The following is a 57174-nucleotide window of genomic DNA, read 5'->3' on the forward strand; positions in this document are numbered from 1 at the left end:
ACGTACAGTTCGACGGCGCGGCGTCGCGTTTCGCGGTCCACGTCCAACAGCCACGCGGGATGCGAGGGCGTCGTCGCGGCGTTCTTCCCGCCGCGGGGCGCTCCGGCGACGAACAGACAGCGCGCGAACACGGAGCCGTCGACGCTCGGGAGGAGTTCCGTCGGTCTCTCCGGAGAGTCGTCGTGCCGCCGCGTCGGCTCCACGCCCAGCGCGGTCAAGTACTCCCACAGTCGCCGTTCGACGTGCGGCGATGTCGGCGCGTACGCGACCGTCCATCGCCGGTCGATACTGCCACAGGCGAACACGCCGACCACTAATTCGGCGAACGCCGCGGTCGTCCGATCGCTCCTCGACCCGTCGAGCCACCCGCGCTGCCGGGCCGTCTCGACGCCCCGCACGGCGTCGGGCTGTCCGCCCGAGAGCCACCCGCGCACGCGACTCGGCGGGAGTCCGAGGGCGTTCCCGACCGCCGTCCGTCCGGCCTCGGGGTGGCGATGTCGGTACTCCCGCACCGACTCGTAATCGCGGAGTTGCACCGCGGGATCGTCGTAACTGCGGGGATCGTAGGTTCTAGCGAGCGCTATTTCGTCAATCATCGTGAACCGACTCCGGCGGGCTGGAAAATTCGACTGCCTCGGTGCCTCGAACGAAGAAAGTGAAGCTACCGAACTACGGGCTTTCGTACTCGAAGGTCCGGAGCGTCGCGGAGTTGCTGCCATCCGCGGACTGCCAGGTGACGCGGATCGTGCCGCCGTTAGTCGAATCCGCCGTGACCTCGAAGCTGTCTCCTGAACTTACGGTATCACCAGTGATGCTGGTACTGAAGTTCGTAACCACGTCACCACTGTTGTCAATGTCACCGCTCACGTAGAGATTTGATTTTTCGATCGAATCGCCAGCGGTATGGGTAATGGTAGCGTTTTCGTCGTTTCCGATACTTGTCGAGTTGATCTCGAACGTCGCCTGCGGGGCCGACTGTCCGATACCCTGACCGAGGTTCAGTACGAATGCGCCGATGACGGCGGCGAGGATGACCGTGATAGCGACCATCAGGATTACGCCGATGACCGGACTGACTGCGCGTTCTTCCGTGAATAACTGTTTGATGTTCATGTCCGTTTGACCTCTGGATACCACTTGATTGAGAGTACGTATAATATTATTGACCTAATTATCAGAACTGGTAGTAGGCGGACAGATACGGTGTCAGCTTCGGGAACGACGGAACCGGGACAGATAGTAACAACCACGTGAACTGGCCTGTGCAGCGTGGTACCACCTCGGACGCGAGGAACCGGCCATTTATCCGTCCCGCCGACGTATTGAACCTGTGACTGAAGAATCAGGGCGTCGGAACCTACGGATGCCCCACGGAGAGGAGCTGTTCGCGGTCGTCACCGAGCACAACGGTGGCAATCACGTTCGCGTGCGATGTGCAGACGGGAAGAACCGGATGGGCCGTATCCCCGGCCGGATGAAGTACCGCACCTGGATCAACGAGGGCGACGTCGTCCTCGTCGAACCCTGGGACTGGCAGGACGAGAAGGCCAACATCGAGTGGCGCTACTCCGAGCAGGACGCCGAGCAGCTCCGCGAAGAAGGCCACATCGAATAGCCGCTTTTCCCTCACGCGGACTCGCGACGGTACAGGACGACCAGTACGACGATCAGCAGTAGCTGTGCGACTTTGTCGGCGATTCCCAGCGGCGAGAAGTCGGGCGCGTTGACGACGTACCACGCGACGATCTGCCCGGCGGTGAACGGGATCCCGAGCAGGTACATCAGCGAGCGCCGGTAGTCGACCAAGACGGCGACGCTCCCGCCGAGGAACCCGACCCCGGCGACGAGGAACGCCCACCCGAGCGGGCTCGTGATGAAACTCACCCCGAGCGCGAGGTGGATGACGCCGCTGATCACCGCCAGTGCGATGCCCGCCCAGTGGACGCCCGTCAGCGAGTTCGTGTGCAGGGTGAGACCGCCGGCCGTTTGCGTTGCCATATGTTCACAAACGACTCGATGGATCTTTAATCTAGGGCCCGATCGACGTGGTCGCGAATCGCCGCTCGGAAGCGCGAGCGACCGAATCGGTCCGATGGCGTCTCGGGGGGCTGGTCGCGTTCGATCGCCGCCCCGAGCAGTCCGATCGCCTCATCGACCGACCCGAACAGGCGGTCATCGCGCCCGCCGAGGATCTCCCGCTGTCCGCCGCTGTCGGGCGCGAAGGCGATCATCCCCGCGGCGACGTACTCCGCGACGGACATCCCGAAGTGCTCCCGGGGTTTGAGATTCAACCCGTACTTGTGCGCCCCGAGCAGTTCCTCGAGGCGCGCCCTGGGGACGTCGCGCTCGACGGTGACGTACGGCCGTTCGGCGGCCGCCGCCTCGACCCGGTCGGCGTACTGGCGGTACGACCGCGGGGCCGCGCCGACGACGTGGAGGTGGACGTCGTGGCCGCGCTCCCGGACGCCGTCGACCACTTCGACGGCGTCGAGGATGCGCTTGTCGGGCGCGATACGCCCCACGACGACGACGCCGTCCTCCCGGTCGTCCCAGTCGGCCTGCGGTTCGATCGGATCGACCGGCGGATGCACGACAGTCGGTTCGACGCCGTAGACGCCCGCGAACACGTCGGCCGTCCACGAGGAGTTCGCTAGCATCGTGACGTCCTCGAAACTACCTCGATCGGGTCCCGCGAGTCGGCTCCAGAGCCGATTCAATGCTCCAGACGCGTCGGGCACTCGATCCGCGTGGAACTGCGGGTAGTGGACGTACTGCACCGACGGGACCGAGAAATCGAACTCGTTGGCCGTGCTCACCGCGAGATCGAAGGTGTCGGCCTCGAGTTCGAAGGAACGGCGGACGAGGACACTCCGGAGCGGCAACTGCGGTCCGAGGAGCGGCGCGGCAGTCGACAGCGCCTTGGCGGTCGTCGATCCACCGCGTGGGCTTCGGACGTCGATTCCGTCGACGTCGAGACCGACGCCGAACCGCCGGGCGAGCGTCTCCAACGACGTCTCCGAGAGCGTGAACAGAGTGACGTCGTGCTCGCGCTGGAGCGCTTCGCAGACCGACAGACAGACCGCGTCGGCCCCGCCCTGGAAATCCAGCGTGTTGTGGACGACGGCGACCCGGGCCATATGCGCTGTTCGGACCGTCCCGGTATTACTCCGTTGGCCCTCCGGTCTCCAGAAGGCTGGTTGCGGTGGTGATCACTCGCCTTTCTCGGTGAACGCCACCTCGAACGCGTCGGCGCGTGCGGACCAAAGCGGCCGCATCTCCCGGCTGATCTCGGCGAACGTCTCGTACAGCGTCTCGTATCCCTCCGTGAGGTTTTCGCGCGGTTCGTACCGACGGTCGATCGTCACCACGGTATCGACCGCCGATTCGAGGGAGGGATACCGGTCCAGTGCGACCGCGAGAAAGATGGCCGCGCCCTTAGCGCCGTGCTCGGATCCCGCGGGAACCACGACCGGTCGCCGGAGGCAGTCGGCTACGAGCTGACACCACAGCTCCGAACGCGTTCCGCCGCCGCTCAGCGTCACCTCTGCGGGACTGGCCGGCAGGTGTTCCACGCAGTCACGGACAGCGAAAGACAGCCCCTCGTACACCGCTCGGACCAACTGCTCGGTGCTGTGTTCGGGCGACAACCCGACGAACTGTCCTCGCGCGTCCGGCTCGACGAACGGACCGCGTTCGCCGGACGTGCTCAGATACGGGTGATACATCACGCCGCCGCTGCCCGGTTCGGCAGCCGCGGCCAACTCCTCCAGCGTCTCGATGTCTATTCCCCCCGCAATCGCATCGGCCGCCCACTCGAGGCTCGGTGTCCCGGCGTTCGACCCGATCGCGTACGTCCAGAGCCCGTCGACGCCGACGCTCATTTGGATGCCCGACGTCTCCGATTGCGGGCCGTCGACGAACACCTGTTGGGTCAGCGACGTCCCGAGCGTGACGGCGGTGCCACCGGTGGTCGCCGCGCCAGTTCCGACCGCAGACGCCGGGACGTCGAAGGCTCCGGAAACCACCGGTAGACCGGGTTCCAGACTGGTCGCATCCGCTGCACGTTCGGAAACCCTTCCGACGATCTCCGTCGGGGCCGAAAGCCGCGGTAGCGTCTCCTTCGCTGCGGGGAGATCGACGAGATCGAAAACGCTCCGATCGTACCGCTCGGTCGATTTGCTCAGGTAGGGCACTGTCGCCTCGCTGTGGTCGATCGATCGCTCGCCGGTCAGCTTGTACGTGAGCCAGTCCTTACAGGAAAGCACCGTATCGACGCGCTCGAACCGGTCGGGTTCCTCGCGTTTCAGCCACGCCAACAGCGGGAGGCTCATTCCGGGATACGGGGCCGAGCCGCACCGTTCGATGATCTCTGCGAGTCGCCCATCTGTTTCCCACCTCTCGAGGATCTCTGCGGCACGGCTGTCAGACCAGAGCACGGCGTTCCGCACCGGATCCCCCGACTCGGTGACCGCCCACAGGCCGTCCCCTTGCCCAGTGATACCAACGCCGATCGGATCAGCCCCGTCGGGAAGCGCTTCGGTCACTCCGCGGATCGCCGCGGCCGTGTGCCGCCACACCGTTGGCATCTCCTGTTCTACGTATCCGTGCGCCGGTCTGAGCGTCTGCGTCTCTCGGGTGGCGGTCGTGAGCTCTGTGCCGTCGGTGTCGAACGCTACGGCCTTGATCGCGGATGTCCCCGCGTCGACGGCCAGTAGGACTTCCGTCTGTTTCATACGATTGTTATCCCATCGACCTTCTGTTCGGTATCGCCTCGGGCTCCTGTCTGCCTACAGGCTGCAGCCGGTCTCTTCGCACGGGCGGATGGCTTCGTCCCCGGACACTGTCTCGAGTAGTTCCACGGCCGGAATCTCGTCCCCTTCGACCACCTCGCCGGTCCAGACGGGATTGACCGCCTGGTGATCGCACGCCCTGAACCGCGTGGTCCCTAGCGCTGTCGTCACCGATAGGTCTTCGAGGGCCGTCGCGACGGCGGCTGGGTCGCTCGTCCCAGCCTCCTGAATCCCGTGTGCGGTCATTCGGATCATATCGTATCCGACGCGCGCGAAGCTCCCGGGAACGCCGTCGTACTCCTCGCGGTAGGCCTCAACGAACTGCTCGTTGTCCCCAGTCTCCAGTTTGTGGTTGTACAGGGTCGAGGAGTACGCGCCGATCGCGTCGGACCCCAACGCCTGACGACTCACTTGTGCGAAGATCGCGGTTCCGATGAGGTCGACCTGGTCTGTCAGCCCCGCGCTGTTGGCCTGTTTCACGAAGTTGATCAGATCCGCACCGGTGTCCGGAACCGCGAGGACGTCCGCCTCGGAGTTCGAGATGTTGCTGATCTGCGGTCCGTAGTTGCTGGTTCCCTTGTCGGGTATCGTCTTCCCAACGACCTCGATATCCAGACCGCGGGCTTCGATCCGGCGTTCGATCTGTTCGACGGCCGAGTTCCCGTAGGCGTCGTCGGTCGTGTGGATCCACATCTTGGTTCCGAGCTCTGCGGCCGCGAAGTCGGCGAGTCCGGCCATCTGCTGGGCCGCGTTCGTCTCGGCCCGGAACGTGTTGCCGTTGCAGCTTTCGCCCGTCAGTTCGATCGTCGCCGCCCCCGACGTGTACACGACGTCCCGGTCGCTCACGTAGTCGGCGACCGCCAGTGCGACGGAGCTTTCGAGCGCACCGACCACGTAGGCGGCCCCGTCGTTTTCCACCACCTGCTCGGCCCGCTGCAGCCCGGTCGAGGGATCCGTCTGCGTGTCCTCGTACACCGCGTCGATCTCGAAGTCGAACTCGTCGCTCTCGTTGACGTATTTGACACCTAACTCTGCGCCCTGCCGCTGCGCCGTCCCGAGCGGTGCCGACGGCCCGCTTTCGGGAACCAAGACTCCGAAGGTGACGGGGCCGAGGTCGCTCCCGCTGCTCTCCGACGTCTGTTCGCTGTCGGTGTCGCGTTCAGTGTCTGTCTCGTCGCTTCCGCCATCTCCCGTCTGCTGGACGCAGCCCGCGGTGCTCAGCGCCGTCGCGAGCGCGCCGGCCCCGAGGCCGCGTAGCGCGCGTCTCCGCCCGATTTTCGTCTCCGATGTCGACTGGCCGGTGTCGGCACGATCCACGGTATCTCCGTTCATACCTCCCGCTCTCGATCTACGTTATAAAATGGTACGGACTCCGATCGCTGCTTCCGAGGTTAGTCGGTCCGTACGCCGTCGAGGGAGACGCCGAGGTGTCTATCGAGCACGTCTCGGTCGTCTTCCAAGGCCGCGCTCGTGCTTTCGTGGACGATCCGACCGTTGTCCATAACGTACACGTAGTCGCAGACCTCCAGGGCCATCTTGACGTTCTGTTCGACGAGGACAACCGTCAGCCCGCGGTCCCGCAACTCGGTGATCGTCTCCACAACGCGCTCGACGACGTACGGTGCGAGCCCCTCTGTCGGCTCGTCGAGCAGGAGGGTCCGTGGGTTGCCGACGAGCGCTCGCCCGATCGCGAGCATCTGCTGTTCGCCGCCACTGAGCGTGCTTCCCTTCGCCGTCTCGGTGTCTGCGAGGTTCTCGAACGTGTCGAACACTTCTGCGATACTCCACCCGCCCGCTCCCTCCCTGCCGCCGAGTTCCGCGAGTTCGAGGTTCTCCCGAACGGTGAGACCGCCGAAGATCCGCCGCTCCTCCGGAACGAGCGCGATGCCCCGACCGACGGTCGATTCGGGGTCCTCGTCGGTGATATCTCTCCCCTCGTACGTCACCGTTCCAGAACGCGGCGTGACCGCGCCCGTGACGGCCCGAAGCGTCGTCGTCTTCCCGACGCCGTTTCGACCGACGAGGCCGACGACCTCTCCGTCGCCGACGTCGAAATTCACCGACTGTAGCACTTCCGTCGGCCCGTACCCTGCGGTGAGCTCCTCGACGCGCAGTACCGGATCGGCGACCCGTCGGTGCCCGCGGTCGCGATCCGCTCCCGACTCGTGAGCGGTCACGCGGTGTACCCCCCGAGATACGCCGCCTGTACGCGTTCGTTGGCCGCGATTTCCGCCGGCGTCCCGGTCGCGACCACTCGCCCGCCGTTCAGGGTCGTGATGCGGTCAGAGACGCGCATCACGAGATCGACGTTGTGTTCGACGAGAATCACGGTCTGCTCCGAAAGCACGTCCTCGAATAGTTCGATCGTCGCCGCGGTCTCTTCCTCGCTCATCCCTGCGGTTGGCTCGTCTAGGAGCACCACTTTCGGATCCGTAGCCAACACCAGCCCGACCTCCAGTCGGCGACGGTCGCCGTACGAGAGATCGCTCGCCCTCGACTCCGCGACGGCCCCCAGCCCAAGTTCATCGAGGACCGCATCGGTCCGACGGTTGACGTCGGCCAGTTCCCCCGGATCAGAGAACCACCGTCGGCGAACGGACAGCTGCTCGAATTCGGACGCCTGCGCCGCCAATCTGACGTTCTCTCGCACCGTCAGCCCGTTGAACACAGTCGTCAGCTGAAACGAGCGCGCGAGGTCGGCCGCGACCCGCTCGGCGGGGGAGTAGTCGGTGACGTCCTCTCCCGCCAGCGTGATCGATCCCTCGCTCGGGCGCATCGCACCGCTGATCAGGTTGAAAAGCGTCGTCTTGCCGGCCCCGTTGGGCCCGATGACGCTCCGGAACTCGCCACGCCCGACTGACAGGTCGACGCTGTCGACCGCGGTGAACGCTCCGAACCGCTTCGTGAGGCCCGCCGTCTGCAGGACCGGATCGCTCTCGATCGCCGACTCCCACTCAGTCATCGACGTCAACCTCCGTCGACCTCTCCCCGGCGGCTGTCCCGTCGGTCCCCCGTGCGCGAAGCGCTCGGACTCTGCTCGGAAGCGAAACGAGCCCAGTCGGAAGATAGAGCACGACGAGCACGAAGAGCACACCGAGCAGCAAGCGCCACCACGGGATCAGCGAGGAGAGTTGGCGCTCGATAAGCGTGAACACGGCCGCGCCGACCATCGGTCCGTAGAGTGTCCCCGAGCCGCCGAGTACGACCATAATTATCGCGTTGCCGCTGTTGATCCAGTTCAGCAACTCCGGGGCGACGAACCCCGTGTAGAGGGCGAAAAGCGCCCCCGAGAGTCCTGCGAGCGTGCTGCTGAGCACGAACGCCTGCCGCTTGATCGAACGGACGTCGTAGCCGACGAAGCGCGCCCGCAGTTCGCTCTCTCTGATCGCTTGGAGCGCGGTCCCGAAGGGGGCCTTCGTGAGTCGGCGGACGCCCGCGTACGCACCAACGACCACCACGAGCAGGAAGTAATAGAATAGCGCATCGCCGGTGAACGCGAACGGTTCGATGCCGACGATGATCTCGTCGAACCGCACGCCCACTGGACCCAGACCGTACATCGGCTCTGGCGCGCCGAAGAGACCGCTGCTACCGCCCGTAACGTCGAGTTTGACGGCCACTTGGTGGACGATTTCGGCGAACGCCAGGGTGATCATGACGAAGTACACCCCGGAGACGCGAATCGCGACGTGTCCGACGACCCAGGCCACGATCGCGCTCGCCGCGAGCGCGACCCCCAGCGCGACGAACGCGGACGGAGACACGTACAGCAGCGTCAGCAGCGTCGCGTACGCGCCGAGGCCGTAGAACAGCGCGTGACCCAGAGAGATCAGTCCGGTGTACCCGAGTATCAGGTCCAGACTCATCGCGAACAACGCCCAGATGAGCACGGTGATCGCCAGCGAGACGACGAAATTCGAGTAAAGCACGCCCTCGAACACCGGGACGAGAACCAGTGCGGCGACGGCGGCGACTCCCAACCGCGTCCGGCGGCGATCGTCGAGGACGGATCCACCGAGTTCGCTGACGAACTCGCTGGGCTCGGACCGCCCGGCGTCGATCCGCGTCGTCGATCCGCCGAACAACCCCTCCGGGCGGACGAGGAGGACGCCGATCATCAGGAGAAACACGACGACGCCTTGGATCTCCGGGAGGAACGTGCTAACCGCGCTCTGTATCACGCCGACTACCAACCCGCCGACGACGGCCCCGCGGAAGCTCCCGAGTCCCCCGAGGACGACGATCACGAACGCGGGGATGATGACCGCGTTGCCCATCTCGAGGCTGACGTTCTGGTAGCCGCCGAGCACGACGCCGCCGAAGGCAGCGAGCGCCGCCCCGAAACCGAACACGAGGGTGTAATATCGGTCGACGTCGATTCCGAGATTGCGAACCATCTCTCGGTCCTCGGAACCGGCTCGCACCACGAGTCCGAACCGGGTGTACCTGAGCAGCGCCCAGACCGACAGCGCGATCAATCCGCCGACGGCGATGATGAAGTAGCTGTAGCCGGAGTACGAGAAGCCGAAGGCGGTGACGGTCTGATCGATGACCGACGGCGGTGAGTAGAACTTCGGGCTCTTCCCCCAGACGAGCCGTTTCAGGTCGTAGATGATCAGCAGCAGGCCGAAGGTGAGGAGGATCTGCGCCAGTTGTCCGCGCCCGTACACGCGGTTGATGAGTTGCCGTTCTGTGGCCGCGCCGAGCACACCGACGAGCACGGGGACCGCCACGAGCGCCACCCAGAAGCCGCCGAGGCTGAACCCGGTCGCGAGCGAGAATGCGAAGTACGCACCGAGCGCGAGCAGTTCGCCGTGAGCGATGTTCAACACGCCCATCACGCCGAACACGATCGACAGCCCAGCGGCGACGAGGACGTATACCATCCCAATCGTCAAGCCGTTTAAGAGTATGTCGAGGAGCTGTGCACCCGATACCATCGTGAATGAGTTATCTGAGTGCGAACCGTCGTGATTCGATAAAGGTAACGGGTTCTCGTCGCCCTCCTCGAGATGCCCCCGCTGTGGTCCGCTCTCTCCGACGCGCCGCCAGCGCACTTTTGCTCCCGGCCGTCGAACCGATTCCCGATGGAGTGTGCCTTCGTCGGCGCTGGCTCGGTCGCGCGGAAGTACGCCGCGGGGCTCGCGGACTCGCCGCTGTCGCTCGCGGCCGTCTGCGACCTCGAACCCGAGCGCGCCGAGCGCTTGGCGAGCGACCGCGACGCGGCCGTCTACGGCGATCTCGACGACCTGCTCGCCGCCGAGTCCGCTCCGCTCGTCGTGAACCTCACGAGCCACACGGCCCACGCCGACGTCACCGAGGCGTGTCTCGCGGCCGATCGGCACGTCTTCAGCGAGAAACCGCTCGCGCTCGCGGCCGACCGGGCGCGCTCTCTCGTCCAAACCGCGGAACGCCGCGGTCTCGCCTTCGGGTGCGCGCCGATCAACCACCGCTGCGACGCCCAGCGACACGCCCGCGGGTTCCTCGATGACGACCGGTTCGGCACGGTCCGACTGGGGTACGCACACGCCCACGTCGGGCGAGTGATCGAGTGGCACGACGACCCGGGCTCGTTCTCGACGTGGGTCCGCTGTACGACGGCGCGGTGTACCCGCTCTCGCTTCTGGTCGATTGGTTCGGTCCCGTTGCGGCGGTTCGGACCGCCGACGCGCTCGACGTGTGGCCCGACCGCGAGGAGCGAAAGCCGTCCCGACCGGCGCACGTCGAGGCGACGGTCGAGTTCGCCTCGGGACCGATCGTCCGGCTCACGGCGAGCCTCTACGCGCCGCACCGCAGCCGCGAGTTCAACAGCCTCGAACTCCACGGCGACGACGGCTCGCTGTACCTCGCTGACAGCGGGGCGCTCGCGGCCGACCGCGACACCGTATCGGTCGGCGGATCGGGCCGACAGTACGTGTCGGCCCCGCACCCTCGACCTCGACGGGAACGCCGGTACCTCTCCGGCCCCGAGCGACTCGCAGAAGCGCTCGAACGAGGTGACGCCTCCACGACGGGCGGGCGGCGAGCGGCCCACGTCGTCGCCGTCTGCAACGCTATCGAACGGGCCGCGGCGGAGGGTTCGCGCGTCGGCGTCGACGACGCGCTGACGGACGGCATTCGTCGCGCTGACAGCGATTCTCCGTCAACCCGGCCGCCGCGCCGCGGGCCCGCTACGCGTTCGGACGGAGGCGGACGCGCCGTCGACTCCCCAGCCGTCCGCGACGCCGCGATCCGGCTCCCGCCGGTCGGCTTCGGGTGCTCGCGCTACCGCGACGGCGAGTACGTCGACCGGATCGACTCGGTCGCGACGGCGCTGGACGCGGGCTACCGCCTCCTCGACTCCGCGGAGCTGTACGGCAACGAGTCCCGAATCGGCGACCTCCTCGCCGCGCCGGGCTCTCCGGACCGCGGCGGGCTGTTCGTGATCGGCAAGGTCTGGAACACGAACCACGAACACGTCCTCGAAGCCTGCCGCGGCAGTCTCGCGGAACTCGGGATCGACGCCTTCGACTCGTATCTGCTCCACTGGCCGGAGGCCTGGGCCTACCAGGGCCCGCTCTCGGACCTGGCGTCGAAACCGCCGGCCGAGCAGGAACGGCTGACGTTCCCGACCGACGAAAACGGTGACCCGGCGACGGTCGACGCCGATCTGGAAACGACGTGGCAGCGCCTCGAAGCGCTGTACGAGCGAGGACTGACCCGGACGCTCGGCGTCTGTAACGTCTCGCTGTCGCAGCTACGGAGGATCGCGGACGTCGCGCGGATCCCGCCCGCCGTCGTGCAGGTCGAATCGCACCCGTACCTGCCCCGGACCGAGCTGGTCGAGTGGTGCCACGAGCGCGGGATCCGCGTGATCGCCCATTCGCCACTTTCGGCCTCGGGGCTCCTCGAGGAGCCCGCGATCTGCGACGTCGCCGACGAACACGGCGTTTCACCCGCCGAAATCGCGCTCGCGTTCCACGTCGACCGCGGCGTCGTGCCGATCCCCGCCAGCAACGACCCCGACCACGTGGTCGCGAACCTCGCGGCTGCGAGAGTCCGGCTGAGCGACGCCGACAGACGGCGACTCGGGGCTCTCGAAGACCCGGAGTTCACCCGTGAGTGAGGAATCGGCAATCCCGGAGCGGCTCCTGCGCGAGTGGGTCGCGGTCGCGACGAGCGCGTCGCTCTCTCTACTCGCCGGGGCCGCGGCGCTCTCGGTCGTCGCCGACGGGCCGATGCCGGCCGCGGCGTTCACCTCGGCCACGACGACTATCGCCGTCCCGGCGGCACCGGTCCGCTGGCTGGTCCCGACCGCGCTCGTCGCGGGGTTCGAACTGTGGTTCTGCTTCCGATCGCTGCGCGCGAACCGGCCCGAGACCGCCGCTGACACCGGCGTCCCGTACCGTCGGCTGGGCATCCCCAATCTCGTCACGCTCGCGCGCGGCGGCCTCTTCGCGGCGCTCGCGGCTTCGCCGCGCTCACGCCGCACCCGGCGATCGCGTGGGTTCCGGCCCTGCTTTACGGTGCTGGCTGCGCGCTCGACGCCGTCGACGGCTTTCTCGCCCGTCGGCTCGACCGCCGCACGGTCCTCGGCGCGAAACTCGATATGGCGTTCGACACCACCGGGTTTCTGGTCGCCCCCGTCGTCGCCGTCCTCTGGGGGCAACTGCCGATCTGGTACCTCTCGCTGTCGGCCGCGCGGTACCTTTTCAAAGCCGGACGGGGACTGCGCCGACGCCGCGGACTGCCGGTGTACGACCTGCCGGACAGTCTGATCCGCCGTCCGCTCGCGGGGCTCCAGATGGCGTTCATCACGCTCGCGCTCTCGCCGCTCCTCGGCCTGGCCGCGATTCGGCTCCCGGCCCTACTCGTCCTCGTTCCGTCGCTCGCGGTTTTCCTGCGCGACTACCTCGTCGTCTCCGGCCGTCTCAGGGCTTGAAGCTGTCGGGGGACTCTCGCCCCGACGCCCCGCAACTCACCCCACTGCGCGGATGAGGACGAAGAGCGTCGCGATCGACGCCAGCGTCGTGAGGAAGACGTTCAGCGACGCGAACTCCCCGTCGCCGCCGAGTTCCGTCGCGAACACGTACGTCGACACCGCCGTCGGCGTCCCGAGCATCACGATCGAGGCGGTGAACGTCGCGGCGTCGACGCCGAGCAGCGAGAGCGCGATCCACCCCAGCGCGGGCATACAGACGATCTTCACGGCGACGACCGCGCCGCTCGCGCCGACGTCGACGTTCGGGAGGTCGATCTGCAGCGACGCGCCGACGCAGAGCAGCGCGATCGGAAGCGCGAGCGTCCCGAGGACGTCGAGTCCGGTCGTTATCGGCCCCGGAACCGACAGCCCGAGCGAGCCGATCGTCAGCCCGGCGACGAGCGTCGCGAGAACCGGGTTTCGGGCGAGTCGGTCGAGTTCCTCACCGATCGAGGCGTCCGCCTCGTTGATCGACGTCAGCACGAGGATGGTGAGCGGCACCTGTGTCAGCGACACCACGCCGAGGACGACGCTCGCGATGGCGGTCACCCGCGCGTCGAACGTCGCCGCCACCAGCGGAAGGCCGAGATATCCCAGATTCGAGTGGTACGATTGGACGATCGCGACGCTCCGCCGCCCCGGTTCCTCGCTGCCCCGGTGCACGACCCACGCGATGGCGACCGTGCCGAAGACCGCCGCCAACAGCCCGACGAACAGCTTTCCGGTGAGCAACTCCCCGATCGCCCGGTCGTACGTCGAGACGAAGATGAGCGCCGGGAGCGCGGCGTAGTACGCCACCGTGTTGAGCAGTCGCGTCCGCGACTCGTCGAGGATCCCCGTCGCGCGCAGTCCGGTCCCGACGAAAAGCAGGACTAACAGCGCGAGCAGTCGGGACAGGACCTCCATACCGCTTCTGAGTCTCCCCGGTGTTCTTATCCTGTCGGTCTCGGTGACGCCGGTCCGCTCCCTCGCACTCCCTCGCGCACGAGTGAACCGGTCAGCACGTTCACTCGACAGGGCGAGTTGCCCGCGGTAGTCTGGGTGGTTGTCTGCGGTCAACTGAGCTGCGTTCTGCGATACCCCGGATTCGACAGGTACGCCTTTCACCGCGCCGTTCGTACTCTGCGGCGATGAACGCGACACGGGGTTTCACGTTCGATTTCCACTCCGGAACCATCGTCGCCGGTGCCGGGTGCGTCGGTCGCCTCGGCGACGAACTCGACCGACTCGGTCGCGAGCGGGCGATGCTCGTGAGCGGAGCGACCGTCGGAACCACGCCCGCGGTCGTCGATCCGATCCGCGAGGGGCTCGGCGAGCGCCTCGTCGCCGAGTTCCCCGAGACGAACCCCGACAAGACGCTCGGGACCGCCCTGGGGGGGCTCCGAGTGGCACGGGAACGCGACGTCGACGTCGTCGTCGCCGTCGGCGGCGGCAGCACGCTCGACACCGCGAAAGTGCTCGCGGCGCTGTCGTCGCACGTGGGCTCCACCGGGGCGGACGACGCCGCGGCGGTCGCCGAGCGCGCGATCGAAACGGGCAATCTACCCGTCGCAACCGACGGCGACCCGCTGCCGATCGTCGCCGTCCCGACGACACTCGCCGGCGCGGACCTCTCTGACGTCGCGGGCGTGACGCTCACCCTGGACCGTGAGGTCTCGGTCTCGTCACCTTCGTCCGAATCGTCCGAGGGTCCGCAGAGCGGCGGCGTCAGCGACCCGCGGTTGATGCCGGACGCGCTCTTTTACGACGCCGATCTCTACCGGACGACGCCGCGGTCGGTGCTGGCCGCCTCGGCGATGAACGGCTTCGACAAGGGCGTCGAGATGCTCTACTCGCCGCACGCGACGCCGATCACCGACGGGGCCGCCGCCCGCGGGCTCCACCTCCTCGCGTCGGGGCTCGGCACGATTCGCGAGCAGCAGATGGACGAGGACCGGCTCGCGGACGTCCTCGACGGCATCGTCTGCGTCCAGTACGGACTCGCCGGCGCGGACGCCTACCGCGCGTCGATCATCCACGCGTTCGGGCACGGGTTCTCACACGGATTCGACGTCCATCAGGGGACGATCCACGGCGTGGTCGCCCCGCACGTCCTCCGCTACGTGTTCGACGAGGTCGACGGTCGGCGGCGGCTGCTCGCGGAGGCGCTCGGGCGCTCGACCGACGGCACGTCCGACGCGGCGGTCGCCGAATCAGTGATAGACGCCGTGGAGACCGTCCGAGACGACCTCGGACTCCCGCGCCGCCTTCGCGACGTCGACGGAGTCGCGCGCGCGGATCTAGACGACGTCGCGGAGGCGATCCACGACGACTCGCTTCTCGACGTCGCGCCCGAGGGCGTCGATCCTGCGGTCGGAGAGATCCGAGCGATCCTCGACCGCGCGTGGTGACTCGGCGCTCGGGCCGAGACTGTCACGGTAGCTCGGCTTCCTCGAGCGCGGCCGCCAACCGCGACCCGTCGGGGACGGCCTCGCGAAACGCCGCCGAGCCGATGTCGACCTCGCCGTTGACAGAGAGAAACCCGAGACCACCCGAGGCGGCGTCGTCGAGGTTCACGAGGAACGCGATCTTCCGCGCGGCGGGGACGCCGTCGATCGCGAGGTCCGCGTCGACCGAGCCGTAGAGCCGCCGGTGTTCGGAGACGTGCTCGACGCACTTCGCCGTCGGCGCGAACAGCAACAGCAGGTTCAGCGCGGGTTCGGTCCGCCCGAGTCGCTTGCGGAGCGTGTGCTCGTCGTCTTCGTAGAAGTACCGCTCCATCCGGCGGTACTGCCGGAGGATCTCGTTCGCGCCGCCGGCCATCCGAACGGCCGGATCGGCCTTCAGTTCCGCGAGATACTCGGTCTGCTCGGGGGGTCGCGTCCGGACGTACACGTCGACGGAGCCCCGGTTGCCGTAGTGGTCGTACGGCTCTTCGAGCCGGATCTCCGGCGAGTCGAAGGCCGCCTCGAAGTGCTCGACCACCGCCGTCGCGAGTTCGTCCTCCCGCATCGGTTCGACGGAGTCCCCGGCGGGATATATGCGCTCCGCTGTGGTCCGCCGCCGAGTCGTCGTCCCGGCGACCGCCGACCGGTGCGTTGTTCTATCCGGCACGCCTACGGCCACCTATGCGCGCTGCGCTCATCCTCGCGGGCGGCCGATCGACCCGGTTCGGTGACCGCGACAAGGCCGTCGCGGACCTCGCCGGCACGCCGATGATCCGACGCGTCGCCGACCGGCTCGCGCCCGTCGTCGACGAAGTGGTGATCAACTGTCGGGTCGATCAGGTGGACGCGATCGAGTCGGCGCTCTCGGGGTTCGATCCCGAGCCGTCGTTCGCGGTCGATCGCGATCCCGACGCCGGCCCGATGGCCGGAATCGCTCGCGGGCTGGAGGCCGTCGACGCGCCGTACACGTTCGTGGTGGCCTGCGATATGCCCTTCGTCGACCCCGACGTCGTGCGGCTCCTGTTCGAGCGCGCCGCCGGACACGACGCCGCGGTCCCACGACTGGACGAGTGGTATCAGACCACGCAGGCCGTCTATCGGACCGAGGAGATGGCTGCGGCCTGCCGTCGGGCGCTGGACCGTGGGGCAGACCGGATCGTCACGCCGCTCGACGAACTCGACGCAGTCGTCGTCGACGGCGACGCGATCGAGTCGGTCGGCTCGCTGGACACCTTCGAGAACGTCAACACCGTCGAGGAGTTCGAGGCGGCGGCAGAGCGTCTCGGGTCCGAGTGAGTCAGTCGGCGACCGGACCGCTGATGCCTACACGACGTCGATGAGCGGATCGTCGGCCCGCATCTCCGCGAGGACCACCCGGGGAACGTCGACGCGGTCGTGGATCTCGGCGGCGACCTCCCGGGCGGTCGCTTCGAGGTCGTCGTCGTCGACCATGTTGAGAAGCGGGATCGCCGTCGCGCTCTGGGGGACGTCTTTCAGGCCGCCCGCCGCGCTCGCGAGGACCTCGGCGACGTCCGCGGCGGAGATCTCCTCGCCCTCGGACAGTCCGGTGAGCTTCGACACCTCGTCGACCCGGTGGACGAGCGAGTCGGTGAGCGGTTCGCCCACGACGTGTACGCTCGCGATCGACACCACCGTGTCCGCTGTTCTCGGGAGCTGCGGCTCCTTCTCTGCGGGCGCTTTGAACCGGCGCATCCGCGCGCCATCGGCCTTCACGAGCACGGGAACGTCGAAATCGCCCAATTCGTCGACGACTGCCGGATCGTACCCGCGGTACCGATCCTCGCGTTCCTGTTCGGGGACGAGCCCGAGCGGCCACCCGGCATCGGGATCGGCGGTCTCGCCCGTCGCCCCACCCGTCACTTCCGTGAGCGCGCCGACTGGGTCTCCCGTGACGACGACGCGGTCGACCCAGTCGTCGAAGATCGGGATCCGGACGGTCGCGGTGACGACCGCCCGGTCCAGTCGCGATGCGAGCGCGGCGAGCGTCGTCTTCTTCCCGCCCGCGCCGACGACGCAGGTCGTTCCGCTGTCGGCCTCCAGCGCAGCGACGATGTCCATACTCCGAGAACGCGCGCGGGGCTGTTGAGACTGTCGAAGAACGCGACTCCGCCGCCGGACCGCTCAGGACAGTTGCGCGGTGATGTCCGTCGAGGAGACCATCCCGACGAGGTCGTCGTCGACGACCGGGAGGTGGCTGATGCCGAAGTTCTCCATCATCGCCGCGGCCTCGGTGAGCCGGAGGTCGGGCGTGACCGTCTCGACGGATTCGGTCATCACCTCGGCGACGGTCGTCTCCGCCGGATCGCGCTCTCGGGCGATGGCGTCGAGGACGTCCGTACTGGTGAGGATCGCCAATTCGGTCGACGGAACCAAGAGCGCGCTCACGTCTTCGCTCCGCATCCGCGTTGCCGCCACCACCAACGTCGCGTCCGGACTGATCGTCACGAGCGACGTCGACATCACATCTCTCACTAGGGTCCGTTCGCTGGTCATACCCAGTCGGATGCGACGGAGGGGCTTCGGTGTTTCGTCATCGCCGCCGGGCTACTGTTCTTTCTCGTAGCGCTTTCGCTCCTGCGTCGGGTGGTCCTTGATGAACACCTTCGTGTGGTCCGGGATGTCCTCGGTGATCCAGGAGTTCGCACCGATGCTGACGTGGTCGCCGACCGTCACCGCGCCGAGCACCTTCGTCCCCGCCCCGATGACGACGGAGTCGCCGATGTCGGGGTGTCGTTTGTACCCCTTCTTCAGCGCGTGCTCTTCGCCCTCCTCCTCCTCGAAGTGGAGCGCGCCGAGCGTGACGTCCTGGTAGAGCCGCACCCACTCGCCGACGGTCGCGGTCTCGCCGATGACGACGCCGGTCCCGTGGTCGATGAAGAAGTGCTCGCCGATCTCCGCGCCCGGGTGGATGTCGATCCCGGTCTGCGTCTTGCCGTACTCGGTGAGCTCTCTGGCGTACTCGCTCGCGCCGAAGTCGTAGAGGACGTGCGCGAACCGCTGGATCGCGATCGCGAGGAAGCCGGGGTACGAGCGGACGATCTCCATGTACGTCTTCGCCGCCGGGTCGCCCTTGTAGGCGGCCTCGACGTCCTTCTTCAGCAGCGATCGAACGCGCGGGAGGCTGTCCAGTACCGCGCCGACGGTCTCGTCGGGACGGCTGTCGGTGTACGGGCAGATGCCCGCCTTGATCAGGCTGCCGAGGTCGTCGAGGCGGTCAAGCACGGCCAGTTCGTCGCGGACGAGTTCCGGCGCGTTCCAGCACGTCGGGAAGAACAACTCCTGGAGGATCGCGATCTCCTCGCGGCGGTGGTCTCGGTCCGGGAAACACGCCGTCACGCTGGTCGGGAACGGGTCCGCGTCGTTCTGATACGAGTCGAAGAGCCGTTCGTGAGCGTCCCCAGCGTACCGGTAGTCCATACCCCGCCTACTCACTAGTGGCGTATTATAGTAGCGTTTGCAGCCGATTTCACTCACACCGCCCGCGACGAGCGGACTTGGACGTCCTTCGGTCGTGCGCCGGACGCTTCCGGCCACGAAAGTACTTTTGCCCGATAAATACAATACTGATGTAGCGCCGTACCCAACGGTTCGCCAAGACACTCCACCTATGACATCCGATTCAAACACCGACAGCGACTGGATGGCAGCCGTCGCTCGAAACCGCGAGCAGAAAGAGCGGTTCTTCCGCGAACACCAGCGCTCGCCGATACCCCCGGAGTTACGCGGCGATGACTTCCCCGGCCTCGACTACTACGAGGTCGACCCGGCGTATCGATTCGAACTGGAACTCGAACGCTACGACGACCCCGAGACGGTGGTCGTCGAGACCACCGCGGACGGCGAGCAGACGTACCGCCGCGTCGGGCAGTTCCGATTCGAGGTCGACGGCACCGAGGTGACGCTCGACGCCTTCGAGCCGACGGACGGGAGCGACCGCCTGTGGGTGCCGTTCCGCGACGCCACCAGCGGCGAGGAGACGTACGGTGCCGGTCGATACGTCGACCTCGAACCCGAGGAGGATCGCCGGGAGGACGGAAGCTGGGTCCTCGATCTCAACCGCGCGTACAACCCGACCTGCGCGTACAACCCCGCCTACGAGTGTCCGCTCGTTCCGGCCTCGAACTGGCTCGAGGTACCGATCCGCGCGGGCGAACGTGACTTCCCGGTCGACGTCCACGCGGACCACTAGTCGACGTCGACGGCGAGCGTCCACGCCGGCAGTGGTCCGCCGGTGTTACCCCTTGAGTAACAACGCCGCGAGGAGCGCTCCGCCGACGATGAACGCCCCGCTGACGACGCCGCCGACGGCGAGCGGTCCGAGTCCGATCCCGTTCACTCCCCCGCTGGTCTCGCCGGACGTCACGGGCGCGGCGGTCACCGTCGACGTCCGCGTCGTCTCCGTCTGGACCACGAGGCTCCCGACGTCGACGGGATCGCCGGCCCGCTCGCTCCCGGCGTACAGCGAGACGTCGTAGTCGGCGACGTCTAACGTCGAGTCCAGCGACGTCTCCGAGACGACGCGGACGCTGTCGCCGCCGGAGGTGCTGAGCGTCTCGTCGCTCCGGCCGGCCAAGGAGGTGTCGACGTAGAGGACGGCCTGCCCGTCGTCGTCGCCGTCTCGCACGACCGCTTCCAGTTCGTAGTTCGAATCGCTCTCGTCTCCGATGACGACCACCGCTTCGTCCGCGTCGCCACCGTTGTCGGACGAGAACGAGATCGGAATCGCGGCGACCCCGCCGCGGTCGACGAGGAAGATGTTCTCGGCGAAGGCGACCGGCGGCGACGGCCCATCGGTCGGCGTCGCCGTCCGCGTCTGCTCGGGGATCGGCGTGGGCGTGCCGCTCGGCGGCGTCTCCGCGCACTCCTCGCCGCAGGCGACGACCTCGCCGTCGACCTCGGTCTCGGCCGAGCCGTTCTCGAACCGGGCGGTGAGGGCGAACGTGTCGTTCGCCCGCTGCCGATCGAAGTCGAACGTCGTCGCCCACGTCCCGTTCTCCGTCACGACGCCGGTAGACGTCTTCAGGAACACCGGTTCGGTGTCGCCAACAGAGCGCACGCGGACCACGATCTCGGTCCCGACCGGCGCGTCCGCGGTCCCGCGGACGACCTGGGACGTCCCGTTCGCGACCGTCACCACGCCGCCGTCGGTGTCGACGCTCACGCTCGGATCTGCGGCGACTGATCCGGCGAAGGCCGCCGGCGCGAGCGCCGCCGTCACCAAGATCCACGTGAGCGCCAGCGTTCGGTAGCGACTCGTCATACCGCGCCTCCTCGCTCGGTTTCGGACCCGCCGCGGACGACGCGAGCGCCGCTGCGGACCACGGCTCCGACATCGGTCGAACTCTCTGCGTTCATCGGTAGTTCACTCCGCTCGTTTCCGTGCTCGATGGTGATTCGGAGGGCATCGGTTTCTCGAAGGCGGGGCATCCAGTAAGAACGCCCGATTGCTTCAATAGCGTTTTACGCTATCTCGGTTCCGTTAGTCAATCGACCGACACGCTGAAAAATCCACGGCACGGAGTGGCGACGACGTGACGAACGACCCCCGAACCGGGCGCGGACTGACCGTCAGTCGCCGCCGCGCGCTGGCGATCGGGAGCGCGGCGGCGGCCACGCTGCTCTCGGTGGGCGAGGTTCCGGCTCTCGGCTCCGTGGGCTCGGACGACCGGTCGCGCGAGGACGCGGACTCCATCGAGCGGATCCACTCGCTGGGGATCACCGGCGAGGGGGTCCGCGTCGCCGTGTTGGACCCGACCGGGTTCGATCCCACGCACGCGGCCCTCGGCGGCGCGGTCGAGGAGGTCCGCCAGTTCGGCTCCGAGCGGGCCGTCGTCGACGGCGCGAGCCACGGCACCGCGGCGGCCGCCTCGGTCGTCAGTCTCGCCCCGGACGCCCGCCTCTCGCTCGCGTCCTTCCGGCGAACCGGGGAGTTCGTCGAGGCGATCGATTGGGCGCGTTCGCGCGGTGTCGACGCCGTCTTGACGCCTGTCGCCGCGTACGGCTCGCGGGCGACGCGGCGATCGGCAGTCTTTCGAGCGGCGCGACGCGCGGTCGAGGACGGGTGTGCCTTCGTCGCGCCCACCGGCAACGCGGCTCTCGGTCACTGGCAGGCACCGTACGCGGCCCTCGCGGCGGACGAGTCGGGGGAGCGAAGGCGGCTCCGGGTCGGGAATCGCGTCGGTTCGTCGTCGCCGAGAGGCCGGTTCGTGGCGTGGCTCACCGTCGAGCCCTCGATCGACGTCGAACTGACGCTCGCGCTCCTCAGAGCCGTCGACGGCGGCGAGCGCTGGAACCTCGTGTCGGTGTCGACGCCCGCGGGGCCGGACACCGGGAAGCGACTCGCCGCTGACCTCTCGGACGGGACGTACGCGCTCGTCGTTCGACCGGCGACGCGCGGCGAGACGGACACCTCCGCGACGGATCAGTCGGAGCGGGAACTGGCCGGCCGCGTGGAGATCACGACGCCCACGCACCTGCTGGCCTCGCCTCGCTCAGCCGGCAGCATCGCCGTCCCCGCCAGCGTCCCCGGAGTCATCGCGGTCGGCGTCACCGACGACGCTCAGCGCGCGACGTCCGCGTCGGCGACGGGGTCCGGCTCTGATCCGACGGAACCGTCGGTCGAAGCGGGCGTTTCCCCGCACAGCGGCCGCGGACCGACGGCCTCGGGTGCCGTAGGCGTCGACGTGGTGGCACCGCCGTCTCCGTGGGTCGGCGGGGGAACTCCCGGGACGTCGGCCGCGGCCGCGCGGGCGGCCGGCGCGGTCGCGCTCGTCCTCGACGCCGTTCCCGACCTCACTCCGTCGGATGTCGTGGGGATCCTCCGGGCCTCCGCGGGCGACGTCGGCCCCACTGGTCGGGACTTGGCCGCCGGTTCCGGGCGATTGGACGTCGTCGCAGCCGTTCAGCGGGCTCGGTCCCGGTGAGGTCGCGGCGGTTTCTCTCGTCCTTCGAGGTCGGCTGTTCACCTCCGTCCGGCGATCAAAGAGGCGCTTAAGCTACACCCACGTTGATAAGCCCCGTCTCCGTAGCGCGGGGTAGGGATGTCCTCACCGATCGCCCGGCTCGGGAACTGGACGCGGTCGCCGGACGCCGATCCGGCGGTCGTCGACGTCGTCGACGACGAGGCCGGGGAACTGGTCGAGGCGCTGGGATCCGAGACGGCGAGAGAACTGGTGCACGCGCTGCACCAGGAGCCGATGCCGCCGTCCGAGCTGGCCCGCGAACTCGACACCTCGGTACAGAACGTCCACTACCACCTCTCGAAACTCCGCGCGGCCGAGGTCGTCGAGTCAGTCGGGACGCGACTCTCCGAGAAGGGCAACGAGATGACCGTCTACGCGCCCGCGGCCGATCCGATCGTGCTCGTCGGCTCCTCGTCGACCGCACAGCGGGAGACGCTCAGAACGTCGCTCGCCGACTGGGTGACCGGCGTCGCCGTGCTCGCCTTGAGCAGTCTGGCCGTTCAGATCGCCGCCGAGCGCGTTCTCGGGAGCGCCGCGACGTCGCTCTTCGAGCCCGCGAGCCTCGCGCTCGACGACGGCAACGTGCTCGTCCGCGGCGTGTTGCTGCTGACCGAACCCGGACTGCTCTTCTTCGTCGGCGGCCTCGCGGTCTTCGTCGCCGTGGCCGTAGCCCGCCGTCGCCGGTAGCGGAGTGATCCGTTCGACGCCGGCCGGGCGCTGCCGGTGTAAACCGTTTTCACTTGAGATACGCTTATTAGGAAACCACATCACTTTGACCTATGGGCGGTGATCGTCTGTCGATCCGTCGGCGTGACCTCCTCTGTGGGGCGATAGCCGGACTGAGCGGGCTCAGCGGCTGCTCGGGCGCCGTGGGATCCGCCGGCAGACAACCGGACCCGGTTTCGATTCTCGCCGCCGGAAGTCTGAACAACGCGCTGGAGAACGGGCTCCGGTCAGATCTCGATACCCCACTGCAGGTCGAAGCACACGGCTCCGCCCGCGTCGCGCGGATGGTCGCCGACGGGCAGAAGGACCCGGACGTCGTCTCCGTCGCCGACACGGCCCTCTTCGACGGGCCGACCCACCCGCCGTGGTTCGCGGAGTTCGCGACCAACTCCGTCGTCGTCGCCTACGACCCCGAGAGCGAGGGCGGCCAGCGCATCGCGGCCGCCGGACCCGACGAGTGGTACCGTCCGCTCCTCGACGACTCGGTCTCGCTCGGGCGAACGGATCCGGACCTCGATCCGTTGGGGTATCGGACGCTGTTCGTCTTCGAACTCGCCAGCGAGTACTACGGGACCGACTCCGACCTCCGAACCGCGATCCCGACCCGCGAACAGCTCTTTCCGGAGACGCAACTCGTCAGCCAGTTCGAGACCGGGAGCGTCGACGCGGCGATAACCTACCGCAATATGGCCGTCGAGCGCGACTACGCGTTCGTCGAACTCCCGGCGGCGATCGATCTGAGCGATCCGGCGCACGCCGACGACTACGCGGCCGCGAGGTACGAACTCCCGAGCGGCAAAGTCGTCCGCGGCGGTCCGATCAGCTACGCCTCGACGGCACGGAACCGAACCGAGGCGGTTCTCGACGTCTTCGACGAACACGTTCGCGGAGCGTACCTCCGCGAGTTCGGCTTCTCCGTGCCGGACGAGTACCCGACGTTCTCAGGCAATGTTCCCGACGAAATCACGCGCTGACGCGGTCGTCGACCGGGTCGACTGGCTCACCGTCACGCTGCTTCTCGGCGGCGTGTTGCTCTGCTACTACCTCGTCCCGCTCGCCTCGCTGCTCCTCAGCCAACCGCCGGGAGTCGTCCTCCGCCGACTGGGCGAGCCAGACGTGGTCGCCGCGGCGTCGACCTCGCTCGCGACGGCGACCGCGAGCGTCGTCGTCGCGTCGGTGTTCGGACTCCCGCTGGCCTACTGGCTCGCGGCCGCGGAGGGGCGCGCCGAGACCCTCGTCACGGCGGTCGTCGTACTGCCGCTGGTGCTCCCGCCGATCGTCAGCGGGATGGTGCTTCTCACGCTCGTCGGACCGGGGACGCTCGTCGGAGAGGCCGCCGCCGCAAACGGCGTCCCGCTGACCCGCTCGCTGATCGGGGTCGTGCTGGCGCAGACGTTCGTCGCGTCGCCGTTCGTCGTCGTCACGGCGAAGGCGGCCTTCGAGGGCGTCGACCGCAACCTGGAGTACGCCTCGCGGACGCTCGGGAAGAACCGGCTGACGACGCTCCGCCGCGTCACGCTCCCGCTGGCGTGGCCGGGGATCCTCGCCGGGATCACGCTGGCGTTCGCTCGGTCGATCGGGGAGTTCGGCGCGACGATTATGCTCGCGTACTACCCGCGGACGATGCCGGTGCAGATCTGGGTGTCCTTCACCACGCTGGGACTGGAGCAGGCGTTCCCGATCGCCGTCATCCTCGTCGGCGTCGCGATCGCCGCGCTCGTACTGCTCACGACGCTCGGGAGGAATCCGCTGGCCCGATGACGCTGACGCTCTCGGGGCTCGCGAAAGCCCGCGGCGAGTTCGCGTTGGGGCCGCTCGACCTCTCGATCGCCGACGAGGTATTCTGCGTCCTCGGCCCCTCCGGCAGCGGGAAGTCGACGCTGCTCTCGCTTCTGGCCGGTATCTCCGAACCGGACGACGGGACGGTCGCGGTCGACGGCCGATCGATGAACGGTCGACCGCCGGAGGAGCGACGCGTCGGCCTCGTGTTCCAAGACGGGGCGCTCTTCCCGCACCTCACCGCCCGAGAGAACGTCGAGTACGCCGCCGAAGACCCCGAATACGTCGGAGAACTGACCGAAATTCTGTCCATCGACGACGTCCTCGATCGGCGGCCCGCGAGTCTCTCGGGGGGAGAACGCCAGCGCGTCGCGCTGGCCCGCACCCTCGCGTCGGAGCCCGACGTCCTCTTGCTCGACGAGCCTCTGTCGAGCCTCGACGAGCCGATCAGCCGACGGCTCCGCGGCGACCTCGACCGGCTCTTCGACACGCTCGCCGTCCCGGTCATCTACGTGACACACGATCAGCGAACCGCCACGGCGCTGGCCGACCGGATCGCGATTCTCAACGACGGACGGATCGAACAGGTGGACGCGCCGACGACCGTCCTCGAACGCCCCGCGTCCCGGTTCGTCGCGGAGTTCACCGGCAACGAGAACGTCTTCGAGGTCCGGTTCGACGACAGGAACGGTCGCGGACCCCGAATCGGCGGGACGCTCCTCCGCGGTCCGAACGACCGATCGGAACCGGCAGCAGGGCTCGAAGCCACCCCCGGTGTGTCCGCTGTAACCGTCTGCGTTCACCCCTCTCGGATCCGGTTCCCGGCCGATAGCGATTTCGAGGACGCCGCCTATCGCGTACCGGTGACGATCGAGCGGTGGCTCCACGAGAACGACTCCTATCGCGTGTTCGCGCGCGTGAACGAGAGCCTCGATCTGACCGCGACGATGTCGCGAATCGCGTTCGATCGACTGGACCCCGCCCGGGGGGACGAAACCGTCGTCGCGATACCGACGGATTCGATCCACGTCCTCGAGCAGTCCGACTCCCGATAAATATCGAATATATTATCTTTATTATTTAATGTTGGAATAGTTACTAATCCGAAATCTCTCAAAATTACTTAGAAGATCCAGGAATACCAACTTTTACTAGAACTACTTATTATATTTATATACTAGAAAATTTATATTTACCCGATTATGTTTGTGAGCTCCACGATCACTGTCGATGAACAGGACAGACGTAGCGTCCGACCGGGGCCCCTCGAATCGGTTTCGTCAGCCGTCTATCTCAAATTATAAGTCAGGTCGTTACTTCTGCGCTACTATGCATCACACGTCGACAGTCGAGGTGCCCCCGGTGAAGGATCTCTCTCGGATCGCCGCGGAGAACAACCCCGACAAGGTCGCGTTCGGTAACGGTGTGGGCGGAAAGACGATGACGTGGGCGGAGTTCGACGAGCGGAGCAATCAGGCCGCCAACGCGTTCAAACAGTACGTCGGACAGGGTGACCGCATCGCGCTGCTCTGTGAGAACTCCCTCGAACACACCGTCCTCTGGAACGGCGGGTTGAAGACCGGTTGTACCGTCTCGAACCTTCACGTGCGCGCGTCGCCGAACACGCTCAAGACGTGTATCGACTCGTTTCGCCCGCGGGTGCTCGTCGTCGACGAGGACACCTCCGAGTTCTTCGAGGAGCGAATCCGCGACAAGATCGACACCGACCTCGACGCCGTCGTCAACGTCGGCGAGGCACAGACCGACTACGAGGCGTCCTACGAGTCGTTCCTCGACGGTCAGTCCAAGACCGAACCGGACGTCCGCGTGCGCGAGGAAGACGTCGCCGTCGTGATGTGGACCTCCGGGACGACGGGCGAACCGAAGGGCTGGTGTCACACCAACCGCGGGCTCTACTTCCGGGCGAACGCCCTCGTCTCCGTGTACGAACTCCACCGGTCGGCCCGGCAGCCGCACGTGTTCACGCCGTCGTTCGCCGCGTGGTACTCCGCGACGCTCCCCGCGTTGGTCTCCGGGGCGACGACGTACTTCCTCAGTTCGTGGGACCCCGAGGACTACGTCGAAATGATCGACGAACACGACCTCACGAGCGCGCTCCTCGTCCCGACGATGTGGCGCGAGATCCTCAACCTCGACTCCCTCGGCGACTACGACCTGAGCTCGCTCGGCGCGATTATGTCCGCCGGCGAGGTGCTGAACGCGACGACGCTCCGACGCCTGCGCGAGGACGTCTGCGACGTGGTGAAGAACTCCTACGCCGCGACGGAGGCGTACGCGACGGTGATGGAGAACGCCGAACTCGACGAGAGCCGCGTGGAGAGCGTCGGCAAACCGGTGCCGGGGGTACAGATCCGCATCGTCGACGAGGACGGGACCTACCGCGACGTCAAACCGACCGGCGAGGTCGGGGAGATCGCGGTCAAAGCGCCGGACTGCCCGGTCTGGGCGTGGGAGCGAACGGAGAAGACCGAGGAGGTCTTCGAGGACGGCTGGTGGTACTCCGGCGACCTCGGGTACAAAGACGAGGAGGGGTTCATCTACCTCGAAGGGCGGACCGATCTGATGATCCTCTCGAAGGGGATCAAGGTGTACCCCTCGCCGGTCGAGGAGCGACTCAACGCCCACCCCGACGTCAACGAGTCCGCCGTCGTCGGCGTCGAGGACGACGAGTACGGCGAGAAGGTCGTCGCATACGTCTACCCCGCCGATCCCGACCTCACCGCCGAGGAACTGGACCAGTGGTGTCTCGACAGCGACGAACTCGCACGGATGGAGCGCCCCAGGGAGTACCACTTCGTCGACGAGTCGCTGCCGCGGACCTCGACGGGGAAACTCGATCGACTGAGTGCCAAGGGCGAGTAGAAGAAGTTATATATTAGATTCTCTCCTCCGGCTGCTTCTTCGCTCTCCGCGACGCTCTTTTTATATCGGACGCGCATTTTACCTAAATCTTAAGTAGGATACGCTGTTCCCATAACGTGGACTACTACTATGAGCGAACGATCGTGGTCTTTCAGAGACAGTATGGCACAGGCCTCCGAGAAGGCGGGCGGTCCCGTCGAACTAATGCGCGACCTCGGTATCGCGAAGTTCACCAAGGTTCCGGACGAAATCACCAACTGGATCGAAGAGCAGCGCTCGTGGCGCGAATCCGTCGCGCTCGCCGACCAGTCGTACCACATGACGGATCACTACGTCGAGGGTCCCGACGCGCTCGACCTGTACCGTGACTACGCCGTCAACAGCTTCGAGAACACCGAGCCCGGCAAAGCGAAGCAGCTCGTCGTCGCCAACCCCAACGGCAAGTTCATCGGCGACGCCATCTGGTTCCACCTCGAGGAGGACAAGTTCCTGAGCGTCGGCGGCGCGGCCGCCCACAACTGGCTCCAGTACCAGGCGGAGACGGGCGATTACGACGTCGAGGCCGAGATGCAGCCCCGTCCGGTCACGATGGACGAGGACCCGACCTACTACCGCTACCAGGTCCAGGGCCCCAACGCCTACGACCTGATGGAGGAGGTCGCCGACGAGCCGCTCCCGGACCTCGGCTTCTTCAACCACACCACCATCTCGATCCAGGGCCACGACGTCAACATCCTCCGCCACGGAATGGCCGGAGAGGCCGGATACGAGTTCTGGGGTCCCTACGGAGAGGGCGAGGAGATCAAGGAGATCTTCATGTCCGCCGGCGAGGAGTACGACATCCGGCACCTCGGCGCGGAGAGCTACCAGACGCCGAACGCGATCCTCGGCTGGATCCCGATCGTCGTCCCCGCCATCTGGGACGAGGGAATGGAGGACTACCTCGAATGGCTCGACGTGGGCGACGGCCTGCTCTCGATCGGCGGCAGCTTCGAGTCCGACGACATCACGGACTACTACTTCACGCCCACCGAACTCGGCTACGGCCACATCATCAACTTCGACCACGACTTCTGCGGCAGCGAGGCCCTCGAGGCCGAGGCGGGCGACCCCGACCGCAAGAAGGTCACGCTCGTCTGGGACGACGACGACGTCATCGACGTCTTCGCGTCGCTGTTCAGCGAGGGACCGACCAAGAAGTTCATGCGCTTCCCGCACCCGCGCGCCTCGGCGTGTCACTACGACCAGGTCCTCGACGAGTCCGGCGAGCGCGTCGGCTTCTCGACGGACAAGTCCTACATCTACAACCAGCGCGAGTTCCTCTCGCTGGGCGTCGTCGACAGCGAGTACGCCGAGCCCGGAACCGAAGTCACTGTCCTCTGGGGCGAGCCCGAGGACAACGACAACGACCGCGTCGAACGCCACGAGATGGCGGAGATCACCGCGACCGTCGCGCCCGCGCCGTACACCGAAGACAGCCGATAAGGCGACCGCAGACTGACCAATCCACCGCACGAGCCTGAAGCCCGGTGCGGATCTTTCTCTTTCCCTCGATTCCGAGCGCCGCGGGTGGCAACTGCAAAGTACCGGAAGCGCCTCGTGGCGACTATGACCCGCGTACTGATCGATCAGGACATCACGCCCACCGACCGACTGCTCGATTCGCTCCCCGAGGAGTGGGAGCCGACCGTCGGCGTCGACGGCGACGAGGACGCGCTTCTCGACGTCGTCGCCGACTACGAGGTCCTCCTCGTCACCTCGCGGATCCCGCTCACTCGCCGGGTGTTCGACGCCGCGGAGAACCTCGAACTCGTCGGGAAACTGGGCACCGGAATCGACTCCGTCGACCTCGACGCCGCCCGCGACAACGGCGTCACCGTCACGCACACGCCCGGCCACAACGCCCTCTCGGTCGCCGAGCACGCGCTGACGCTCACGCTCGCGTGCGCTCGACGGCTTCGGACGGCGGACGACCTCCTCGCTGCGGGCAAGTGGCGCGACGAGTACCCGCTGGGAACGCAGATTTCCGGCTCGACCGTCGGCGTCGTCGGTTTCGGTAACGTCGGCAAGCGCGTCGGCAAACTCCTCTCGGGGTTCGACGTCGAACTCCTCGTCACCGATCCCTACGTCCCCAGTATCGACGCGGAGTTGGCCGACGCAGAGATGCGGTCGCTCGGCGACGTCCTCGAACGGAGCGACGTCGTGATTCTCGCTCCGGAACTCACCGACGAGACGCGACATCTCGTCGGGGCTACGGAACTGGCGCGGATGAAACCGTCCGCGATCCTCGTCAACGTCTCCCGCGGCCCCGTCGTCGACGGAGACGCGCTGGTCGAGGCGCTGGAGGCCGACGAAATCGCCGCCGCCGGACTCGACGTGTTCGCGGACGAACCGCTCTCGCCGGACTCTCCGCTCCGGTCCTTCGAGAACGTCGTGACGACGCCGCACGTCGCGGCGATGACGACGACGTGTCGCCGCGGCAACATCGATCAGTTGGCGGAGAACGTGACCCGACTTCACGCCGGTCACTCCGTCCTCGATCGGTACGTCCCCGTCCGCGGCAACTGACGGCCCGGGCACGTCGATCGGTTCGCCATCTCTGCGGCCGCACGGTTCTCATCGCCTCCGATGACGACTGTTTGGTGGGTTCTCTCCCTGAACGGCGTATCCACTGTCCCTCGATTCGTTCCGAAGTGCTGTACTATCTGGAAACGGACCAATCCGATATACTCGTGACTCAGTCTTTTTTCGGCCGCTTCCTCAACTATCTCGATCCGGCTCGGGGTCAGCAGGGCGGTGGTAGTTTTTATAACAGTCGTACCCCTGTTATTTTCTGGTCGTTTCCTGTGAGATTGTGTCTGATTGGCACGCGTGTCCCAGCCATACACCGACAGATCCCGATTTCACGTAGGTGACGATCACCTCTTCGCGACTGTATTTTCCTCTGTTCTCTTAGCAGTGATTATTATATCCTGATTTTCTACACCAATTTGGGATTTCTTCGACCATTTGTGTAATTAATTTCTGTGTCCGATATCCCCGAAATTCGCTTTCAGGCCGTCAGGACTCCGCGGACAACGTAATCCACGGACGCTTCCGGAACACGGTTCGCTGTGTGACCACTTTTGTGTGATCGATGCCGGTTCGACTTCCTCCCCTGGTCCGACTAGCCGCTCCCCGCGCTCTACTTTTCCACCGAGACGGAATTCCGATGCCGCGGTGACAACGTTCGGCCTCGCGGACGGCACGTCCGCCGGTCGTGCGGATGCCGCCGGTTCGAGTGCGCTTCGAATCCGAACAAATCGGAATCTTCAACAACGCGTACTCTATATGTAACGTATGCCCAACGATCGGACCTCTCTGACCACCGTCGCGCGGGCGTTCGAGATCGTCGATCTCCTCTGGGAGCTCGACGGCGCGGGGCCGTCTGAGGTCGCAGAGCGACTCGACCTGCCGGATTCGACCGTCTACGACTACCTCCGGTCGCTGAGCGAGACCCGGTACGTCACCAGAGAGAACGGCGAGTACCGTCTGAGCTCGTACTTCCTGACGATCGGCGGGAAGATGAAATACCGCAACCGGCTCTACCAGGTCGCCAAACCGGAGATGAAGCGTGTCGTCGCCGAGACGGACGAACTGGTCGGGCTCACGATCGAAAACGACGGACGGGCCGTCGTCTATCACCAGGAGGAGGGACGCCAGGCGCTGAGCCTCGGCACGTACTCCGGCGCGGCGACGCCGCTGCACACGGTCGCGACCGGGAAGGCCATTCTGGCGCACCTGCCCGACGACCGCGTCGACGAGATCGTCGACAAACACGGCCTCGAACAGCGGACCGACCAGACGATCACCGACTGGGACGTGCTCGAACGGGAACTCGAAGAGATCCGAGAGAACGGCTACGCCGTCGACTGGGACGAACAGGTCGTGGGGATGGGGATGGCGGCAGTCCCGATCATGATCGAGGACCGGGTGCTCGGCTCGTTCGGGATCGTCGTTCCGACCGGACGGATCCGCGACCCGTCCTATCAGAAGGAGATCCTTCAGAAGCTCCAAGAGATGACGAACAAAGTCACCATCAACTACCAGTACGGGAACTGACCGCGTTCGTCTCCCCGCAGTCGGTGTCGACGTCCGCCGCTCGTTGGTTGGCGTCGACGCTGACCGTATCTGAGTCTACTCGTCTTCCAGCGCCGCTCGAATCTCGTCGGGGACCTCGACGGGCTTGTTGTCGGGTTTCGAGACGCAGACGTGCTGTTCGTCGCCGCTGAAAAGCTCGTTCCCGTCTTCGTCGGTGGCCGTGAGTTTCATCGCGAGACTCTTGCCGCCGACATCGGGTTCGACGGTGATCGTGACGACGTCGCCAGCCTCGACCGGCCGCTTGAAGTCGGTGTCCATCGAGACGATCGGCATGTGAACGCCGTACTCCTCCGGGATGTCCCAGTAAGCCACGCCGCGGTCGTCCATGAACTCCTCGCCCGCGCGGTGCATCGCGTCGATGAGGTTCGGATAGTACGCGATACCGTGGGGATCTGCGTCTCCCCAAGCGCACTTCCACTCGTATTCGAACATCGTCTCGCGTTTCTCTTCCCCACATAAGTAACTTCCTCTGACCGTGCGGTACTCCCTCCACGTCGATCGCTCGACGGAGGCCACGTCTGGTTCTTCGTCCCTGAGCGCAGACGCGCGCTCCCCTGGGCAACAGTTATGGTCCCTCTGGAACGCCTGTACGTACAGCAATGCCAGAATCGAGCCTCGAAGACGTCGTGCAGTCGTCCGAGTCCGTCGTCGACCTGCTGCGAAGCCGCGGCGGGTGGTTCGGCTTTCCGAACGTCCCCGACGAGCACACTCACTGGATCGAAGAGCAGCGGGCGTGGGCCGAGACGGTCTCCTTCGCCGATCAGTCCCATCACATGGTCGACTACTGGGTCGAGGGGCCCGACGCCCTCGAACTGTTCTCGGACCTCGCGGTCAACGGCTTTCGGGACTACGAACCGGGCGCGGCGAAGCAGTTGGTCCTCGCGAACCCCGACGGGTACTTCATCGGCGACGGTATCCTTCTGTATCTCGATCGGAACTCGTTCGTCTTCGTCGGGCCGCCGCAGGGGCCGAACTGGATCCAGTTCCACGTCGAAACGGGCGAGTACGACGTGCGGACGCGACGTGACGAGACCTCCGGGATCCGCGAGGGCCCGCCGGAGAACTACCGGTATCAGTTGCAAGGCCCCGAGGCGGTCGCAGTGATGGCCGAGGTCACCGACGGACCGCTCCCGGACCTCGACTTCTTCCACTTCGACGACGTGACGATAGACGGCCGCGACGTCACGCTGCTCCGACACGGGATGTCCGGCGAGGCCGGGTTCGAGTTCTGGGGCCCGTGGGAGGACGCCGAGGACATAAAGTCAGCAATCCTCGAAGCCGGCTCCGACCGCGGGATCCGGCAACTCGGCGCGAAGAGCTACGGCAGTTCGTCGGTCGTCTCCGGATGGGTCGGAATGCCGCTGCCGGCCGTCTACGAGAGCGCGTCGATGGCGGAGTACCGCGAGTGGCTCAGCGCCCACAGCCTCGAGGCGCACTACTCGATCGCGGGGAGTTTCGACTCCGAGGACGTCACCGACTACTACGTGACGCCGATCGAACTCGGCTACGGACGGCTGATCGATTTCGATCACGACTTCGTCGGCAAGGCGGCGCTGGAGGCGGAGGCGGCCGACCCCGTGCGCACGCTGGTGACGCTCGAATGGGACGACGAGGACGTCGTCGGCGTCTTCGCGTCGCTCGTCGATGAGGGGAATCCCGGGAAGTTCCTCGACCTCCCCGTGCCGTGGCGGTCGGCGTCGCATCACGACGCGGTCCTCGCCGGCGGGGAGACCGTCGGGATGTCGATGTGGCCCGCCTACACGTACAACGAACGCGCGATGCTCTCGCTGGCCGTCGTCGACACCGACTACGCCGACCCCGGAACCGAACTCACGCTTCGGTGGGGAGAGCCCGCGACCCGGCGCAACCCGGCGGTCGAACGCCACACGGAGACGTCGATCTCGACGACGGTCGCGCCCGTTCCGTACACGACGGACAACCGCTGATCGCCGCTGGATCGCAGGCCGTTCGCCGCGAGTGCAAGACAACCTTTATCAATTTCGACGCGCGAGTACGCCCAATGACGACCAGTCAGTACGCGTCCACAGCGTCCGGACTTCTCGCGTCGCCGCGGTTCGAGTTGATGCCGTTCGACAGTTTCGACGACGAGATCGAACACCTCCCGGACGGGGCGACGATCACGATCACCGCCTCGCCCCAGTTGGAACTGGAGGCGACGATCGCCGCCACCGAGCGGGCGGCCGAACGAGGGTTCGAGGTGGTCCCGCACGTGTCGGCGCGGTACGTCCGCGGCCCCGAGCACCTCGCGGAGATCTGCGAGCGCCTGAAGGCAGTCGGCATCGAGGACATCTTCGTGCCCGGCGGCGACCGCGAGGAGCCGATCGGCGAGTTCGAATCCGCCTACGACATGCTCGTCGCTCTCGACGAGTCGGAGTACGAGTTCGAGGAGGTCGGGATCACGGGCTACCCCGAGGGCCACGACTTCATCGACGACGAGACGCTCGCGTCGGCGATGGAAAAGAAGGCCCCCTACGCGACCTACATCGCCACCCAGCTGTGTTACGACCCCGAGACGATCCTCGAGTGGATCGACACGGTTCGGGACCGCGGCGTCGACCTCCCCATCGAGGTCGGCATCCCCGGCGTGATGAAGTACGAGAAGCTGCTGAGCATCTCCCAGAAGGTCGGCGTCGGCGACTCGGTTCGGTTCCTGAAGAAGACCACCGGGATCGTCGGCTTCGTCAAGCAGTTCATCGGCTCCCGCGGTCGCTACCGCCCCGACGACCTCGTCGACGGGCTCGCCCCCCACGCGGAGGAGTACGGGATCCGCGGGCTCCACATCTACACGTTCAATCAGGTCCCCGACACCGAGGAGTGGCGGACGGGACGACTCTGAAATCCGGGCGTCGCGCCAGGGTCTCTCTCGGTATCCTACGGCTCACTGGAGTCGCGAAAGCGGCATCGCCGCGCTCTCTGGGCTCTCGAGTCCGACGCTGCGCGCTGTCTCCTCCGAGGGAGACAAAAGGATTATATTGATAGACGGTAACACTCGGACAAGAGCACAGAAATGGCCACAAACGCCTCTCACACCCCGCATTTCGCGGGATTTGACGTCGAACCGTTTCGCCACCGAAGGGGGGAACGCGCCTAATGCTTTCTGTCGAAGGGCTCACGAAGCGGTTCGATTCCGTCGTCGCCGTCGACGACGTCGATCTCGAACTCCGTCCCGGTGAGATCCACGGGCTCATCGGACCGAACGGGGCCGGAAAGACGACGACCGTGAACCTGATCACGGGCGAACTGTCCCCGACCGAGGGGACGATCGAGTTCGAGGGCGAAGACCTCGTCGGGCTATCGCCGTCGACCATCGCCCGGCAGGGGATCGGCCGATCGTTCCAGGTCGTTCAGTACTTCCCGGAGATGACGGTCCGAAAGCACCTCCGCCTCGCGGTGCGCGATACGACGCGGACCGTCCGGAGCGTCTTCGATCGCGACGCCGATTACTCCGAGGAGATCCGTCAGGTCGCCGAGCGGGTCCATCTCGAAGACGAACTCGACACGGTGGCGCGAAACCTCTCGCACGGCCAAAAGCGGTTCCTCGACATCGCGCTCGTGTTGGCGATGGACTCGAAGGTCATCCTGTTCGACGAGCCCGCGGCGGGCCTCAACGAATCGGAGACCGCCGAGGTCAGAGAGATCCTCGAAGAGCTCCGCGGCGACTACGCGATCCTGATCGTCGAACACGACATCGATCTGGTCCGCGCGATCTCCGATCGGATCACCGTGCTGCACAACGGTTCGGTCCTCACGACGGACACGCCCGAAAACGTCGTTCAGAACCCGCAGGTCCGGGAGGTGTATCTCGGTGAGTGACCTCCTCTCGGTCGAGGACCTCAACGCCTTCTACGGCGACAGTCAGGTCCTCTTCGACGTCTCCCTCGAGATCGGTTCCGACGACGTCGTCGGGGTGTTCGGACGGAACGGGATGGGGAAGACGACCCTGCTGAACAGCCTCGTGAACCGGATCGATCGCAAGACCGGGACGGTCACGTACCGCGGTCAGGACGTCTCCGATTGGGCGCCGCACGAGATCATCCGCGAGGGCATCGCGTACGTGCCGGAGGAACGGGAGATCTACCCGGCGCTGTCGGTCCGCGAGAACCTCGAACTCGCGATGGCCGCCTCGGTCTCCGAGGACGTCCGGGAAGAGCGGATCCAGAACGTCTTCACGCAGTTCGAGCGACTCGGCGAACGGGAGAAACAGCGCGGCGGCACGCTCTCGGGCGGCGAACAGCAGATGCTGGCCATCGGCCGGGCGCTGGTCACCGATCCGGATCTCCTGCTCCTCGACGAACCGACGGAGGGCCTCGCGCCCGCGATCATCGACGACGTCGTCGAGATCCTCGAATCGCTCGTCACCGGCGACCAAGCGGTCCTGATCGTCGAGCAGAACATCAATCGAATGCTCCCGCTCATCGACCGCGGCTACATGATCCAGACGGGACAGATCGTCGAGGAGGGCGATTCGGAGTACCTCGGCGACGAGGAACTCCAAGAGAAGTATCTCACTGTCTGAAACGGACGCGTCTGACGTCTGATCCCCTCCACAAGTGACGATCGCCGGCCGGATTTGTTCGATTCTCGGACTCGTGTGACCTGCGATCCTCCTCACCACCAGTTCCCGTTCTGTTGCCGCCTTCTCGCCCGTTTTCCCCCGGATATCTGCTGACTCTTTTAACAAAAAATATAATATGATGTGGGCTATCGGTTTCAACATACCATCTATGACGAACATTCACTTGCACAGTCGCCGAGGCCTCGACTGCCTCCGTTCGTACGTAACCACATCGTGAGGAAATATGTACGAAATACCTCTCATCACCGCTGATAATTTCATCACCTACGCGCTCAACGGCGTAAGTCGTGGGATGATCATCTTCCTGGTCGCGAGCGGCCTCTCTCTCATCTTCGGACTGATCGGCCTCATCAACTTCGCGCACGGTGCGATGTTGGCGCTGGGCGGGTACGGCACCTACATCGTGATCCAAGCCACGGGAAACTTCTGGCTCGGACTCGTCGTCTCCGTCGCCCTCGTCACGGTCTTGGGGTTCGTCCTCGAACGCAAGCTCCTGTATTGGATCTACGACGAGCCGCTGCTCGGGTTCTTGGGCACGTTCGGTATCGGGTTGGTCATCGAGGAGGCGCTGGCGGTGTACTTCGGGAGCCGATCGTACACCGTGCCGTCACCGCTCCCTGAATCCGTACAGATCCTGGGCGTGAGTTACCCGTCCTACCGGCTGTTCGTCATCGCCGTCGGGGCGGTCGTGGCCCTCGGGGTCGGCCTGCTCCTCGCGAAGACCCGTCTGGGGCTCGAAATTCACGCGACGGCGAACATGCAGCCGACCGCCGAGATTCTCGGGGTCGACACCGCACGGATCTACACCATCACGTTCGTCCTCGGCACGGCTCTCGCGGCCCTCGCCGGGGCCCTCACCGCGCCGATCACCTCGATGTACCCCACGATCGGGCTCGACTACATCACGATGGCCTTCCTGGTCATCATCGTCGGTGGGATGGGAAGCTTCAAAGGGTCCTTCGTGGTGAGTATGATCGTCGGCCAGATCATCGCCTTCGGCTGGTTGCTGCTCGCCCCGACGTACGTCCGGATCGTCATCTTCGCGGCGGCGATGGTGTTCATCCTGTACAAACCGCGTGGCTTCTTCGGGAAGCCGGAGGTGCACGAATGAGCGACACGATGGCGGACGTTCGCGAATACGCGCGTGGGACGGCGCGACGCCCCCTGCTCGCGCTCGGCGTACTCCTCGTGCTCGCCGTGCCGTTTCTGGCACCCAGTCAGGCGGACCTCGCCACCGAAGCGCTGATCTTCGGGCTGTTCGCCATCTCCGTCGACGTCGCGCTCGGGTACGCTGGACTGCTCACGCTCGCTCCCGCGGCGTTCTTCGGGGTCGGCTCCTACACGGTGGCCAAGTTCGTCGTCGACTACGATCTGTCGTTCTGGCTCGGATTCCCCGCGGCCGTCATCCTCGCGGTACTCCTCGCCGTCGCCGTCGGGTACATCCCGATCAAGCGCCGCATCGGGCACGTCTACTTCGTGCTGTTCACCCTCGCGTTCGGGGCCATTATGCACGACTTCACGTTCGTCACGACGTGGCTCACCGGCGGCTCCGACGGCCTGGGATTCTTCAGCCCGCCGTCGGTGTTCGGAATCGACCTGGGCGGCCAAATGGAGTACTACTACTTCTCGCTCGCGCTCGTGGCGCTCGTCGGGTTCGGCATCTACCGCCTGATCAAGAGCGACTACGGCGACGTGCTCCACGCGACGCGACAGAACCAGCTCCGGATGCGGTATCTCGGCTACGACACCGACCGCGAACTGATGATCGCGTGGGTCCTCTCCGCGGCAGTCTCGGCGTTCGCGGGCGCGATCTACGTCGGCTCCGTCGGTATCGCCTCGCCCTCGGACATCTCGTTCGCCCTCACGGGTGACGTCATCATCTGGATCATCGTCGGCGGCACGGGGACGCTGCTCGGCCCGTTCGCGGCTGCGGTCGGTCTCCTCTTCACCCAGGAACTCCTGCAGAACCTCTGGCAGGGCGGCTACCGGCTGCTCCTCGGACTGCTCTTCGTCGTGTTCGTGTTCACTCTCCCGGACGGACTGATGGGATTCGTTCGGGACGACGAGTAGCGCCCGACGATCTCGATCCCGTCTCACTCGATCGAGTGTTGGCGCACCACCGTGCAAGCGATCAGGTGCAATCGCTGCGAGACTTGCTGTGTCGGCACGGATCCCGCTAAATTCGCCGCAAACCAACCCGAAATTTTATTATGAATAGCGGTAACACAAGGGTAGGCACACTATGCTCCAGAGAAGATCGTTCCTCAAAGCTGCAGGCGTTGCGGGTCTCACGTCGGCCGCCGGCTGCCTCGGCGGCGGAGGCGGCGGGTCAGACTCGGTGAAGATCGGTGCGGTGATGGCCCTGAGCGGCCCGTTCGCACGAACCGGTGAAGAGAACGAACGGGGGCTCCGAGTCGCCGAAGAGTACCTCGGTGGAGAGATCCTCGACAACGAGTTCGAGCTCATCGTCGAGGACAACGAGTCGGATCCGAACACGTCGATCCAGGCGGCCCGGACGCTCGTCGAAGACGAGGACGTCGACGCCATCATCGGCCCGGTGAGCAGTGGGAACTCCATCGCCGTGATGCAGTACATCAAAGAGGAGGGGCAGGTCCCGCACCTCATGACGACGGCTTCCTCGGTCGACGCCCGTGAAAACCCCGAAAACTGCAACGAGTACGGGTTCTTCATCTGGCCCAGCAACCGTCACCTTGCTCCGACGGGGACGCAGTTCATTCAGGAGCTCCCCAACCACATCGACCGCGACATCGACCCCTCGCGGGTCCACTACGTCTCGCAGGACTACGCCCTCGGCCAGAACGGGCTGGAACTGGTCGAAGAGGCGATGAGCGAGGTCGGTGGCGAGGTCACCGGCAGCACGCTGGTCCCGCTCGGCGAGACCGACTGGTCGTCGTACATCTCCGAGATCTCCAACAGCGAGGCCGACGTCGTCACCGGCGTTCTCACTTGGGGCGCGGCCGCACAGCTGATCCCGCAGGCCAACTCCTTCGGACTGCCCGAGGAGAAGGTGATGATGTTCAACTCCGGGAAGCCGATCGGCCAGTTCGCCGCCTCGACGATGCCCGACGAGGTCACCGTCGACGGGTGGTTCGGAACGCACTTCTACAACCCGGGCCTCGACACCGAGGTCAACAACGAGTTCCAGAGCATCTACAACGAACTCGACAGCTCGCTGCTGCCGAACTCGACGGCCGGTGCGTCCTTCGAGCTGATGCGGGCGCTCGCGACGGTGATCGAGGACAGCGGCTCGACGGCCACCGACGACATCATCTCGGGACTCGAAGGGCTCGAGTGGGATTCGGTCTTCGGCCCCGTCCAGTTCCGCGAGGAAGACCACCAGGCCGCGCTCAACTTCTTCGGCGGGCGACGCGTCGCCGGCGACGGCGACACGCCCGAGGTGGAGGTCCTCGCCGAGTACCCGGACGTCATTCCGGACGCGCGTTGCAGCCTCTGATCGGTCGGACCACTCCGAGTTTTCGCCCGTTTTTTCCAGACTGCGAGTCGGGACTCTCCGGCGTCACCGACTGTGTAGGAATATCTCACATACATTTATGACTGGTTGGTCGAAAGAGGTCGTATGAAGCTGGGTAGATTCCTAGTCGAAACGCACTGTCACGCGCAGCGACACGCCGCTCGGATCCAACTCGACGGCGAGGCCGACTACGGCGAACTCGCGAAGAAGATGATCACCGCCGTGCCCGGCGACGAAGCGACCGAGGACGACGAGGTCATCATCTACGACAACTCCGATCGCGTCCTGCGCGATATGGACACGTACGGCGTCGATATGTGCGTGCTCCTCCCGGGAACGTTCGGCTTCACGAACGAGATGCACGCGGAGATGATGGACGAACACCCCGAGAAGTTCGTCGCCGCCGCCTATCCCGTTCAGACGATGAAGGCCGCCCAGCGCGGCGAGATCGAGTGGACGGCGGAGGCCGCCGCCGCAGAGGTGGACGAGTGGCTCGAAGAGGACGGGTTCCGGATGATCGGCGAGGGGATGCCGTACGACCCGACGACCACCGAGCCGATGGACTGGTCCGACCGGAAGGACGAACTGCGAGAGTTCTTCGAGGTCGCCGACAAACACGGCGTGCCGATCCGCTGGCACACCGGGTACGTGTCCGGGTACGCGACCGGGCTGGGTATCTTCGATTACTTCCCCGATTGGAGCGATCCGACGCTGGCGAGCCAGATGAAAGCCGAGTACCCCGACGTGCCGATAATCTTCGACCACGGCGGGATGCAGGCGACGTGGCGCGAACACCACGTCGACCAGTGCTGTCAGGTGGCGGCCTCCTTCGACGACGTCTACCTCGAGATCGGTCTCTACTGGGCGGACCTGTTGAAGAAGCCGATGAACGACCCGAACATCGCCGTCGACCAGTTGCTCTGGGGCACCGACTGGGGCGCGTCGATGCCGCAGATCAGCCAGCCGAACGAGGACCCGCCGTACTACTGGGACCAGATCGCAGACCGCGGGCTCCCCGCCCATCAGGTCGACTTCTGGGGGCCGAGCCTCCGACAACTCCAGAAGTTCGCGATGGACCGAGACCTCCCGCAGGAGGAACTGAACCTGATCCTCGGCGGCAACGCCGTGCGGTTGTTCGACATCGACGTCGAGGACAACCGGATGTTCAGAAACTACATCGACCTCTGAACGGACGATGCACACGACATCCACCAACGGACTGCCGTCGCTGCCCGAACTCTCGGAGATCGCGGCGACCAACAACCCCGACCGCGTCGCCTACGGCGAGGCGACCACCGGCCGCGAGATAACGTGGTCGACGTTCGAGGAACGCAGTCTCTGCGCCGCGAACGGGTTCCGCGAGCACTGCGCGCAGGGCGACCGGGTGGCGTTCCTCTGCGACTGCTCGATCGCGCACACCGTGCTGTACAACGGCGCGATGAAGGCCGGATGTCTCGTATCCAACCTGCACACCCGCGCGTCGGCGGAGACGATCCGCTACTGCATCGACGCGATCCGCCCTCGCGTGCTCGTAATCGACGAGACGTTCTCCGAGTTCGTCGAGGAGGATCTCTACGAGCAGATCACGACAGATCTCGACGCGGTCGTCACGACGGGGAGCGAGCAGACCGGCTACGAACAGTCCCACGAGCCGTTCATCGAGTCCCACGCCGCCGTCGAACCCGACGTCCGCGTCCGTGAAGACGATATCGCCGCCATCCTCTGGACGTCGGGGACGACCGGGCGGCCGAAGGGTTGGTGCTTTACCCACCGTGCTCTCTGTCACAAGGCGTTCCACCTCGAGAAGCTCCTGGCGCTCGATCGAAACGCTGCACAGGCGCACGTGTTCACGCCGTCGTTCGCGGCGTGGTTGATGCTGTACCTGCCCGGCCTGTCGTCGAGCGCGGCGACGTACTTCCTCAGTTCGTGGAACCCGGAGGCGTACGTCGAGTTGATCGACGAGAAGGGCCTGACGACCGCCGATCTGATCCCGACGATGTGGCAGGAGGTCCTCCGGCTCGATTCGCTCTCTGAGTACGACCTCAGTTCGCTCGATCGGGTCGTCACGAGCGGCGAGTACCTCGACGAGCGCACGTTCACCCAGATGCGCGAACACATCTGCGAGAGCGTCTACAACAGCTACGCCGCGACCGAGGTACTGGGCACGGAAATCAGCGCCCAGGAGCTCACCGAGGACCGAACCGGCAGCGTCGGCAAACCGATCCCCGGAACGCGGGTCCGCGTCGTCGAACCCGACGGACGGCCCGACGAGATCAAACCGGCCGGCGAGACGGGGGAGATCATCATCAACGGCCCCGACTGCGCCGCGTGGGCGTGGAACGACACCGAGAAGACCGAGGAGGTCTTCGAGGACGGCTGGTGGTACTCGGGGGACCTCGGGTACAAGGACGAGGACGGCTACCTCTACGTCGAGGGCCGGACGGACTTCATGATCAAATCGAAGGGGATCAAGGTGTTCCCGACGCCGATCGAGGAGCGACTGCTGGAACATCCCGCCGTCGAACAGGCGGCCGTCTTGGGCCGTCCGGACGAGGAGTACGGCGAGAAGGTCGTCGCCGTCGTCCGTCGGAGTGACGCCGACGTCGGCCCCGACGAACTCGAAGCGTGGTGTCTCGAAAGCGAGAACGTCGCGCGATTCGAGCGTCCGCGCGAGTACCACTTCGTCGACGAGGCGTTCCCGCGGACCGCGACAGAGAAACTGGACCGAGCGGCGCTCCGTTCGCGGCTGCTGTCCGAGGAGTCGTAAGCTCTCCTTCCGGTCCGAACCCCGTCTCGCGTGCCGCGAAAACCGGTCGTCGATCCGTCCGATGGGTCGCAATATCGGAATACTTACTATCGTCGCACGGCTCCGTTCGGGTATGATCGGTGAGATCGACCACATCGAGATCGAAGCGAGCGACGCGACCGAGATGGCCGACTTCCTGAAGAAGCTCGGGTACGAGGAGCACCGCGAGACCGAACACCACGGTCAGTCCTTCGAACTCTCCCCCGCCGACGGCGACGGTCCGCTCTTCGAGATCCACACGGTCGAGGGCGAGGAAGTCCCCGGAATCAACCACATCGCCTTCGCCGTCGACAACATCGAGGAGATCACCGAGGACCTCGAGGAGAAGGAAGTCGACGCCATCGTCGGTCCGTACCACGTCGACAAGACCGGCCGCACGATCACGAACTTCCGCGACCCCGACGGCCGCCGCTTCCAGATCGTTCAGGACGACGAGTAACCCGGTTCCGAGCGCGCGGTCGAACGACCCGCGTCTGTCCCCCTTTTCGGATTCCAGCGCCGGTAGTCGCCTCCCCGTCCCGCGACGTGTCGGGTGGATCGGACGTATAACCACCTCGCTACCGCAGTCGAGCCCACAATGGAGCAACGCAACAGTTTCCGGCGAGCCATCGAGAGCGACGACGTCGTCTTCGGCGCGCGCTCGTCGACGTTCTCGCCGACGGTGATCGAGATCTACGGCGAACTGGGGATCGACTTCGTCTGGCTGGACTTCGAGCACATGGGGCCCAGCCCGTGGGACAGTTCGGTCTTCGAGGAACTGACGCGCGCGGCCGAGGTCGGCGGCACGGAGCTCTTCGTCCGCCTGCCAAGCGGTGACCCATCGCTGATCCGGAAGGTGCTCGACGCGGGCGTTCGCAACCTCTTCATCCCCCGCGTCGACGACGCCGAGGAGGTCCGCGAGGCCGTCAAGGCGACGCGGTTCGTCTACGACGGCGAGCCGGGCGAGCGCGGGATGGCGAGCGGCCGCTCCCGGACGTGGGGACTCGGTCCCGACGACTACATCGAAACGGAGGACGAGGAGGTCTGTCTCGGCGTGATGATCGAGAAGACGACCGCGGTCGAGGAACTCGACGACATCCTCTCGGTGCCGGACCTCGGCTTCGTGTTCATCGGTCCGTCCGACCTCTCGGTGCAGATGGGCCACCCCGGCGAGAAGACCCACCCCGACGTCGTCGAACAGATCGAGGAGATCACCGAGGCGTGCCACGAGGCCGACGTTCCGACGGGCGTCATCAAGACCGATCCCGACGCCATCGAGACCGCCGTCGACGACGGCCACCAGATCATCCGGATCGGCGGTGACCTCGCCTCGGTCAAGTCCGTGCTCTCAGAGCGCCTCGACGCGATCGAGTCGCTTCGGTAGTCCCTCTGCCTCGTCCGGGACCGTCGCCTCGATCGGCATTCGCCTTTCACGAACCGCCGCAGGCGAATGAATTATTACGGTTGCCGAACGTGATTCGGGTACGATGACCCCTGAGCTCGCGCGTCTCGGTCACGTAGCGCTCGAAACCCCAGACCTCGACGGATCGCTGGAATTCTTCTGTGACGCCGTCGGGTTCGAAGAAGTCGAACGCGACGGCGACACGTCGTATCTCCGCGCGGTCGACGAGTTCGACCACCACTCGATCGTCCTGAGCGAGGCCGATGAGGCCGGCGTCGACCACGTCGGCTGGCAGACGCGGAAGCCGGAGTACCTCGGCGAGTTCGAGCAGATCCTCGAGGAAGAGGGGATCGACGTGACGTGGATCGACGCCGGCGAGGAGCGCGGTCAGGGCGAGGCGTTCCGCTTCACCACGCCGACCGGCCACGAGTTCGAGTTCTACTACGAGATGGAGAAGCCGGACCCGCCGGCCGAGCGGCGTTCGAAACTCAAGAACAAGACGTACTCGCGGACGACGACGAACCCGATCGCGCCCAAGCGGATCGACCACGTCCAACTGTGGGATCCGGAGGCGAACGACTTCCGCGCGTGGCTCAAGGAGGCGCTCAACTTCCGCGTGCAGGAGCGGTACAACCGCGCCGACGGATCGCGGTGGGGCACGTTCCTCAGCGCCAACGGCAACAAGATCGAAGCCGCCGTCATCGAGGACGAGGACGCGGCCAACGACCCGGCGCTGCACCACATCGCCTACAAGGTGGACACCGCCGACGACCTCTTCGACGCCCACGACGCGATGAACGAACACGGAATCCCGACCGACGGAATCGGTCAGCACTCTATCTCTCGCGGGAAGTTCCTCTACGTGCGCGACCCCGTCAGCGGCCACCGCATCGAGTTCAACGCGGGCGGCTACCTCGTCTTCGACCCCGAGTGGGAGACGATCGAGTGGCAGGAGGGCGACCTCGAAGACCGCCAGTGGATCGGTCAGATCGAGTCGAAGGCCCGCGTCACCTACTGAGCGACGCCCCTCTCACGTCGGCGCGGTTCCGACACGTCCGATTTTTCTGACGGCCTCCGACGACTCGGCGCGGTAACCACTGCTTACTCCTCTGGTTGCGCTCCGTGAACCCATCTGACCGTCGCGTGTCACCCGGCTAACGTGCTCCTCCGTAGACATTCTGGGACACATTCACAAACATTTATTTAGGTAGAATCTATTTCTCCGCCCACGATGCCAATCGAGAACTCCTCGCGGCGGTCGTTTCTGAAGTCAGGCGCAGCGGTCGGAACGCTCGGGATGACCGGCCTCGCAGGCTGTTCGGCGCTCTCGAACGTTACCGGCGGGACGCCGGAACTCGGACTGGCGTTCACCGTCCCCGTCGAGAACATCGCGTCGCTGTTCGCGATCGAGGAGATTCAAGATCAGCTCACGAATCTCGGCTCGGAGTACGAACTCGACGTCACCCGAGACCAGAGCACGCCCGATTCGCTGAACAAGATGGCCGCCGGAAACGCCGATATGGCGCTGCTCTCGACGGTGAGCTACGCCTCGGCGGTTCGGCAGGAGGCCGTCCCCGGAAACATCTCGATGATCGCCACCGACTTCTGGGACGCCCATCCCGACTGGTACGGGATCACCGTCTTCTCCGGCGCGGATTCGGACATTACGGAACCCGAAGACCTCGAAGGGGCAACGATCGGCGTCAACGCACAGGGGACCGGGGTCCACTCGATCATCGTCAAGCAGTTCCAGCAGATCGGACTCGATCCCGAGAACGACGCTGAAATCGTCGAACTGCCCTTCCCGACGTTCGTCGAAGCGATCAACGACGGCCGCATCGACGCGGGCGTGTTCCCCGCGATCTTCGCGGTCGCGGCCCGCGGCGAGGGCTTCAACGAGGTGTACTCCTCTCAGGACATCTGGGAGCAGGAGTACCCGTTCGCCTACACCGTCGCGTCCAACAACTCGCTGGACGAGAAGGGCGACGCCATCGCGGCGTGGGGCGAGGACTTCCGCGAGATGGTCGACTGGGCCTACGACAACCGAAGCGAGGCCGTCTCGCTGGCGGCCGAGTACTTCGAACTCCCGGAACCGCTCGTCGACGGCTTCTTCCTGACGAACAACGACTACTACCGGCAGGACCTCACCATCGATATGGACCGCCTGCAGTTCACGATGGACGAGATGGTCAACCTCGGCTTCGTCGAAGACACCTTCGACGTCACCGAGTACGCGACGAACGACTACATCCCGCAGAACTGAGCGGCCCCGCCGTCAGCCACACTGATTCTTTTCCGCGGCGTCTCAGCACCGACGATCGACCTGTGACCTGGCCGGATAGCGAGAGTACCGCAGGACTGCACTGACCGGATCGACCCAATCGTTCGGTATATTTATTATCAGCCCGATAAGTCAACCGATACGGACCGAACGACGTATGACCAAAAACACCTCACAGGGGGCTGATGATCTCGACGCCCCGTGGATAACGCAGGACGACCTTCCTGTCAAGAAATATCAAATAATAGACGAAAACGGCGAGTACGACCCCGAAGACGTCCCGGAGTTGACCACCGAGGAGTTCGTCGACCTCTACCGCTGGATGCTCGTCGAGAAGCGGTACGCCGAGCGGATGATCAACCTCCAGCGACGCGGCGAGATGGGTACCGTCGGATCGAGTCGCGGCCACGAGGCGAGCATCGTCGGCAGCGGCTACGCACTCACCGACGACGATTACCTCCTCGCGATGGGCCGAGAGACGAGTGCGATGCTGATGAAAGGCGTCTCGCTGCGGGACATCCTGCTCTTCTGGCGCGGCATCGACGACGCGCAAAAGTACCTCGCGCAGCGGAACTGTATGATCGGAATCTCTGTCGGCGGGTACCTCCCGGTCGTCACCGGCATCGGCTGGGGGATGAACATCACCGACACCGACGCGGTCGTCACGGCCCACTTCGGCGACGGGGCGACGAGCACCGGCGCGTTCCACGAGGCGGTGAACTTCGCGGGCGTGCTCGACGCGCCGGCGATCTTCTACTGTCAGAACAACCAGTGGGCCATTTCGACGCCGTTCGAGAAACAGACCAACGCCAACTCGATCGCACAGCGGGCCGTCGGCTACGGCCTCCACGGTATCCGCGTCGACGGCAACGACGTTCTCGCGACGTACCACGCGATGAGCGAGGCACGAGAACTCGCACGGCAGGGCAACCCGGTGCTCTTCGAGGGGCTCACCTACCGCCGCGAAGGCCACTCCACGAGCGACGATCCCACCCAGTACCGCGATCGGGACGAGGTGGAACCGTGGCTCGATCGCGACCCGATCGAGCGCTACGAGTCGTTCCTCAAATCCGAAGGGCTGTGGGACGAGGTCGACGAGGAGGCGATGGTCGCGGAGGTCGACGAGGAGTTCGACGCGGCGATCGAAGCGGCGAACGCGTACGGTCCGCGAGACGTCGAAGAACTGTTCGTCTACCTCTACGACGAACTGCCGTCCGAGCTCGAAGACCAACTGCGCGAACTCGAACGCAGCCTCGAGGAACTGGACGAGCTCGAAGAGTACATCGAGCGGCGGCCGAAGGGGTGAGTATCTATGCCTGAAACTATCATCGACGCCATCAATATGGCCCTGACGGAGGAGATGGAGCGCGACGAACGCGTCGTCGTCTTCGGCGAGGACGTCGCCGAGACCGGCGGGGTGTTCAGAGCGACCGAGGGACTGAAAGACAAATTCGGCGGGACCCGCGTGGTCGACACGCCGCTCTCGGAGATCGCCATCGCCGGCGGGGCCGTCGGACTCGCCGTGTTCGGTCTGCGGCCCGTGGCGGAGATCCAGTTCTCCGGGTTCCTGCCGCCGGCGTTCGACCAACTCGTCACCCACGCCAGTCGGATGCGCTGGCGCACTCGCGGCGAGTGGAGCGCCCCGCTCGTCGTTCGGACGCCGTACGGTGCGGGGATCCGGGCGCTCGAACACCACTCCGAGAGCTTGGAGGGTGCGTACGCGCACATCCCGGGCCTGAAGGTGGTCATCCCGAGCACGCCCTACGACACGAAGGGACTGCTCAAGGCGTCCATCCGCGACCCAGATCCGGTGCTGTTTATGGAGCCGAAACACGTCTACCGCTCGGTCCGCGAGGACGTCCCGGCCGACGATTACGAGGTCCCGATCGGCGAGGCCGCCGTCCGCCGAGAGGGCGAAGACGTCACCGTGATCTCTTGGGGTGCGATGATGCACAAGACCCTCGAGGCCGTCGAGAAGATCGACGTCGACGCCGAGGTGATCGACCTGCGGACGATCTCGCCGATGGACCGCGAGACGATCGTCGAGTCGGTGAAGAAGACCGGGCGGTGCGTCGTCGTCCACGAAGCGCCCAAATCCGGCGGGTGGGCCAGCGAGATCATCGCGACGATCAACGACGAGGTGTTGATGTACCTCGAAGCGCCGATCGAACGCGTCACCGGCTTCGACATCCCCGTGCCGCTGCTTTCGATGGAGGACTACTACATCCCTCACCCGCCGCGGATCGCCGAGGCGATCGAACGCGTCGCCGAGTAGGGCTGCAGGGACCACCATCGGCTCGACCGTCCTTCGCATTCGTTTCGCGTCTCAGTTCTCGGTTTCTTCTTCGCTCTGAGCAATGCGTGCTGTACGCTGCAAAACCTCAAAAAATTTTTAGAAAATATTTATAGTCATATAAATATAGAAACTAACAGACTGATACTGACCCAACACCTCTATATTACGGTCTAGCAGACCGATTTATAATACTACGGAAAGAAATGTCAAAAATATATTGCAGACATACATTTGTCAGTAACGCTGCTCACACAGTTCCTTCCCTCTGCGTGAAATTTTTGATATAACCAAATTAACGCGAGGTTCCCGTTCGGCGCACAGTGTGGTCTCAGCGAAACGTGTTCGACGATCTACTCCACTGTCCGACCGGTTCTACGGGTACTCTATCTGAACTAGTCGTGACGACATCCGATTTGGACGGTGTCATTACAAACGTATGCTTGTCATAGTACGCTCTGCAAGCGCCGAATTCTCTTTTGACACACTCAAATTCACAGATTCTCTCCAGTGTGAATCTCGATCTCGACGTCGTTCGCCGATCTGATGACCGATTCGATGAGCTCCTCTTCGAGACGGACGTCCCGCCAGTTGTTGGCCGGGCCGGAGATGCTTATCGCGCCGGCGACGTCGCCGTTGTCGTACAGGACGGGGGCACCGATTCCTTTGTTTCCGTGGACGACCTCCTCTTCGTTCACAGCGTACCGCTGTTCGCGGATGCGGTCGAGTTCCTCGTACAGTTTCTGTTTGCTCGTGACCGTGTGGGAGGTGTAAGCGGGCAGACCCACGTTCTCGACGATCTCGTCGACCGCATCGCGAGGCATATGCGCGAGAATAACCTTGCCCGCGGCCGTCGAATGCATGTGCGCCTGCGGTTGGTTCCGCTTCTCGATGTGAATCTGCTTTCCGACGGCGTCTTTCCCGAAGGTCTCGTGGAGCAAGAGGAGTTTCCCGTCGTACTCCGTGGCGAGATGGGCGACGGCGTCGTGTTCGTGCGCCAGTCTGTCGACCTCGTCTTTGCCGGCCCGATACAGCGGTGTCTGATACCGGACTCGCTCGCTGAAGGGGATGAACTCCATCCCGAGCGTGTACTCCGCGCCCTTCTGTTGGACGAAGCCTCTGCTTTTGAGCGTCGCTAGGTGCGTGTGTGCCGTTCCGGGGGAGAGCCCGACGTGGTCGGCGACGGCGGAAACGCTACACCCTCCTGTTTCGGCGATGTAATCGAGAATCTGGAGCGCCTTGTCGACCGACTTGATCCGGCGACCGGATTTCTCGGATGGCATGTGTACACGTGGCGGTTGGAGTGCAATAACAATTGTCATTATCAAAAACACTCGAACTCACCAACCTCTCCCGCAGGCCCCTCGGGAGGCACACCACCGCGAACCGCGTACCCAAAAATTATTAGTTATAATTCTCCGAAGTGGGAGTACACCTAATGTACGATTACATCATCGTCGGTGGCGGCAGCGCGGGCTGCGTCCTGGCGCACCGCCTGACCGAGGACGAGTCTGTCGACGTCCTCCTTCTCGAATCGGGCACGCCCGAGGAGGACCGAGACATGGTGAAAGACCCCTCGCGAATCTGGGACCTGCTCGGTTCGGACCTCGACTGGAGTTTCGAGACGGAACCGCAGTCGAATATGAACGAACGATCTATCGACTGGCCGCGCGGGAAGGCGCTCGGCGGATCGAGCGTCATCAACGGGATGGCGTACGTTCGCGGCCACCCCTACGACTACGACAACTGGGCCGATCAGGGCAACGACGGCTGGGCGTACGACGAGATGCGTCGGTATTTCAAAAAGTCGGAAACCCTGACCGCCGACGGGGACGAGGAGTATCACGGGACCGACGGGCCGTTGACCGTCTCCCGGGGGTCCGATCCCACCGACCTCGACGAACTGTTCGTCGACGCGGGCGAGGCGGCCGGTCTCGACCGGAATATGGATTTCAACGGAGCGCAACAGGAGGGAGTCGGGTACTACCACTCGACGATCGACGACGGCCACAGACACAGCGCGGCGGCGGCGTTCATCAAGCCGATCCTGGACCGACCGAACCTCACCGTCGAGACCGCGGCACACGTCACAAAGCTCTCGTTCTCCGGCGACACCGCCACCGGCGTCGTCTACAAACAGGGGTGGTCACGGCACGAGGCGTCCGTCGCCGACGGCGGCGAGGTGGTCGTCTCCGCGGGGGCGATCCAGACGCCGCAACTGCTGATGCTCTCGGGAATTGGCCCGGCCGACCACCTCGAAGACCACGGCATCGACGTCGAAGTGGACCTCCCGGGCGTCGGTCGGAACCTGCAGGATCACCTCCGCGTCCCCGTCGCCTTCGAGACCACGGAGCCCGTTCCTCAACCCGCGGGCGCGTCCGAGAAGGGGACCCGATACGACCGCGTGAGCGTCGGCGCGTTCGCCCGCTCGGATCCGGAGCTGCCCGCACCGGACGTCCAGTTCGGGATCGCTCCCGGCCTCTCGCCGGATCACACCGAGAGCGGGTACTCCGTGATGGCGCTGCCGCTTCGCCCGACGAGTCGCGGGAGCGTGCGACTGCGGTCCGACGACCCGTGGGACCACCCGGGGATCGACCCCGCGTACCTCTCGACGGAGAAAGACGTCGACGACTTCGTCACGGCGATCCGATTGGCGCGCGAGATCGGCCGCTCGGACGCCCTCTCGGGGCTCCGCGACGTCGAAGTCGCTCCCGGCCCGGACGTCGAGTCGGACGAGGAGATCGCCGAGTACGCACGTAACAACGCTGTCAGCGGTTACCATCCCGTCTGCACCGCGAAGATGGGCACCGACGACCTCGCCGTCGTCGACGACGACCTGCGAGTCCACGGCCGCAACAACCTGCGCGTGATCGACGCGTCGGTGATGCCGAAGATCACCAGCGGGAACACGAACGCGCCGACGATCGCCATCGCGGAGAAGGGTGCAGACCTGTTGAAAGCGGCGCAGTAGGAGAGCAACGCGACTGCGGAACGCGACTACTCGTCGTGCTTCAGGAGCTTCGTCTTGTACTCGCCGGCGGGGAGGTCCTCGACGTCCGTGACCGTCGGATCCACCCGGGCCTTCAACTGCTCTCGAACCTCCGTGATGACTTCCTCGGCGGCGTCCGCAGCCGCGCGCTCCGCGTCCGGGTCTAACGCGATTTCTATCGGGATCGGTTCCTCGAAGTTGACTTTGTCCGCTTCGGGGAGGACGACCCGAAGCCGCGGGGCGACGCCCTCGACGTCCGAGATCACGTCGCGGATCGCCGAGGGGAAGACGTTCATTCCCTTGTAGATGAGCATGTCGTCCGCGCGGCCCTTGACCTGGATCTTCGGCGCGGTCCGGCCACAGGCGCAGTCGGTTCCCGTGACTTCCACGTAGTCTCCGGAGCGGAACCGAAGCAGCGGCGTCGCCTCGCGTCGGAGGTGCGTGTAGACGAGTTCGCCCTCCGCACCCTCCTCGAAGGGCTTCACCTCGCCGCTCTCGGGATCGATCAGTTCGACGTGGACGAACCCCTGCGCGTGGAAGTGCATTCCTCCCTCCGCTTCGCACTCGGCCCACATACTGCCGAGTACGTCCCCCAACCCCATCGCCTCGCGGACGAGCGAGACGTCCCAGACGTCGTAGAACTCGGCTCTGATCTCGGGGTTGGCGATGCCGGGGGCCGCGCCGCCGATCACCTTCTCGAACCCGAAGTCCTCGGGCGCGACGCCGACGACCTCCTCGGCGTTCTCAGAGAGGTACCGGATGTGGGAGGTCGTCGTCCAGAGGATGTCCGGTTGGACGTCCAGCGCGACCGAGAGGAGTCGTTCGGTGCTCTCGCCGCCGGCTGGAACCACGTTCGCGCCGAGTTTGGTCAGCGTCTCGAAGTACGGCGTCCCGCCGGTGATCATCGTCTGTCCGGCTCCGAAGAGGACGGTGTCTTCCGGCCTGACGCCGACGGTGTAGAACGACCGCTTCTGCACCGTGTTCCAGTTCCGTCGGTCCTGCGCGGTCAGCCCGAAGTACGTCGGCTTCCCGGTCGTCCCCGACGAGGAAATCGTGCGGTTGAGCGCGGACTTCGGCGCGGCCTGATGCTCCCCGAGCGGTCGAGCGGGAACGGTGTCGCGCTGTGAATCGCGCTCGTCCTGTTTGGTCGTGAACGGGACTTCCCGAAGCGCTTCCAGCGAGTCGACGTCGTCGGGATCGACGCCCCACTCTCGGAACCGTCGCCGGTAGAAGTCGGAGTTCTCCCGCAGATAGTCGATCTGTCTCGGCAGCAGCCGCTCGTGTTCCGCGAGGACCTGGTCCCACGACTGGGTCTCGATCTGATCGTACACATCCGCCATACTGCGACGGTTGCGTGACACCCATTTTAACGTACCGGTGGCATCGCCGAAAATTTAGGTTCAGTACCGACTGAAGGTTAGTCCGCCCGAAGCCCGACCACTCACCCGGCGAACGCGTCTGAACCGCCGCCGCTCTCGGCGTGGATCCGACTCGCGCGATTACGTCTAGCGCTCGGCGACGTGCCGTTTCGCGGCCTCGATCGCGGTCACCCCGTCACCGACTGCGGCGGCGATTTCGAGGGGGCTTCCCTGCCTGACGTCGCCGGCGGCGAAGACGCCCGCGACGTCCGTCTCCATCCGGTGGTCCACGGCGACGTGTCCCTCGTCGTCGAGTGCGACCGTGTCGTCCAGAAACGACGAGTTCGGACGCGATCCGACGTTCACGTTGACGCCCCCGAGTTCGATCGTCTCCTCGCCGCCGCCGCGCTCGACGCGGACGCCCGTCACGAGTCCGTCGGCTCCGAGAACTTCCGCCACGGTCGCCCCGTTCAGAATCTCCACGTCGTCGTGTTCGCGCGCCTCCTCGACGAGCGTCTCGTCGGCCGCCAGTTCGGATTCCCCGTCGATCAGGAGCACTTCGCTCGCGTACTCGGTGAGGAACACCGCGTCGATGACCGCGTGGTTGCCCCCCCCGACGACCGCGATTCGCTCCTCGCGGTAGAGCGGCCCGTCGCACGTGGCACAGTAGAAGACCCCGCGGCCCGCGTACTCCTCCTCGCCGGGAACGCCGAGGTGCCCGTCGCTGCTTCCCGTCGCGACGATGACGGCGGTCGCCTCGTACGCGCCGCTCTCGGTCAGTACCGCGTGAGGGTCGCCCGGTTCGATCCGCTGGACCCGCTCCAGGTTGACGTCCGGATCGTACTTCTCGGCCTCCTCGACCATCTTCGAGCGGAGTTCCGTTCCGGAGACGCCGTCTGGAAAGCCCGGATACGAGCGGATCTCGTGTCTGTTCACGAGTTCCCCGCCGATGGACTCGTCCTCGAAAAACAGGGTGTCGAGCCCGCTTCGACCGGCGTACGCCCCGGCCGCCAGTCCCGCCGGGCCGGTCCCGATGATAATCACGTCGTGCGCCATACTTGCGTCAGCAACTCCCACAGCGCGGGCAAAAAGGTTTCCACCACGACCGTCCTCGGTCCTGAACACGATCGCTCTCGGTTCCGGACTCGTCCGTCACCGATCCCTGACTGTCGGCGGCGTTCGCTGTCGACCCCAGCCCCCCTGGTTCACCTCAACGCTTTTATATCGTTTGTCCGAACTACGCTCCGTGAAAGCTGCTAGACTCTACGGTACCGAAGACGTTCGCATCGACGAGGTCGACGCGCCGAAGCCCGGGCCGGGCGAGGTGCTCGTGGACGTGGCCGCCTGCGGCATCTGCGGCTCGGACCTCCACTTCTACGAGGACGCCGACGACTACTTCGACGCCGAGGACCTCCCGCTCACGCTCGGCCACGAGATCGGTGGCACCGTCGCCGAGACCGGCGATGGCGTCGACATCGACGTCGGCACCGACGTCGTCCTCGGGCCGCACACGCCCTGTGGCGAGTGCTGGTGCTGCGAGCGCGGGAAGTACAACCTCTGTCGCAACCTGAACGCGACCTCGGCGCGCCCCGGCGGCTACGCCGAGCAGGTCGTCGAGAGCGCCGACAACGCGATTCCGTTACCCGAGGGAGTCTCTCCCGCCGACGCCGCCATCGCACAGCCGGTCTCCGTCGGGCTCCACGCGGTCCGACAGTCACCGGTCGGGATCGGGGACAGCGTCGCGATCGTCGGCTCGGGTCCGATCGGCCTCGGGGCGCTCCGCTCGGCGAAGTCGGCCGGAGCGGCTCCGATCATCGTCTCGGAACCCCAGACCGCGCGCCGGGAGGTCGCGGCCGACTTCGGGGCCGACGTCCTGATCGACCCGACCGAGGAGGACCCCGTCGAGCGGATCCACGAAGAGACGGGAACCGGAGCCGACGTCGCCTTCGAGGCGGTCGGTCACGGGGCCACGCTGACGCAGGCTGTCGAGTCGACGAAGGCCGACGGACACACGACGGTCATCGGCGTCTTCGGCGATACGGTCGAGTTCGATCCCCAACTGCTCGTCAGCGCTCAGCGGACCGTCAGCGGGTCGACGTCGCACCTCGTCGGCCCGCGGCTCGAAGAGGAGTACGGCGTCGTGATTCGACAGTTGGCCTCCGGCGGCCTCGACGCCGAAACGTACGTCACGTCTCGGATCGCCCTCGACGACGTCGTCACAGACGGCTTCGACGCCCTCCAAGACCCCGAGCGTGCAGAGCGGAAGATCCTGGTCTGCCCGTAGCGAGGCGTTTGTCCTCCCCGTACGGTACGCCCGCTCCGCGTCGCTACCGACGATCGCGCCGCTGTCTGACTCTCAGTAATTCCCGATCGCGACAAAAGGAGATCGACGTGCCAGAGCGCTCAGTCGTAGAATCCCTCGGTGGGGACCCAGTTCTCCTCTATCGAGTACTCCTCCAGTAGCGACTCCCAGTTGTCGGGGAACTCGATCTTCTTGGTCACTGGGCCGCCGATCGAACTGCCGAAGATGGCGTTGACCCGGCCGGGACCGCCGATCGTCGTCACCTTCACCGCGTCGGTGTCGGCGTACTGCTGGACCTGCCGCGGCGGGACCTTCTCCTCGTCACCGAACGTTCGGGTGTACTCGTTGGTCTTGTAGTAGGAGTTCTCGACGATGTACTCCTTGATCTCCTGCTTGCTCAGGTTCTCCTTTTCGAGTTCTTCGGCGTTGTACGGGTTGATCGCGTGCGTGATCGTCACGTTGAGATCCTCGCCGGAACTGGCCCGCATAGACGAAGGCGTGTTCTCGATCATCCCGCGGAGGACGTGCTCGCCGGTGTTCTCGCTGGGAAGCCACTGGACCCAACTGTTCGGTCCGGCCAGCGAGATCGTGCTGTCGTCCTCGTCGTAGCCGTGTGTGACGTGGTACGGCTCCCACGGGCTCGCCTCCTCGTTCTCGCCGGCGAGCATCGAGAACTTCGCGGGGTTGCCCATCACGCCCATATCCTTCTCGCCGGGGTAGATCTTCGCGGTGTTCCGGTAGGCCATCCCGAGCGCCCGCGCGATCGTCTGGTTCGCGTGGAAGCTCGGGCCGAACGCGCCGGATCCGGTCTCGATGCCGAGCATCTCCCTGACGGGCCCGTTCACGATCCACTGGTAGGCCCACGATCCGGTGCTCACGGAGAACTGAATCGAGTTCGAGTCCGGGTCCGCCAGCGCTCGAACGCCGGCCTCCAGAACCGGCATGTACGTCGGGAGACAGCCCGCCATCACCGCGTTGGCGGCGAGGCGCTCGACGGTGAGGGCGTTCTCGTTGTTCCCGAGGCGGCCGACGACGTGATCCGGCGACTTGTCGGTCCCCAAGAGCATCTCCTCGACTCGCTCTTCGGTCGGCGGGATGACCGGCAGCCCGTCGGTCATTCCCTCTCGATACAGCGACTTGTTGATCTCGGCTAACGACTGCTCGTCTTGGGATTGTTCGGGCATAAAGTTCGTCCGTGCTCCGGTGTGTTACTGCGCCACCGGCTCTGCGCGTTCCTTGTCGTTCAGCGGTCGGGTCAACTCGTCTTCGATGCCGTCCATCACGTCCTCGGAGACCTCTTCTCGGACCCGTTCGAGGTCCGTCGTCTCACAGCGGACGGGCGTCTTCTTGTACCGGAGCGGCCGGCCGCGTTCGATCGCGTTCGACTGGTAGTCGAGCTCGAACCCCTCGTCGATGAGACCGACGCCCGGCGTTCCGGCGTCCTCGATCAGCTCGACGCCCCACGCGAGGAATTTCGTGCAGGACCCGCAGTCGCCGATCGCGCCGATCGCGGTGTCGACACCCTCGGCCCACTCGACGACGGCGTCCTGCTCGTCGTCGTTTTTGATCTGGTTCAGGTGCTCGACGTGGTACCAGCTGAACGTCGCGTCGGGGTACCGCGCTTCGAGCTTCTCCTGTACGGCGGTGAGAAGCGGCTCCGCAGCCGGCTTTCCGTTGTCGTACAGACCTATCGTCTTTCCGGCCAGCGTGTCGACCCGGGGCACCAGCGGTCTCTGTTCCACGTCGTCGGTGTCCGAGCCGGGGGTAACGAGTCCCATACGCACACGTACTGAATGATAGAACATATAACTTTTCCCAGCCCCGTCGAACGGGATCCGAAAGCAACGATCGGCCGCTCACTCGCTCGCTCGACGCCGGCTCGCGGGCGACGAGTACTCTCTGGCTGCCCACTTTTCGGCTGATCGCCCGACCCACAAACAGAGTTATGTGAGTGAAATCCGAATCGGAAGCAGAGCGTCCAGTTGGC

General features: G+C 65.5%; 53 protein-coding genes and 1 pseudogene (1 of these 54 only partly in view). 32 read left to right on the plus strand and 22 right to left on the minus strand.

The window, feature by feature from the left end:
• Both ACP99_RS07900 and ACP99_RS07905 read right to left on the minus strand, forming a co-directional pair.
• Positions 1–596 carry the 5' portion of a hypothetical protein gene (locus tag ACP99_RS07900; protein WP_049986068.1) on the minus strand. 277 nt of this gene lie to the left of the window's left edge, so the window shows 596 of its 873 coding nt (coding positions 1–596); its start codon is at positions 594–596; the stop codon falls past the left edge of the window.
• A gap of 73 nt (positions 597–669) precedes the next feature.
• Positions 670–1113, minus strand: a complete 444-nt coding sequence (locus ACP99_RS07905; protein WP_049986069.1) for a type IV pilin — start codon at positions 1111–1113, stop codon at positions 670–672.
• Positions 1114–1330: 217 nt separating this feature from the next.
• Between ACP99_RS07905 and eif1A the strand changes: the two genes are divergently transcribed.
• Positions 1331–1615 (plus strand): translation initiation factor eIF-1A, encoded by a 285-nt coding sequence (gene eif1A / locus ACP99_RS07910; RefSeq protein WP_081927266.1) that lies wholly within the window; start codon positions 1331–1333, stop codon positions 1613–1615.
• Positions 1616–1626: 11 nt separating this feature from the next.
• On the opposite strand, the gene ACP99_RS07915 is transcribed toward eif1A, so the two are convergent.
• From ACP99_RS07915 to ACP99_RS07945, 7 genes are all read right to left on the minus strand, one after another.
• Positions 1627–1998: a DUF7475 family protein gene (locus tag ACP99_RS07915; protein WP_049986071.1), complete on the minus strand. Its 372-nt coding sequence runs from the start codon at positions 1996–1998 to the stop codon at positions 1627–1629.
• A 26-nt stretch (positions 1999–2024) separates the two neighbouring features.
• Positions 2025–3137, minus strand: a complete 1113-nt coding sequence (locus ACP99_RS07920; protein WP_049986072.1) for a glycosyltransferase family 4 protein — start codon at positions 3135–3137, stop codon at positions 2025–2027.
• A 72-nt stretch (positions 3138–3209) separates the two neighbouring features.
• On the minus strand, positions 3210–4733 hold the full coding sequence (locus tag ACP99_RS07925; protein WP_049986073.1) for an FGGY-family carbohydrate kinase: 1524 nt from the start codon (positions 4731–4733) through the stop codon (positions 3210–3212).
• A gap of 54 nt (positions 4734–4787) precedes the next feature.
• On the minus strand, positions 4788–6122 hold the full coding sequence (locus tag ACP99_RS07930; RefSeq protein ID WP_081927268.1) for an ABC transporter substrate-binding protein: 1335 nt from the start codon (positions 6120–6122) through the stop codon (positions 4788–4790).
• A gap of 59 nt (positions 6123–6181) precedes the next feature.
• Positions 6182–6967 (minus strand): ABC transporter ATP-binding protein, encoded by a 786-nt coding sequence (locus ACP99_RS07935; protein ID WP_049986074.1) that lies wholly within the window; start codon positions 6965–6967, stop codon positions 6182–6184.
• A complete protein-coding gene (locus tag ACP99_RS07940) occupies positions 6964–7752 on the minus strand; it encodes an ABC transporter ATP-binding protein (RefSeq protein WP_049986075.1) in 789 nt (262 codons plus the stop codon). Before ACP99_RS07940 ends, ACP99_RS07935 begins: the two co-directional genes overlap by 4 nt.
• On the minus strand, positions 7745–9730 hold the full coding sequence (locus tag ACP99_RS07945) for an ABC transporter permease (RefSeq protein WP_049986076.1): 1986 nt from the start codon (positions 9728–9730) through the stop codon (positions 7745–7747). The genes ACP99_RS07940 and ACP99_RS07945 overlap by 8 nt, the downstream gene beginning before the upstream one ends.
• A 147-nt stretch (positions 9731–9877) precedes the next feature.
• Between ACP99_RS07945 and ACP99_RS07950 the strand changes: the two are divergent.
• Positions 9878–11895: pseudogene (locus ACP99_RS07950) on the plus strand (aldo/keto reductase).
• A gap of 390 nt (positions 11896–12285) precedes the next feature.
• On the plus strand, positions 12286–12711 hold the full coding sequence (locus tag ACP99_RS20835) for a CDP-alcohol phosphatidyltransferase family protein (RefSeq protein ID WP_331280763.1): 426 nt from the start codon (positions 12286–12288) through the stop codon (positions 12709–12711).
• A 36-nt stretch (positions 12712–12747) separates the two neighbouring features.
• Here the strand turns inward: ACP99_RS20835 and ACP99_RS07960 are convergent, their stop codons facing one another.
• Positions 12748–13656 carry an AEC family transporter gene (locus ACP99_RS07960; protein WP_049986077.1) on the minus strand — a complete coding sequence of 303 codons (909 nt, stop codon included), beginning with the start codon at positions 13654–13656 and terminating at the stop codon, positions 12748–12750.
• Between the two features lie 224 nt (positions 13657–13880).
• Between ACP99_RS07960 and ACP99_RS07965 the strand changes: the two genes are divergently transcribed.
• Entirely contained in the window at positions 13881–15140 is a 1260-nt protein-coding gene (locus tag ACP99_RS07965) for an iron-containing alcohol dehydrogenase family protein (protein WP_049986078.1), read from the plus strand.
• Positions 15141–15162: 22 nt separating this feature from the next.
• Here the strand turns inward: ACP99_RS07965 and ACP99_RS07970 are convergent, their stop codons facing one another.
• Positions 15163–15741 carry a hypothetical protein gene (locus ACP99_RS07970; protein ID WP_049986079.1) on the minus strand — a complete coding sequence of 193 codons (579 nt, stop codon included), beginning with the start codon at positions 15739–15741 and terminating at the stop codon, positions 15163–15165.
• Between the two features lie 116 nt (positions 15742–15857).
• Between ACP99_RS07970 and mobA the strand changes: the two genes are divergently transcribed.
• The gene (gene mobA / locus ACP99_RS07975; RefSeq protein WP_049986080.1) at positions 15858–16472 is read left to right on the plus strand and encodes a molybdenum cofactor guanylyltransferase; all 615 of its coding nucleotides are present in this window, start codon (positions 15858–15860) and stop codon (positions 16470–16472) included.
• A gap of 27 nt (positions 16473–16499) precedes the next feature.
• Here the strand turns inward: mobA and yqeC are convergent, their stop codons facing one another.
• The 3 genes from yqeC to epsC all read right to left on the minus strand — a co-directional run bounded on the left by yqeC (position 16500) and on the right by epsC (position 18614).
• Entirely contained in the window at positions 16500–17255 is a 756-nt protein-coding gene (yqeC, locus tag ACP99_RS07980; RefSeq protein WP_049986081.1) for a selenium cofactor biosynthesis protein YqeC, read from the minus strand.
• 63 nt (positions 17256–17318) lie between these two features.
• Positions 17319–17690, minus strand: a complete 372-nt coding sequence (locus ACP99_RS07985) for a CBS domain-containing protein (protein ID WP_197052385.1) — start codon at positions 17688–17690, stop codon at positions 17319–17321.
• A gap of 51 nt (positions 17691–17741) precedes the next feature.
• Positions 17742–18614 carry a serine O-acetyltransferase EpsC gene (gene epsC / locus ACP99_RS07990; protein ID WP_049986083.1) on the minus strand — a complete coding sequence of 291 codons (873 nt, stop codon included), beginning with the start codon at positions 18612–18614 and terminating at the stop codon, positions 17742–17744.
• A 190-nt stretch (positions 18615–18804) separates the two neighbouring features.
• Here epsC and ACP99_RS07995 point away from each other — a divergent pair, with 190 nt between their 5' ends.
• Positions 18805–19386, plus strand: coding sequence for a DUF1684 domain-containing protein (locus ACP99_RS07995; RefSeq protein ID WP_049986084.1), 582 nt, complete (start codon positions 18805–18807; stop codon positions 19384–19386).
• Between the two features lie 45 nt (positions 19387–19431).
• Here the strand turns inward: ACP99_RS07995 and ACP99_RS08000 are convergent, their stop codons facing one another.
• Both ACP99_RS08000 and ACP99_RS19895 read right to left on the minus strand, forming a co-directional pair.
• The gene (locus tag ACP99_RS08000) at positions 19432–20457 is read right to left on the minus strand and encodes a BGTF surface domain-containing protein (RefSeq protein ID WP_049986085.1); all 1026 of its coding nucleotides are present in this window, start codon (positions 20455–20457) and stop codon (positions 19432–19434) included.
• Positions 20454–20624 carry a hypothetical protein gene (locus tag ACP99_RS19895; protein ID WP_156105630.1) on the minus strand — a complete coding sequence of 57 codons (171 nt, stop codon included), beginning with the start codon at positions 20622–20624 and terminating at the stop codon, positions 20454–20456. The genes ACP99_RS08000 and ACP99_RS19895 overlap by 4 nt, the downstream gene beginning before the upstream one ends.
• A gap of 104 nt (positions 20625–20728) precedes the next feature.
• Between ACP99_RS19895 and ACP99_RS08005 the strand changes: the two genes are divergently transcribed.
• The 9 genes from ACP99_RS08005 to ACP99_RS08045 all read left to right on the plus strand — a co-directional run bounded on the left by ACP99_RS08005 (position 20729) and on the right by ACP99_RS08045 (position 31648).
• Positions 20729–22120 carry a S8 family serine peptidase gene (locus ACP99_RS08005; protein WP_049986086.1) on the plus strand — a complete coding sequence of 464 codons (1392 nt, stop codon included), beginning with the start codon at positions 20729–20731 and terminating at the stop codon, positions 22118–22120.
• A 117-nt stretch (positions 22121–22237) separates the two neighbouring features.
• Positions 22238–22846 carry an ArsR/SmtB family transcription factor gene (locus ACP99_RS08010; RefSeq protein WP_049986087.1) on the plus strand — a complete coding sequence of 203 codons (609 nt, stop codon included), beginning with the start codon at positions 22238–22240 and terminating at the stop codon, positions 22844–22846.
• A 92-nt stretch (positions 22847–22938) separates the two neighbouring features.
• Complete coding sequence (locus ACP99_RS08015; RefSeq protein ID WP_049986088.1) at positions 22939–23859, plus strand: extracellular solute-binding protein; 921 nt, start codon at positions 22939–22941, stop codon at positions 23857–23859.
• Complete coding sequence (locus ACP99_RS08020) at positions 23834–24646, plus strand: molybdate ABC transporter permease subunit (RefSeq protein WP_049986089.1); 813 nt, start codon at positions 23834–23836, stop codon at positions 24644–24646. The genes ACP99_RS08015 and ACP99_RS08020 overlap by 26 nt, the downstream gene beginning before the upstream one ends.
• A complete protein-coding gene (locus ACP99_RS08025) occupies positions 24643–25719 on the plus strand; it encodes an ABC transporter ATP-binding protein (protein ID WP_049986090.1) in 1077 nt (358 codons plus the stop codon). The genes ACP99_RS08020 and ACP99_RS08025 overlap by 4 nt, the downstream gene beginning before the upstream one ends.
• A 274-nt stretch (positions 25720–25993) precedes the next feature.
• On the plus strand, positions 25994–27547 hold the full coding sequence (locus tag ACP99_RS08030) for a class I adenylate-forming enzyme family protein (RefSeq protein WP_049986091.1): 1554 nt from the start codon (positions 25994–25996) through the stop codon (positions 27545–27547).
• Positions 27548–27709: 162 nt separating this feature from the next.
• Positions 27710–29032: an aminomethyltransferase family protein gene (locus ACP99_RS08035; RefSeq protein ID WP_049986092.1), complete on the plus strand. Its 1323-nt coding sequence runs from the start codon at positions 27710–27712 to the stop codon at positions 29030–29032.
• A 123-nt stretch (positions 29033–29155) separates the two neighbouring features.
• A complete protein-coding gene (locus ACP99_RS08040; RefSeq protein ID WP_049986093.1) occupies positions 29156–30115 on the plus strand; it encodes an NAD(P)-dependent oxidoreductase in 960 nt (319 codons plus the stop codon).
• Between the two features lie 771 nt (positions 30116–30886).
• Positions 30887–31648 (plus strand): IclR family transcriptional regulator, encoded by a 762-nt coding sequence (locus tag ACP99_RS08045; RefSeq protein WP_049986094.1) that lies wholly within the window; start codon positions 30887–30889, stop codon positions 31646–31648.
• Positions 31649–31723: 75 nt separating this feature from the next.
• Here ACP99_RS08045 and ACP99_RS08050 read toward each other — a convergent pair whose 3' ends face one another.
• Positions 31724–32119, minus strand: coding sequence for an acyl-CoA thioesterase (locus ACP99_RS08050; protein ID WP_049986194.1), 396 nt, complete (start codon positions 32117–32119; stop codon positions 31724–31726).
• A gap of 167 nt (positions 32120–32286) precedes the next feature.
• On the opposite strand from ACP99_RS08050, the gene ACP99_RS08055 reads away from it, so the two are divergent.
• The 15 genes from ACP99_RS08055 (at position 32287) to ACP99_RS08125 (ending at position 48520) form a co-directional block, all read left to right on the plus strand.
• The gene (locus ACP99_RS08055) at positions 32287–33633 is read left to right on the plus strand and encodes an aminomethyltransferase family protein (protein ID WP_049986095.1); all 1347 of its coding nucleotides are present in this window, start codon (positions 32287–32289) and stop codon (positions 33631–33633) included.
• A 74-nt stretch (positions 33634–33707) separates the two neighbouring features.
• Entirely contained in the window at positions 33708–34544 is an 837-nt protein-coding gene (locus ACP99_RS08060; RefSeq protein ID WP_049986096.1) for a methylenetetrahydrofolate reductase, read from the plus strand.
• Between the two features lie 254 nt (positions 34545–34798).
• A complete protein-coding gene (locus tag ACP99_RS08065) occupies positions 34799–35521 on the plus strand; it encodes an ABC transporter ATP-binding protein (protein WP_049986097.1) in 723 nt (240 codons plus the stop codon).
• Complete coding sequence (locus ACP99_RS08070; protein ID WP_049986098.1) at positions 35514–36224, plus strand: ABC transporter ATP-binding protein; 711 nt, start codon at positions 35514–35516, stop codon at positions 36222–36224. The genes ACP99_RS08065 and ACP99_RS08070 overlap by 8 nt, the downstream gene beginning before the upstream one ends.
• Positions 36225–36507: 283 nt before the next feature.
• A complete protein-coding gene (locus ACP99_RS08075) occupies positions 36508–37395 on the plus strand; it encodes a branched-chain amino acid ABC transporter permease (protein ID WP_081927274.1) in 888 nt (295 codons plus the stop codon).
• Entirely contained in the window at positions 37392–38354 is a 963-nt protein-coding gene (locus tag ACP99_RS08080) for a branched-chain amino acid ABC transporter permease (protein ID WP_049986100.1), read from the plus strand. The genes ACP99_RS08075 and ACP99_RS08080 overlap by 4 nt, the downstream gene beginning before the upstream one ends.
• Before the next feature lie 172 nt (positions 38355–38526).
• The gene (locus ACP99_RS08085) at positions 38527–39759 is read left to right on the plus strand and encodes an ABC transporter substrate-binding protein (protein ID WP_081927276.1); all 1233 of its coding nucleotides are present in this window, start codon (positions 38527–38529) and stop codon (positions 39757–39759) included.
• A gap of 123 nt (positions 39760–39882) precedes the next feature.
• On the plus strand, positions 39883–40965 hold the full coding sequence (locus ACP99_RS08090) for an amidohydrolase family protein (protein ID WP_049986102.1): 1083 nt from the start codon (positions 39883–39885) through the stop codon (positions 40963–40965).
• A gap of 7 nt (positions 40966–40972) precedes the next feature.
• Positions 40973–42544, plus strand: a complete 1572-nt coding sequence (locus ACP99_RS08095; RefSeq protein ID WP_049986103.1) for a class I adenylate-forming enzyme family protein — start codon at positions 40973–40975, stop codon at positions 42542–42544.
• A gap of 112 nt (positions 42545–42656) precedes the next feature.
• Positions 42657–43022: a VOC family protein gene (locus ACP99_RS08100; protein ID WP_049986104.1), complete on the plus strand. Its 366-nt coding sequence runs from the start codon at positions 42657–42659 to the stop codon at positions 43020–43022.
• Between the two features lie 138 nt (positions 43023–43160).
• Positions 43161–43946 carry an HpcH/HpaI aldolase family protein gene (locus ACP99_RS08105; RefSeq protein WP_049986105.1) on the plus strand — a complete coding sequence of 262 codons (786 nt, stop codon included), beginning with the start codon at positions 43161–43163 and terminating at the stop codon, positions 43944–43946.
• 103 nt (positions 43947–44049) lie between these two features.
• Positions 44050–44982, plus strand: a complete 933-nt coding sequence (locus ACP99_RS08110) for a VOC family protein (protein WP_049986106.1) — start codon at positions 44050–44052, stop codon at positions 44980–44982.
• 213 nt (positions 44983–45195) lie between these two features.
• Complete coding sequence (locus ACP99_RS08115) at positions 45196–46227, plus strand: ABC transporter substrate-binding protein (RefSeq protein WP_049986107.1); 1032 nt, start codon at positions 45196–45198, stop codon at positions 46225–46227.
• A gap of 175 nt (positions 46228–46402) precedes the next feature.
• Positions 46403–47551 carry a thiamine pyrophosphate-dependent enzyme gene (locus ACP99_RS08120; RefSeq protein ID WP_049986108.1) on the plus strand — a complete coding sequence of 383 codons (1149 nt, stop codon included), beginning with the start codon at positions 46403–46405 and terminating at the stop codon, positions 47549–47551.
• A 6-nt stretch (positions 47552–47557) separates the two neighbouring features.
• Entirely contained in the window at positions 47558–48520 is a 963-nt protein-coding gene (locus ACP99_RS08125) for an alpha-ketoacid dehydrogenase subunit beta (RefSeq protein WP_049986109.1), read from the plus strand.
• Between the two features lie 512 nt (positions 48521–49032).
• Here the strand turns inward: ACP99_RS08125 and ACP99_RS08130 are convergent.
• Positions 49033–49821, minus strand: coding sequence for an IclR family transcriptional regulator (locus ACP99_RS08130; protein WP_049986110.1), 789 nt, complete (start codon positions 49819–49821; stop codon positions 49033–49035).
• A 155-nt stretch (positions 49822–49976) separates the two neighbouring features.
• On the opposite strand from ACP99_RS08130, the gene ACP99_RS08135 reads away from it, so the two are divergent.
• Complete coding sequence (locus ACP99_RS08135; RefSeq protein WP_197052386.1) at positions 49977–51509, plus strand: GMC family oxidoreductase; 1533 nt, start codon at positions 49977–49979, stop codon at positions 51507–51509.
• Positions 51510–51535: 26 nt separating this feature from the next.
• On the opposite strand, the gene ACP99_RS08140 is transcribed toward ACP99_RS08135, so the two are convergent.
• Both ACP99_RS08140 and ACP99_RS08145 read right to left on the minus strand, forming a co-directional pair.
• Positions 51536–52867, minus strand: coding sequence for a phenylacetate--CoA ligase family protein (locus tag ACP99_RS08140; RefSeq protein WP_049986111.1), 1332 nt, complete (start codon positions 52865–52867; stop codon positions 51536–51538).
• A 165-nt stretch (positions 52868–53032) separates the two neighbouring features.
• Positions 53033–53941 carry an NAD(P)/FAD-dependent oxidoreductase gene (locus ACP99_RS08145; RefSeq protein WP_049986112.1) on the minus strand — a complete coding sequence of 303 codons (909 nt, stop codon included), beginning with the start codon at positions 53939–53941 and terminating at the stop codon, positions 53033–53035.
• 190 nt (positions 53942–54131) lie between these two features.
• Between ACP99_RS08145 and ACP99_RS08150 the strand changes: the two genes are divergently transcribed.
• A complete protein-coding gene (locus ACP99_RS08150) occupies positions 54132–55169 on the plus strand; it encodes a zinc-dependent alcohol dehydrogenase (RefSeq protein WP_049986113.1) in 1038 nt (345 codons plus the stop codon).
• Positions 55170–55288: 119 nt separating this feature from the next.
• Here ACP99_RS08150 and ACP99_RS08155 read toward each other — a convergent pair whose 3' ends face one another.
• Together ACP99_RS08155 and ACP99_RS08160 are read right to left on the minus strand one after the other, a co-directional pair.
• The gene (locus tag ACP99_RS08155) at positions 55289–56371 is read right to left on the minus strand and encodes a hypothetical protein (RefSeq protein ID WP_049986114.1); all 1083 of its coding nucleotides are present in this window, start codon (positions 56369–56371) and stop codon (positions 55289–55291) included.
• Between the two features lie 24 nt (positions 56372–56395).
• A complete protein-coding gene (locus tag ACP99_RS08160) occupies positions 56396–56965 on the minus strand; it encodes a UGSC family (seleno)protein (protein WP_049986115.1) in 570 nt (189 codons plus the stop codon).
• Between the last annotated feature and the right edge of the window lie 209 nt (positions 56966–57174).

The organism is Halobellus rufus, from assembly GCF_000739575.1.
GTDB lineage: Archaea > Halobacteriota > Halobacteria > Halobacteriales > Haloferacaceae > Haloquadratum > Haloquadratum rufum.

Excerpts from the sequence above, each read along its gene's own strand:
- ACP99_RS07905 (WP_049986069.1), bottom strand. The coding sequence starts at position 1,113 with ATGAACATCAAACAGTTATTCACGGAAGAACGCGCAGTCAGTCCGGTC.
- ACP99_RS07915 (WP_049986071.1), bottom strand. The coding sequence starts at position 1,998 with ATGGCAACGCAAACGGCCGGCGGTCTCACCCTGCACACGAACTCGCTG.
- ACP99_RS07920 (WP_049986072.1), bottom strand. The coding sequence starts at position 3,137 with ATGGCCCGGGTCGCCGTCGTCCACAACACGCTGGATTTCCAGGGCGGG.
- ACP99_RS07925 (WP_049986073.1), bottom strand. The coding sequence starts at position 4,733 with ATGAAACAGACGGAAGTCCTACTGGCCGTCGACGCGGGGACATCCGCG.
- ACP99_RS07930 (WP_081927268.1), bottom strand. The coding sequence starts at position 6,122 with ATGAACGGAGATACCGTGGATCGTGCCGACACCGGCCAGTCGACATCG.
- ACP99_RS07940 (WP_049986075.1), bottom strand. The coding sequence starts at position 7,752 with ATGACTGAGTGGGAGTCGGCGATCGAGAGCGATCCGGTCCTGCAGACG.
- ACP99_RS07945 (WP_049986076.1), bottom strand. The coding sequence starts at position 9,730 with ATGGTATCGGGTGCACAGCTCCTCGACATACTCTTAAACGGCTTGACG.
- ACP99_RS07960 (WP_049986077.1), bottom strand. The coding sequence starts at position 13,656 with ATGGAGGTCCTGTCCCGACTGCTCGCGCTGTTAGTCCTGCTTTTCGTC.
- ACP99_RS07965 (WP_049986078.1), top strand. The coding sequence starts at position 13,881 with ATGAACGCGACACGGGGTTTCACGTTCGATTTCCACTCCGGAACCATC.
- ACP99_RS07970 (WP_049986079.1), bottom strand. The coding sequence starts at position 15,741 with ATGCGGGAGGACGAACTCGCGACGGCGGTGGTCGAGCACTTCGAGGCG.
- mobA (WP_049986080.1), top strand. The coding sequence starts at position 15,858 with ATGCGCGCTGCGCTCATCCTCGCGGGCGGCCGATCGACCCGGTTCGGT.
- yqeC (WP_049986081.1), bottom strand. The coding sequence starts at position 17,255 with ATGGACATCGTCGCTGCGCTGGAGGCCGACAGCGGAACGACCTGCGTC.
- ACP99_RS07985 (WP_197052385.1), bottom strand. The coding sequence starts at position 17,690 with ATGACCAGCGAACGGACCCTAGTGAGAGATGTGATGTCGACGTCGCTC.
- epsC (WP_049986083.1), bottom strand. The coding sequence starts at position 18,614 with ATGGACTACCGGTACGCTGGGGACGCTCACGAACGGCTCTTCGACTCG.
- ACP99_RS07995 (WP_049986084.1), top strand. The coding sequence starts at position 18,805 with ATGACATCCGATTCAAACACCGACAGCGACTGGATGGCAGCCGTCGCT.
- ACP99_RS08000 (WP_049986085.1), bottom strand. The coding sequence starts at position 20,457 with ATGACGAGTCGCTACCGAACGCTGGCGCTCACGTGGATCTTGGTGACG.
- ACP99_RS19895 (WP_156105630.1), bottom strand. The coding sequence starts at position 20,624 with ATGCCCCGCCTTCGAGAAACCGATGCCCTCCGAATCACCATCGAGCAC.
- ACP99_RS08010 (WP_049986087.1), top strand. The coding sequence starts at position 22,238 with ATGTCCTCACCGATCGCCCGGCTCGGGAACTGGACGCGGTCGCCGGAC.
- ACP99_RS08015 (WP_049986088.1), top strand. The coding sequence starts at position 22,939 with ATGGGCGGTGATCGTCTGTCGATCCGTCGGCGTGACCTCCTCTGTGGG.
- ACP99_RS08020 (WP_049986089.1), top strand. The coding sequence starts at position 23,834 with ATGTTCCCGACGAAATCACGCGCTGACGCGGTCGTCGACCGGGTCGAC.
- ACP99_RS08025 (WP_049986090.1), top strand. The coding sequence starts at position 24,643 with ATGACGCTGACGCTCTCGGGGCTCGCGAAAGCCCGCGGCGAGTTCGCG.
- ACP99_RS08030 (WP_049986091.1), top strand. The coding sequence starts at position 25,994 with ATGCATCACACGTCGACAGTCGAGGTGCCCCCGGTGAAGGATCTCTCT.
- ACP99_RS08035 (WP_049986092.1), top strand. The coding sequence starts at position 27,710 with ATGGCACAGGCCTCCGAGAAGGCGGGCGGTCCCGTCGAACTAATGCGC.
- ACP99_RS08040 (WP_049986093.1), top strand. The coding sequence starts at position 29,156 with ATGACCCGCGTACTGATCGATCAGGACATCACGCCCACCGACCGACTG.
- ACP99_RS08045 (WP_049986094.1), top strand. The coding sequence starts at position 30,887 with ATGCCCAACGATCGGACCTCTCTGACCACCGTCGCGCGGGCGTTCGAG.
- ACP99_RS08050 (WP_049986194.1), bottom strand. The coding sequence starts at position 32,119 with ATGTTCGAATACGAGTGGAAGTGCGCTTGGGGAGACGCAGATCCCCAC.
- ACP99_RS08055 (WP_049986095.1), top strand. The coding sequence starts at position 32,287 with ATGCCAGAATCGAGCCTCGAAGACGTCGTGCAGTCGTCCGAGTCCGTC.
- ACP99_RS08060 (WP_049986096.1), top strand. The coding sequence starts at position 33,708 with ATGACGACCAGTCAGTACGCGTCCACAGCGTCCGGACTTCTCGCGTCG.
- ACP99_RS08065 (WP_049986097.1), top strand. The coding sequence starts at position 34,799 with ATGCTTTCTGTCGAAGGGCTCACGAAGCGGTTCGATTCCGTCGTCGCC.
- ACP99_RS08075 (WP_081927274.1), top strand. The coding sequence starts at position 36,508 with ATGTACGAAATACCTCTCATCACCGCTGATAATTTCATCACCTACGCG.
- ACP99_RS08080 (WP_049986100.1), top strand. The coding sequence starts at position 37,392 with ATGAGCGACACGATGGCGGACGTTCGCGAATACGCGCGTGGGACGGCG.
- ACP99_RS08085 (WP_081927276.1), top strand. The coding sequence starts at position 38,527 with ATGCTCCAGAGAAGATCGTTCCTCAAAGCTGCAGGCGTTGCGGGTCTC.
- ACP99_RS08090 (WP_049986102.1), top strand. The coding sequence starts at position 39,883 with ATGAAGCTGGGTAGATTCCTAGTCGAAACGCACTGTCACGCGCAGCGA.
- ACP99_RS08095 (WP_049986103.1), top strand. The coding sequence starts at position 40,973 with ATGCACACGACATCCACCAACGGACTGCCGTCGCTGCCCGAACTCTCG.
- ACP99_RS08100 (WP_049986104.1), top strand. The coding sequence starts at position 42,657 with ATGATCGGTGAGATCGACCACATCGAGATCGAAGCGAGCGACGCGACC.
- ACP99_RS08105 (WP_049986105.1), top strand. The coding sequence starts at position 43,161 with ATGGAGCAACGCAACAGTTTCCGGCGAGCCATCGAGAGCGACGACGTC.
- ACP99_RS08110 (WP_049986106.1), top strand. The coding sequence starts at position 44,050 with ATGACCCCTGAGCTCGCGCGTCTCGGTCACGTAGCGCTCGAAACCCCA.
- ACP99_RS08115 (WP_049986107.1), top strand. The coding sequence starts at position 45,196 with ATGCCAATCGAGAACTCCTCGCGGCGGTCGTTTCTGAAGTCAGGCGCA.
- ACP99_RS08120 (WP_049986108.1), top strand. The coding sequence starts at position 46,403 with ATGACCAAAAACACCTCACAGGGGGCTGATGATCTCGACGCCCCGTGG.
- ACP99_RS08125 (WP_049986109.1), top strand. The coding sequence starts at position 47,558 with ATGCCTGAAACTATCATCGACGCCATCAATATGGCCCTGACGGAGGAG.
- ACP99_RS08130 (WP_049986110.1), bottom strand. The coding sequence starts at position 49,821 with ATGCCATCCGAGAAATCCGGTCGCCGGATCAAGTCGGTCGACAAGGCG.
- ACP99_RS08135 (WP_197052386.1), top strand. The coding sequence starts at position 49,977 with ATGTACGATTACATCATCGTCGGTGGCGGCAGCGCGGGCTGCGTCCTG.
- ACP99_RS08140 (WP_049986111.1), bottom strand. The coding sequence starts at position 52,867 with ATGGCGGATGTGTACGATCAGATCGAGACCCAGTCGTGGGACCAGGTC.
- ACP99_RS08145 (WP_049986112.1), bottom strand. The coding sequence starts at position 53,941 with ATGGCGCACGACGTGATTATCATCGGGACCGGCCCGGCGGGACTGGCG.
- ACP99_RS08155 (WP_049986114.1), bottom strand. The coding sequence starts at position 56,371 with ATGCCCGAACAATCCCAAGACGAGCAGTCGTTAGCCGAGATCAACAAG.
- ACP99_RS08160 (WP_049986115.1), bottom strand. The coding sequence starts at position 56,965 with ATGGGACTCGTTACCCCCGGCTCGGACACCGACGACGTGGAACAGAGA.